We start from the raw sequence: 57,671 nt of genomic DNA on the forward strand, positions 1-57,671 counted from the left end.
GCAGGGCGGCGCGGCGCGTGTGGTTGCCACGGTGGACGCCACGGCGAAGCCCAAGAGTTTCCTGCTCAAGCCGGCCGGGGATTACGGCTATCGCCTGGTCCTGGACCTGTACCCCGGTGGGCAGAGTGACCCGGGTGATAACCCGGTAACGGACGACGCACCGGCTGTGGCCGCGGCGCCTGCGAAGGTTTCCGTTGCACCCGCGCGTACGTCGCGCGGCAAAACCGTGCCTGCCGGCAAGCCGCCGATGCTTGCCAGCGAGCGTAAGGTCGTCGTGGCCATCGACGCCGGTCATGGTGGCGAAGATCCGGGTGCCCGCGGCGCCACCGGCCTGCGCGAGAAAGATGTCACGCTGCAGGTGGCGCGCGAACTCGCCGATCAGATCAACCGCCAGCCTGGCATGCAGGCCGTGCTGACCCGCAACGGCGATTACTTCATTCCGTTGAAACGCCGCTACCAGATCGCTCGCGAGCACAACGCGGACATGTTCGTCTCGATCCACGCGGACGCCTTCAAAAACAGCGACGCCAAGGGTTCTTCCGTCTGGGTGCTGTCGCCGCGCGGCAAGACATCCGAAGCTGCCCGCTGGCTGGCCGATCGCGAAAACCGTGCCGACCTCGTAGGCGGTGTTTCGCTCGACGACAAGGACGACACGCTGGCCGCGGTCCTGCTGGATCTGCAGCAGGGCTACGCGATGCAGGCCAGCGAATCCATCGCCGGCAACGTGCTCAAGGCGCTGGGGCGCCTCGGCCCCACGCATCGCGGCTATGTGGAGCGCGCCAACTTCGTGGTGCTGCGCTCGCCGGACGTGCCGTCGATCCTGGTGGAAACTGCGTTCATCACCAATCCGTCCGAGGAAACCCGCCTGCGCGACGAAGGGCACCGCCGCGAGCTGGCGACGGCCGTGCTCGGTGGCGTGCGCAATTATTTCGAGTCGATGCCGCCGCCCGGCACCTGGTTTGCCGCGCAGGCCGCTCGTCGTAACGGCACGGCGGTCGCCTCGGTCACACCAACCGCCTCGTCCGTCAAGGACAAGGGCAATGACGACAGCGACAACGCGGATGACAACAGCGGCGCGGCTGCCGCAGCACCCACCTCACGCAACGCATCGTCAACCCGGGCGGCCGACCGCGCGATTGCCAAGGCGGACAAGCCGGCCAGCGCCCGTGCGCCGCGCGGCCGTGCCGACGACAACGTGCGCGACGTGCATCGCGTCAACCGGGGCGAGACCCTTACCGGCATCGCTCAGCAGTACGGCGTGTCGGTCGGTGCGTTGAAGCTCGCCAACAAGATGACCGACAACACGGTGCGCGTCGGCTCGGTGATGGTGATTCCGTCGGGCTGATCGGTACATAGCCCGATGGGAGCCAGCCTGCTGGCGATCGGCACCCGCCGCAAGCACCCATCGCCAGCAGGCTGGCTCCCACCGGTACGCCCACGCTTCATCCCCCCTTCGGCTATCCTCTTGGCCTGAACGTGCTGTCAGGTCTTTCCCATGCCCATCCGTCCACTGCCCCCCGAGCTGATCAATCAGATCGCGGCCGGTGAAGTCATCGAGCGCCCCGCCTCGGTGGTGAAGGAACTCGTCGAGAACAGCATCGACGCCGGTGCGCGACGCATCGAAGTCGATATCGAACAAGGCGGCGTGCGGTTGATCCGCGTGCGTGACGACGGTGGCGGTATCCCGCGCGACGAACTCGCCTTGGCCGTCGCTTCGCACGCGACCAGCAAGATCGGCAGCTTCGACGATCTGGAGCGCGTGTCCAGCATGGGATTCCGTGGCGAAGCGCTGGCCTCGGTATCGTCGGTGGCGCGTTTCTCGCTCACCTCGCGACAGCCTCACGAAGACGCCGCGTGGCGGATCGAAGTCGATGGCGGCCGCACCCAGGAGGTGAGGCCGGCTCAGCATCCGCCGGGCACCACCATCGAAGTGCGCGATCTGTTCTACAACGTGCCGGCGCGGCGCAAGTTCCTCCGTGCGGAACGCACCGAGTTTGCGCATATCGACGACCTGCTGAAATCGCTGGCGCTGGCGCGCGAAGGCGTGGACATCCGGCTCAGCCACAATGGCAAGCCGGTACGTCTGCTGAAGCCCGCGCGCGACGAGCACGCCGCGCTGGCGCGCGTCGCCGAAGTGCTTGGTGCGGACTTCCCAGGCCAGGCCCTGCGCGTGGAACACGAAGCTGCTGGCATGCGTCTGTCCGGCTGGGTCGGTCTGCCGACGGCCTCGCGTTCGCAGGCGGATCAGCAGTATTTCTACGTCAACGGCCGGCTCGTGCGCGACCGCGTTGTGGCCCATGCGGTGCGCCAGGCGTATGCGGATGTGCTCTTTCACGGGCGGCATCCGGTGTTCGTGTTGTTTCTCGAACTCGATCCCGCAGGCGTGGATGTGAACGTGCATCCGGCAAAAAGCGAGGTGCGTTTCCGCGAGCAGCGCCTTATCCACGACTTCCTCTTCCGCACGCTGCACGAGGCGCTGGCACAGACCCGCGCCGGCATCGCCGTGCCGGTCTCGGAGGCGCCCATGCCCATGGCCGTCGGTGGAAGTGGTTTCGCGGAAGCGCGCACGTCGTCGTTGCCGTCGTCCTCGATGCCTGCGTGGCCGCAGTCGGCCAGTCAGTCGCGTTTGAACCTCGGTGTGCGCGACACGCCGCTCGCCGACTACGCGACGCTGTTTGGTTCCGCTCAGCCGTCTACGCCGGTCACGTCGTGGACGCCGCCCGCTGGCGACGCGTCGGAAGAGGGCGGCGACGTTCCGCCGCTCGGCTATGCGATCGCGCAATTGAAGAACATCTACGTGCTCGCGGAGAACGCGCACGGCCTCGTGCTCGTCGACATGCATGCGGCGCACGAACGCATCACCTACGAAAAGCTGAAGAACGGTCGCGTCACCGCCAATCTGCGCTCGCAGATGTTGCTGGTGCCCTTGTCGATTGCCGTCAGTGCGAAGGAGGCCGCCGCGGCCGAAGAGCATGCGGAAGCCCTCGGTGAGTGGGGCCTCGAACTGTCGCGCAGTGGTCCCAGCGGCGTGGTCGTGCGCCGCATTCCGTCACTGCTCGAAGGCGCCGACGTGGCGCAATTGACGCGCGACGTACTTGGCGAACTGGCGCAACACGGTAGTTCGCACCGGCTGGAAGAGCTGGAGAACGAATTGCTCTCCACCATGGCCTGCCATGGTTCCGTGCGTGCCGGCCGACGCCTCGGCATTCCCGAAATGAACGCCCTGCTGCGCGAGATGGAAGCCACCGAACGCTCGGGCCAGTGCAACCATGGCCGGCCCACTTGGGTGCAACTCTCGCTCGGCGAACTTGATCGTATGTTCCTGCGCGGTCGCTGACGTCGGCGTTCCTCTCTCCTTGCTCACCTGTCCCAAGAGATCGTCATGACCGACCCTTCCACTTACTCGCGCGAGGTGGACGAAGCCCGCGCTGCTCGTCTTGCACTGCTGACGGCGCCCGGCGGCTGGCTCAGCCTGATCGCCTTCGAATGGTTGAAGGATGGGGCGAACCGTATCGGCAGCGCGAGTCACAACGACATCGTGCTCACGACCGGCCCCGCCGATCTCGGCGTCGTCACCTTGCAGGATGACGGCACGACGACGATCGCGTTTGCTCCGGGCACCGACGCGCGCGTGGACGGCGTCGAGGTGCCGCGCGCCACGTTGCTCGACGACGCGGGCGGACGTGCGCCGAGTGAAGTGCAGTTCGGCTCTGCGCGGCTTTTCGTTATCCAGCGTGACGGCCGCAAGGCGTTGCGCGTGCGCGACGAGGCCGCGCCGACGCGCATCGACTTCAAGGGGCTGAATTATTTTCCGATCGATCCGACGTGGCGTGTCGTCGCCGATTGGGTGCCGTTCGATCCGCCCTACGAACTCGAACTCGGTACGGTCATCGGCACCATCGAGAAGGAAAGCGTTCCCGGGAAGGCGGTCTTCACGCGCGATGGAAAAACGCACGAGCTGTATCCGTATCACGAGACGCCCGACGCGCTGTTCTTCATCTTCGGGGATCTGACCAGCGGCAAGGAAACCTACGGTGCGGGACGCTTCCTCGATACGGGCCTGCCCGTCGACGGCAAGCTCGTGCTCGACTTCAACCTGGCCCGCAATCCGCCGTGCGTCTTTACCCCGTATGCCACCTGCCAGCTCGCGCCGCCGGAGAACCGGCTCGACGTGCGCGTGGAAGCGGGTGAGCTGACCTATCGCGGTGGGCACTAGGGATACCGCGGTAGCGGGTAAGGCTAGCGCGAGCACCCATCGCCGGCAGACCGGCTCCCACCGGAACGGCGTGCCGGCTCTGACTCCGCGCGGGGGTCTGTCTTGGCGGGCGCTCAGGCGCCCTTGAAGCTCGCCTTGCGCCGTTCCAGAAATGCCGACGTGCCTTCGCGCATATCCTCGGTGGAGAAGGCGATCGCGAAGCCCTGCGTTTCAAACGCCAGACCCTGATCGATCGCGCATTCGCCGCCTTCGATCACCGCGTCGAGAATGCCCTTCAGCGCAAGCGGCGCGGCGGCGGCGAGCTGGTCGGCCATGGCATCGACGGTGGCGTCCAGTTCGTCCGCGGCGACCACGCGCGTCACGAGACCGAGGCGTTCGGCGCGTGCGGCGTCGATCTGCTGGCCGAGCAGGCACAGCTCCAGCGCCGCGCCACGCCCAGTGAGACGGGTCAGTCGCTGCGTGCCGCCGAAGCCAGGAATCAGGCCGAGGCCGATTTCCGGCTGGCCGAAGCGTGCTTTCTCGCTCGCCACACGCAGATGGCAGGCCATCGCCAGCTCCATGCCACCACCCAGCGCGTAGCCATGGATGCGCGCAATCACCGGCTTGCCGAGGCGTTCGACCGTAAGCATCAAGGTCTGCCCAGCGTGCGAGGCCGCCTGCGCCTGCACCGGCGTCCAGGCGGTCATTTCCGAGATGTCCGCGCCAGCCACGAAGGCCTTCTCGCCCGCACCGGACAGCACCACCACGCGCACGCCGTCGTCCTGCGCTGCCTGGCGAAACGCCAGCGTCAGCTCACCGATGGTCTCGCGGTTGAGTGCGTTCAGCTTGTCGGGGCGGTTGACGGTGATCGTGCGGACGGCGCCACGATCGGCGGTGGTGAGCGTACGAAAGGCCATGGCGGCTCCGGAGCGATGGGAATGGGGTGAACAGGTCTTAGGGAGCGGGATGGTAGCAGCAGGGGAACCTTTACCCCGCTCGTGGCGTCTGATGGCGAACGGACGGGGCGCCTGCCGATGGTATTCTCCACGCACGCCCATGGTTCCGGGTTCACGGAGAACGGGATGTCACCCTTGCGTTTCCTGGTCATGTTCGCTGCCCTGTCGCTGCCGTTTGCGGCGGTGGGCGCGCAGTCGGCGTCGACGGCACCTGTGTCGGGCGCACCGGCGATCGACAAGACCAAGCTCTCCTATGCGATCGGCTACCAGATCGGTACGCAGTTCGCCAACAGCGCGCAGCCGGACGTAGATATCGCGGTGCTGGTGAAGGCGCTGCAGGACGGCTACGCGAAGCGTCCACCGGGCGTTTCCATCGACGTGATGCAGCAGCAGCTCGTCAACTTCGACGCAAAGGTGCAGCGCGATTCCGCGGTGGAGTTCCGCCGTGTCGCGGCGGCGAATGCGAAGCGCAGCGCCGACTTCCTCGCGCGCAATCGCACCCGGTCCGGGGTGGTCACGCTGCCGTCGGGCATCCAGTATGCCGTGCTCGCCAAGGGCAGCGGTCCACAGGCGCAGGTCACCAGTACCGTCGTGGTCAATTACCGCGGCGCGCTGATCGACGGCACGGAATTCGACAGCTCGTACGCCCATGGCAAGCCGGTGACTTTTACCGTGAACCGGGTCATCCCGGGCTGGCAGGACGTGATCCCGCGCATGCATGTCGGCGATCGCTGGAAGGTGGTCATCCCGCCCCAGCTGGCCTACGGCGAACGTGGCGAATTGCCGCGTATCGGCCCGAATGAGGCGCTCGTGTTCGAAATCGAGCTGATGGGCATCGTCCCGTAGTCGGCGGCGTGACCTTTGTCGGCGCTAGAATGACCGACGGTATGGTTATTGCCTCCTCCTCCCAGCTTCCTCTCTCACCCTGCACGGGTGTCTGCCGGCTTGATGCCCGGGGCCTGTGCATGGGCTGCCTGCGCACCGGCGACGAGATCGCGCGGTGGTCGACGATGGATGACGCGCAGAAGCTCTGGATCATGGACGAGATCCTGCCACGCCGGCAGGGCGCCTGATGGACGAGATGCTGGCGAGGCTCCGCGGTGCGCTGCTCCCGCTCGATGCGCCACCGGGGCCGCGTGGGTGGAACCACGCCGACATGGCCGAGCTGATCGGCAAGGGGCCGCGGCGTCCCGCTGCCGTCCTGATCGGTATCCGCGACGACCGCGAGCAGAACGTGCTGCTGACCCTGCGCACCGACACCTTGCAACAGCACGCGGGGCAGGTGGCGTTTCCTGGCGGGCGTGTCGAACCCGACGATGTGGATGTGGTCGCCGCCGCCTTGCGCGAAAGCCACGAGGAAATCGGACTCACGGCGGACAAGATCACGCCGCTCGGTTTCCTCGACGTCTTCGAGACGATCAGCGGCTATGCGGTGACGCCGGTCGTGGCGCGCGTGGCGGCGGATGCGCCGCTCCGGCCCGATCCCGGCGAAGTGGCCGAGGTCTTCGAAGTGCCGTTCTCCTTTTTCCTCGAGCCCGCGAACCTGCGGCGCTACACGATGGAATTCCGCGGCCATGACCGCGACATGGTCGAGTTCCTCCATGCGGGTTACCGCATCTGGGGCGTCACGGCGGCCATCCTGTTCAACCTGCTCAAGCGGATGGGACACACATGCTGATTTCGCGCACGCTGATCGATGCGGCTACGGCCGCGCACCTTCCTGCGCACGACGTCCTCTTTGTGGACGCGCGCTTCGATCTCAACCAGCCCGGCGGCCGCGATCCCGGCAAGGGCGATCAGGACTACGCGCTCTCGCATATCCCCGGTGCCGTGCGCGCCGACCTGGATCGCGATCTGGCGGACATGGGCACGCCGTCGAACGGCCGTGGACGCCATCCGCTGCCGGCGGCCTCCACGTTCTCTGCGTGGTTGGGACAGGCCGGATGGCGGCCCGATCTGCAGGTGGTGGTCTACGACGCGGCCGGTGGCTCGCTTGCGGCGGCACGCTTCTGGTGGCTGGCGCGCCTTGCCGGCATCGACAACGTCGCCGTGCTCGACGGTGGCTGGCCTGCGTGGCAAGCGGCAGGGTTCCCCACCGATAACGTCGTGCCCGTGCGCGAGCCGACGGCCGTGCACGTGACCTTCGATGCGGCGGGTACGGTAAGCGCCGACGAACTGGCGGAAGGCGTCGCCAGTGGGCGCCTGGTGCTCCTCGATGCGCGCGCTGCGCCACGCTTCCGTGGCGAGGTCGAGCCCCTCGATCCCGTCGCCGGCCATGTGCCCGGTGCGCGCAATCGACCGTTCGCCGACAACCTCGATACGGACGGCCGTTTCCGGTCGCCCGAGGATCTGCGTCGCGCCTTTCATCACGTCATCGGTCCGCACGAGCCGACCGACGTCGTGCATATGTGCGGCTCCGGTGTCACGGCGTGCCATAACCTGCTCGCGATGGAATATGCCGGGTTGTGCGGCTCCCGCCTTTACGCACCGTCGTGGAGCGGCTGGGTGAGCGATCCCTCGCGTGGCATCGCCACCGGCAACTGACTTCCCGCAGTCCTGTAGGAGCCGCTATAGCGGCGAGGGCAACTCGCTTCACGGCTAAACCGCTTCGTTGGCTTCTCGCCGCTATAGCGGCTCCCACAGGGTTAAGACAGGGGGACGGTACGGCGTTCCTTCGCGCTGACCTGCGCGGCCTCGATCACGCGGATGACGTCACGTGCTTCGCGCGCTTCCACGGGCAGCGGTGCCTCGCCGCGCAACGCCGCCGCAACGCCTTCGTAGAATGCGGTGTAGCGACCCGGCAGCGTGTCGATCATGGCGACGCTGCCGTCGGCGTCGGTGAAACGGCCAAACAGAGCTGGCGTGTCCTCGCCCCAGCCCGCGCTGCCGGGGCGGTGCCCTTCGCGCAAGGCGGCTTCCTGACCATCGATGCCGTACTTCACGAAGCTTCCGCCGTCGCCATGCACCAGGAATCGCGGTCCCGGATCGCGCACCAGCACCGAGGCGTGGAGCACGGCGCGCCGCCGCCCGTAGTCGAGCACGAGGTGGAAATAGTCGTCGGTCCTGGCGGAGGTGCGCTGTCGCGTCACGTCCGCGGTGATCGCCTGCGGCAGGCCGAACAACACGAGGGCCTGATCGATCAGATGCGCGCCCAGGTCGTAAAGCAGCCCTGAGCCAGGCGTCTCCGTTTCCCGCCAGCCTTGCTTGATCTCGGGGCGGAAGCGGTCGAAGTGCGCTTCGTAATAGGCGACCTCGCCGAGACGACCATCCTCGACAAGACGGCGCACGGTGAGGAAGTCGTTGTCCCATCGCCGATTGTGAAAAACCGACAACTGTCGATTCACGCGTGCCGCCAGCGCGATCAGTGCATCGGCTTCGGCGGCGTCGAGGGTGAACGGCTTGTCCACCACCACGTGCTTGCCCGCTTCCAGCGCCGCCCGCGCGAGCGTGGCGTGGCTGTCGTTGGGCGTGGCGATCACCACGAGTTCGATGGCGGGATCGGCGAGCAGTTCTTGAGGATTTTCGTAAGCGCGAGCCTCCGGAAAATCGCGCCGGATCTCCGCGACACGCCGGCTGCCGATGGCGGCCAGCCGCAGACCTTCGGCAGCGGCAATGAGCGGTGCATGGAAGACGGCGCCAGCCGTGCCATAGCCGATGAGGCCGGTGGGGATGGGATGCATGGTCGTTCCGCGTGGTGGCATGCGAGGAGGGTAACGCGGTCGGGCTGAGTGTTTCGTTTAGGATCCTGCGGTTCCCTTCCGCTCCGGCATCCGCATGACTGCTTCCGATACGGCCGCGCCACCCGTTCGTCTGCCCCGGCAGATTCCGTACATCGTCGGCAACGAGGGCTGCGAGCGATTCAGTTTTTATGGCATGCGGAACATCCTCACGCCGTTTTTGCTTACGTCGCTGCTGATGTACCTGCCCGAGGCCGAACGGCCCGGCGCGGCAAAGGACGTGTTCCATACGTTCGTCATCGGCGTGTATTTCTTTCCTCTGCTCGGCGGTTGGCTGGCGGACCGCTGGATCGGCAAGTACCGCACGGTGCTCTGGCTGAGCCTGCTCTATTGCGTGGGGCACGCGTGCCTGGCGATCTTCGAGCACAGCGTGGCCGGCTTCTACACGGGGCTGGCGCTGATCGCGCTCGGGGCGGGCGGCATCAAACCTTGCGTGTCCGCCTTCGTGGGCGACCAGTTCGACGAGAGCAACCGCAAGCTCGCGAAAGTCGTCTTCGACGCGTTCTACTGGATGATCAACGTCGGCTCGTTCTTCGCGTCGTTGCTGATGCCGTATTTCCTGCGCCACTACGGTGCCGCGGTGGCTTTCGGCATTCCCGGCGTGCTGATGTTCGTGGCGACGGCCGTGTTCTGGAGCGGCCGCCGTCACTACGTGATGCTGCCGCCGACGCAGGGCGATCCGCATGGGTTCCTCAAAGTCGTACGCACGGCGCTGTTCGCGCAGGCACCGGGGCAGGGCAGGCCGGGCCTCGTCGTTGCATGCGTCGCCTTGGTGCTCGCCGTGGCTGCGTTTGCGCTGGTGCCGTCGCTCGGCGTGGTCGCCTCGTTCTGTCTTGCCTTCGTATGCGTGCTGGGCGGGCTGGGCGTCGGTGCGCGCATGCAGTTGGAGCGGGCGCGCGGCAGGCATCCCGACGATGCCATCGATGCCGTGGGCGCGGTGCTCCGCGTGCTGCTGGTCTTCGCGCTGGTGACACCGTTCTGGTCGCTGTTCGATCAAAAGGCGTCGACCTGGGTCTTGCAGGCCAACACGATGGCCGCACCGGACTGGCTGCACCCTGCGCAGATGCAGGCCGTCAATCCCGCCCTCGTGCTGCTGTTCATCCCGTTCAACAATCTCGTCGTCTTTCCGCTGCTGAGGCGTGCCGGCATCGAACCGACGGCGCTGCGTCGCATGACGACGGGCATCGTGCTGTCCGCGGTGGCGTGGGTCATCGTGGGGGCGATCCAGTTGGCGATCGACGGCGGCGACGCCGTGTCCATCGCCTGGCAACTCGTGCCGTACGCGTTCCTCACCATGGGCGAGGTGCTCGTCTCGGCCACCGGCCTCGAGTTCGCCTACAGCCAGGCACCCCCCTCGATGAAAGGCACGTTGATGAGCTTCTGGACGCTCAGCGTCACGGTGGGCAATCTCTGGGTGCTGCTGGCGAACGCGGGCGTGCGCAACGACGCCGTACTCTCCGGCATCGCCAGCACCGGCATCGGCAGCGCAGCGTTCCAGATGTTCTTCTTCGCCACACTCGCGGCGCTGGCCGCCCTGGCCTTTGGCCTGTACGCACGGCGCTACCGCGAGGTCGACTACTACCGCCCGGCATGACGTTGCGTCGACGCGATCGCGTGGAGCATGCCTGCCATCGCCAAGGAGACACCCATGCCCACACCGAAACGCGCTTCGCCGGTTCCCGCGCCGCCGGCCCGTGAATGGCCCGGCAAGGTCGTGCTCGTGACCGGTGGTGCTCAAGGCATCGGCAAGGGCATCGCGCAGGCGGTGCTCGAAGCGGGCGGCAACGTGGTGATTGGTGATCTGGATGTCGAAGCAGGACACGCCTGTCTGGAGGAATGGAACGTTCCGGATCGTGCGATGTTCCGGCGTCTCGATGTCTCGCGGGAAGCGAACGTGAAGGCATTCGTGGCGGCGGCGCTACGTCGCTTCGGACGGATCGACGGTCTGGTCAACAACGCGGGCATCGCGGACCCGGAAACCGGGCCGCTGGACGCGCTGGATGCGTTGGAGTGGAAACGCCGCCTCGACACCAACCTCGGCGGTGTCTTCCTGTGCAGCAAGCACGCGTTGCCGTCGTTAAAGAAAAGCAATGGCGCGATCGTCAACATCGCCTCGTCGCGGGCGCATCAGTCCGAGCCCGACACGGAAGCGTATGCCGCGAGCAAGGGCGGCATCGTGGCTTTGACCCACGCGCTCGCGATCAGTGCCGGTCCGGTGCGCGTCAACGCGATCAACCCAGGCTGGATTGCGGTGGATGACTGGAAGAAGCCGTCGGCGCGAAAGACGCCGAAACTGAGTGCGGCCGATCATGCGCAACACCCTGTGGGAAGAGTGGGCGTGCCGCCGGACATCGGCGCGCTCGCGGTCTTTCTCCTGTCGTCGCAAGCCGGCTTCATCACCGGTCAGAACATCACCGTGGATGGCGGCATGAGCCGCAAGATGCAGTATGTGTAGGTTCTATCGCTGCAACGGGATAGTTGTCATCTGCCCGGCATCGAACTGCCAGCGGCCTTCGTCATAGTCCCACTGTTCGACCGTCGCGACGCCGCGATCGGATTCGTGCCGAATGACATGGAAGGAATTGCTGATCCCCTCGCGGATGCGCGACGACACGGCGGTACCCGCCTGCACCGACCACAAAGGCCGAGCGAGCCGACGCGTCTCGTTGTCGAGGGGTCGGACGTAGGGTAGATGGATATGGCCGCCGAGCACGAGGTCGGCTCCCGCCTCGGCCCAGGCGACGATCGCTGGCTCGCGGTGGATGAGCAGGTTGGCGATGTCCTTCTCGCGGATCACATGCACCGGCTGGTGCGTCACCACGATGCGCAGTTGATCGCGGTCTGCCTGTCGCAGCCGCTCGCACACGCGCGCAATCTGCGCGTCGGACACTTCGCCGTTCTTGTGCCGGGTGGCACGCACCGTGTTGACGCCGATGACCAGCAGGCGGGGGGCGGTGAAGATCGGTTCGAGGTCGGTGCCGAAGGCTCGACGATAGCCTCCAAAGGGATCGAACGCCCGCGCGACGAGATTGAGCAGCGGCACGTCGTGATTGCCCGGTATGGCAAGCCACGGCCGTTCGAGCGTATCGACGAAGTGTCGCGCGGCAGCGAACTGCGCACGCCGTGCGCGCTGGGTCACGTCGCCCGAGAGAATCACCAGTTCGGGCTGCAATGCGCGGATCGACGTGCGCAGTGCGTCGACCACTTCCGCACGCTCGGTCCCGAAATGCGGATCGGAGATCTGGACGACCAGGCTCAACCCGGGTCCTCCCCCGGTTGACGTACGCGATCGGTGAGCAGACGAAGCGGGCGCGGGGCGGCGCGAAACACGATCGGCGGCTCGAGCCAGACGATCTCGCCGTCCACCGCCACCTTGATCGCATGATGGTGATGCTTCGGCTGTACGGTGATTTCGCGGAACGCGAAGCTCACTGCGTTCTCGGCTTCACCCAGCTTGCCCAGTGCGCCGCGAAGGATCAGTCCGAGCATCGTGAGTCTGCCGATCGGCTTCAGCACCAGACCCGCGAGCCATCCTTCGTTGCGATGCACGGCCTCGGCCTCGTCGAGCCCGATCTTTTCCAGTTGCAGTGCGTTGTTGCCCACGAACAACGTGGGCGTGCGAACTTGGCGAGTGCGCTCGCCGTCGCTCACTTCGATACGCAGCGGGCGATAGCCGCGCATCATGGTCGCCAGCCCGGACCACAGGGCCACGATGCGGTGCCGACCGAAGCGCTGCTTCCACGCCTCGCGATCTTCCAGTACCTGCGGGTAAAGGCCCAGGCTACCGTTCACGAGGAACACGCGGTCGTTGACCATGCCGATCTGCGTGTCGCACGGCGTCGCGCGCACCAGCGCCTCGGTCGCTTCCCGCGCGTCCAGCGGGATGCCATGCGTGCGGCCCACGAAGTTGAACGTGCCCTGCGGCAGCACCCCCATGACCAGATCGTCCGCCCAGGCCGCGGACGCGACGCAGTTGATCGTGCCGTCGCCACCCGCTGCGACCAGTGCGGCGCCGGTCGCCTTGGCGTGGGCCGCAGCGTCGCGGACCACGGTCACGATGTCTCGATCGCCGTCGATCAGGAAGAAGCGATAGGGGCGTCCGGCCGCGTCGAGGACGGCGGCAATCGTCTGCCGAGCCTCCTCAGCGGACTGCTTGCCGGACCCGGCGTTCATGACGATGGCGAAGGAGGATGCGTGGCTCATGCGTCACAAGGAACCATTCGCGCCGTCATGCCCGCATGAAATTACGTCGTAGCGCGGCGTCCCTCGCGCAGGCGGACGTACTCCGCGCTGCCGGCACAGAGCGTGACCCAGGCGAGGCCAGTCGCGTAGCCGGCCATCACGTCGCTGAAATAATGCACCTGAAGCAGGATGCGGCTGATGCCCACCAGCGTGATCATGGCGACCGCTGCGACCACGATCGCGCGATGCCACCGGGGCGGTGCCAGCACCAGCAATACGTAAGCGAGCATGCCGTAGAAGACCATCGATCCCGAGGCGTGCCCGCTGGGGAAGCTGTAGCTGCGTTCGATGATGAAGCCGTGATCGTGCAGCGGCCTTTCGCGCTGGAACCAGGCCTTCAATGCGCTATTGATGAGCGCCGTACCTACCAACGCCGCGATCCACATCGCGGCGAGCCGGACGTGGCGCCGCCAAAGAAGAGCCACGAAAACGATCAGCGTGGCGACGCCGACCACGAGGGGATCGCCGGCATGCGTGAGCAGCGCGATCACCCGCAACGCCGGGAGCGGCATGTTGGAACGGAGATCCTGCGCGAGCGCGGCATCGAAGACGGTAAGACCGGCCGCTTCGCGTACCTCAACTGCGATCGCTGCGGCGATCGTCAGGGTGGCGACCACCACCGCGATCACGGTCACCGGTCGAAGCAGGCGGCGCGCAGCGGCATCCTGGCCCTCGCGGCGCCGCACGGCGCGTCGCCAGGCGAGGTCGGTGCCGACGAGTGCCAGCGCCAGCAGCACCGCCCAGATCGACAGCGCATGCCGGCTGATCCACTCCGCGTCCATTCCGTTCGCTCCTCGTCTCGTGGCAGGATCGACCATGTTGCCACGCCGCGCGCCGCGGCTCGATAAGGGGACTTCCGATGAAAAGCTCGCCGGCCCGCGCGGCCCTGCTGTTTGCTTTCCTCGCCGTGGGCGCTGCGGCGGCCCATGCGGACGACGCGCCGCTGGCGCACCGCATCGTGCGTGTGACCCTCGACGGTGCGGTCGACAAGGGCACGTCCGGACGTTTGCTGCTGTTCGCGATGCCGGCGGCCGATGCCAAGGACGGCAAGATCGATGCCGTGGACACCAATCCGTTCCAGCCTAAGGCGGTGTCCGTGGCGGCACGCGAGGTGAGCTGGATCGCGCCCGGCCAGTCGGTCGACCTGGACGCGGACGGCGAGGCCTTCCCGGCCGGGTTCTCCGCCTTGCCGCCGGGCGATTACCTGTTCCAGGCCGTGCTCGACGTCAATCACGACTACAACTACAGCGGCCGTCACGCGGGCGACCTCGTCAGCGAGGTGACGCCGGTGAAGCTGTCGCCCGGCGCGAGCGTGCCGACGATCAAGCTCAGCAAGAGCGTGCCGGCCAAGGATCCCTGGGTGCTCCCGCCCTCCGTGCCACAGGTCCTTCGCGACGCGCTTCCCGAGGCGCGCCAGCATGCCCATGCAGAGGTGCTGGAAAGTCCGTTGCTCACCGCGTTTGCCGGCCGTCCGCTCTCGATCCGCGCCTGGGTGATCACGCCGCCCGGCTACGATGCCAACGGCAGCACGCGCTATCCCACGGTGTATCTGACTCACGGCTTCGGCGGCGGCTTCGACCGCTTCGCTCCCACCATGACGTACCTGTGGACGGCGATGGCGAAGAAAGATATCCCGCCGATGATCTGGGTGCTGCTCGACGAGTCCGGCCCGACGGGCACGCACGAATTCGCCGATTCGGTGAACAACGGGCCCTGGGGCCAGGCACTGACCACCGAGTACATCCCCTGGCTGGAAGGCCGCTACCGGATGGATGCCAAGCCGAGCGGTCGTTTCCTCAACGGGCATTCCTCGGGTGGCTGGGCCACGCTGTGGTTGCAGACCCGCTACCCGACGATCTTCGGCGGTACCTGGTCCACGTCGCCCGATCCGAGCGACTTCCGCGATTTCACTGGCATCGACATCTACGCGCCGAACGCGAACGCCTATAAGAAACCCGACGGCTCGGCCAATCCACTGGTCCGCGACAAGGGCAAGGTCATCGCCACCTTCGAGACGTTCGCCAAGCTCGAACGCGTGCTCGGGCCTTACGGCGGTCAGCTCGCGTCGTTCGAGTGGGTGTTCTCGCCGCGTGGCAAGGATGGTCGCCCGCAGCCGATGTTCAACCGGGATACCGGCGCGGTCGATCCCGACGTGGCGGCGTACTGGCGTGCGCACTACGACATCGCGCAGCGGCTGCGCACGCAGTGGCCGGCGTTGAAACCCGACCTCGACGGCAAGATCCATCTGTTCGTCGGCACCGCCGATACCTTCTACCTCGATGGTTCCGCGCGATTGCTGAAAGAAACCCTCGACGGTCTGCACGCCAAGAGCGACATCCAGTTCTTCCCCGGCAAGACGCACTTCGATCTCTATACCGAGGGTGACGACCGCCAGGCTCTGCTCAAGAAGATCGCCTGGGCGATGTACGGCGTGGCACGGCCGGGGCAGGGCAAATAAACCACCTATCCGTGGGGCCTTCTTCATGACGGAGGCCCCGTGGTTTCGACCATCGTCCAGAGGCACTCGGGCGGCACCTCACGTACTCTCAGACGGTCCCACCCGAAGGCCTGAGCATGGACTACGAAACCGCGTGGCGGCGTTCCGTCGATGAACCCGAAGCATTCTGGGGCGAGCAGGCGCGGCTGATCCATTGGGACACGCCGCCGCAGCGCATCCTCGACGACAGCGAGCCGCCGTTTCGCCGCTGGTTCGTCGGAGGCACCACCAACCTCTGCCATAACGCCATCGATCGTCACCTCGATGCCCGCCCCGATCAGCTCGCCATCGTAGCGGTGTCGACCGAAACCGGGATCACCCGCGAGATCACCTACCGCGAGCTGCATCGCGAGGTGAACACGTTTGCCGCGTCGCTGCAGGAGCTTGGCGTGGGCAAGGGTGACCGTGTGGTCATCTATATGCCGAACATTGCGGAAGCCGTGTTCGCGATGCTTGCCTGCGCGCGTCTTGGCGCTATCCATTCCGTGGTCTTCGGCGGCTTCGCCGCGCACAACCTCGCGCTGCGCATCGACGATGCGGAGCCCGCGCTGTTGATCTGCGCCGATGCCGGCATGCGTGGCGGCAAGGTGATTCCGTACAAACCGCTGGTGGATGCCGCGCTGCGCGAGGCCAAGGCAGCGCCACCGCGTGTGCTGATCGTGCGACGCGGGCTCGATCCCGACATGGACACGGTGCCGGGACGCGACGTCGATTACGCAACGCTTCGCGCGAAGCACGCGGACGCACACGTCCCGGTGATCTGGCTGGAATCGAACGAACCGAGCTATCTGCTCTACACCTCGGGCACGACCGGTCGACCCAAAGGCGTGCAACGCGACGTCGGCGGCTACGCGGTGGCATTGGCGCTGTCCATGACCACCATCTTCGACCTGCAACCGGGGCAGACCATCCTTTGCACCTCCGACGTCGGTTGGGCCGTCGGCCATTCGTACAACGTGTATGGCCCGCTCATTGGCGGCTGCACGGCCATTCTCTACGAAGGGCTACCGACGGGGCCCGATCCGGGCATCTGGTGGCGGCTGTGCGAGACCTACGGCGTACGCACCATGTTCTCGTCGCCGACCGGTATCCGCGTGCTGAAGAAGCAGGACGCCGAGTGGCTGAAAAAATACGATCTGTCGGCATTGAAGTGGATCTTTCTTGCCGGCGAACCCCTGGACCAGCCGACCTATGCATGGTTGAGCGAGGGCACGGGCAAGACCGTGATCGACAATTACTGGCAGACGGAGACGGGCTGGCCGGCGCTGTCGCTGATGCCCGGGTTGGACCTGAAGCCCGTGAAACCCGGTTCGCCCGGATTCCCCACGTTCGGCTATCGCATGCGCGTGATCGACGAGGCGACGGGCGAGGAAAAGGCGCCCGGCGAAAAAGGCGTGCTGGTGATCGAGCCGCCGCTGCCGCCGGGTTGCCTCACGACCATCTGGCGTGACGACGAGCGCTATCGGCGCAGCTATTTCGGCCACTTCAAGACGCTGCTGTACAGCTCTCTCGACTGGGCCGTACGCGATGCCGATGGGTATTACTTCATCCTCGGTCGCACCGACGACGTCATCAACGTGGCCGGTCATCGTTTAGGCACGCGCGAAATCGAGGAGTCGGTAGCGACGCTCGGCGCCGTGGCCGAGGTGGCCGTCGTGGGCGTCACGGATGAGCTGAAAGGCCAGGTGCCCGCGGTATTCGCCACGGTGAAGCAGGGCGTCACCGACGATCCGCGCGACGTGGCGCAGGCCATGGAGCGCCGCGTCGTGGAACTGCTGGGCGGCGTCGCCCGACCGGGCTGCGTGTACGTGGTCCCCGCGTTGCCCAAGACCCGCTCCGGCAAACTGCTGCGCCGCTCATTGCAGGCGCTCATGCAGGGCACCGATCCGGGCGATCTCTCGACCCTCGACGATCCAAACGCGCTGGAAGACATCCGCCGGGCGATCGCGCGTGGGCCGCACTGTGGGGCCCGGCAGGCGCCGTAGCGCCACGCCCGTCGCGGGTTCCGCCGCGACGCAGCAAGGCCCAGGCGGTCCGGTGCGCTAAAATGCCGGTCTTTACCTGGAGACTTCCATGGCACAGCAACCCTCGGCCGGCGCCCGTTTCCGTGCGGCGCTCGCCGCCGAACAGCCGCTGCAGGTGATCGGCGCGATCAACGCCAACCATGCCTTGCTGGCCAAGCGCGCTGGGTTCCGCGCCATCTATCTCTCCGGTGGCGGTGTGGCGGCCGGGTCGCTCGGCCTGCCGGATCTGGGCATCAATACGCTCGACGACGTGCTGACCGACGTGCGCCGCATCACTGACGTCTGCGATGTTCCGCTGATGGTCGATATCGACACGGGCTTCGGCCCCAGCGCGTTCAATATCGCGCGCACGGTGAAGAGCCTCATCAAGTTTGGTGCCGCGGCGTGCCACATCGAGGACCAGGTCGGCGCGAAGCGCTGCGGTCATCGGCCCGGCAAGGAGATCGTCAGCGCCGGGGAGATGGTCGATCGGGTCAAGGCCGCCGCCGATGCGAAGACCGATCCCGACTTTTTCCTCATTGCGCGTACCGACGCCATCGCCGTGGACGGCGTGGACGCGGCGATCGAGCGCGCTATCGCCTGCGTCGAAGCCGGCGCGGATGCGATCTTTGCCGAGGCCGCGTACGACCTGCCGACCTACAAGCGCTTCGTCGACGCCGTGAGGGCGCCGATCCTCGCCAACATCACCGAGTTCGGCCAGACGCCGCTGTTCAGTACCGAAGAACTGGGCAGCGTCGGCGTCGGCATCGTGCTTTATCCGCTCTCCGCGTTCCGCGCCATGAACAAGGCCGCCGAGAACGTGTACACCGCCATCCGCCGCGACGGCCACCAGCGCAACGTCATCGATACGATGCAGACGCGCGAGGAGCTGTACGACCGCATTGGTTACCACGCCTACGAACGTCACCTCGACGAACTGTTCTCCAAGAAGGTTTAAGGAGTTACACCGATGAGCGATACCACCACCCAGCCCAAGGCCAAGAAGTCCGTCGCGCTGTCCGGCGTGGCCGCGGGCAATACCGCGCTGTGCACGGTCGGCCGCAGCGGCAACGATCTGCATTACCGCGGCTACGACATCCACGACCTCGCCGCCAAGGGCTCGTTCGAGGAAGTGGCCTACCTGCTCGTGCACGGCGTGCTGCCGAACTGGATGGAGCTGAACGCCTATCGCGCCAAGCTGAAGCGCCTGCGTGGCCTGCCGGCACCGGTGAAGAGCGCGCTGGAGCTGCTGCCCGCGGCGACCCATCCGATGGACGTGATGCGTACCGGTGCCTCCGTGCTCGGCACGGTGCTGCCCGAGAAGGACGATCACAACGTGACCGGCGCGCGCGACATCGCCGACCGGCTGATGGCGAGCTTCGGCTCCATGCTGCTTTACTGGTATCACTTCAGCCACAACGGCAAGCGCGTCGAGACCGAGACCGACGACGATTCCATCGCCGCGCACTTCCTGCACGTGCTTCACGGCCGCAAGCCGAGCGAGCTGCATTCGCACGCGCTGGATCGCTCGCTGGTGCTCTACGCCGAGCACGAGTTCAACGCCAGCACGTTCGCCGCGCGCGTCATTGCGGGTACCGGCTCGGACATGTACTCGGCCATCACCGGTGCCATCGGTGCGCTGCGCGGCCCGAAGCATGGCGGCGCGAACGAAGTGGCGATGGAAATCATTGCGCGTTATCGCGATGCCGCCGAAGCGGAAGCCGACATCCGTGCGCGTGTCGAGCGCAAGGAAATCATCATTGGCTTCGGTCATCCGGTCTACACGGTGTCCGATCCGCGCAACGAGATCATCAAGGAGATCTCGCGCAAGCTCTGCACCGACGGCGGCAATCCGCGGCTGTTCGAAGTGTCGGAGCGCATTGAGAAGCTGATGTGGGAACTGAAGAAGATGTTCCCGAACCTCGATTGGTACTCGGCGTCGGCGTATCACATGATGGGCGTGCCGACGGCGATGTTCACGCCGCTGTTTGTCATTGCGCGCACGTCCGGTTGGAGCGCACATGTGATCGAGCAGCGTCAGGACGGCAAGATCATCCGTCCCAGCGCGAACTACACCGGCCCGGAAGACCAGACGTACACGCCGATCGAGAAGCGCTGATCTGTCCGATTAGGGGGCTGCTATAGCGGTGAGGGGAACCACGCCTGTGGGGCTGCTATAGCGGCTCCCACAGTGCTCCCACAGTGCCGATCCTTAGCCTTGTCGCCGCCGCGCTGATGAATCGGGTGGGAGCCAGCCTGCTGGCGATGGGTGCTTGCCGCGAGCACCCATCGCCAGCAGGCTGGCTCCCACCAAGCTGGCTCCCACCAAGCGGGCTCCCACCAAGCGGGCTCCCACCAAGCGGGCTCCCACCAAGCTGGCTCCCACCAAGCGGGCTCCCACCAAGCGGGCTCCCACCAAGCTGGCTCCCACCAAGCGGGCTCCCACCAAGCGGGCTCCCACCAAGCGGGCTCCCACCAAGCGGGCTCCCACCAAGCGGGCTCCCACCAAGCGGGCTCCCACCAAGCGGGTCCCCACCAAGCGGGTCCCCACCAAGCGGGCTGCCACCAAGCGGGTTCCCACCAAGCGGGTTCCCATCGAGCGGGCTGCCACTAGGGACGGCGGTCAGAGGGTCGCGGCCAGGCGCGTTGCCTGATCGATCGCGCGCTTTGCGTCCAGTTCTGCGGCTACGTCGGCGCCGCCGATGAGGCGCACATCCATGCCACGCGCCTGCAGGGTGTCGTGCAGGGCGCGATTGGGCTCCTGACCTGCGCAGACGATCACGTTGTCCACCGGGAGCACTTGCGGCTTGCCCTCGACGACCACGTGCAGCCCGTCGTCGTCGATGCGCTCATAGGTCACGCCACCGACCATCTGTACGCGCTTGTTCTTCAGCGTGGCGCGATGCACCCAGCCGGACGTCTTGTTCAACCGCGCTCCCGGTCGCCCCTCGGTCCGTTGCAACAGCCAGACCTGGCGCGTCGGCTTCTCGGGATGGGCCGGCATCAGTCCACCGGGTTTCGTCATCGCCATGTCCACGCCCCACTCGCGCGTCCAGCGCGCAACATCGGTGGTGGGCGAGGGCACCGCTTCGGTGAGGAACTCGGCGACGTCGAAGCCGATGCCGCCCGCGCCGATGATGGCGACCTTTTCGCCGACCGGCGCGTCGCCTTGCAGTACGTCGAGATAGCTGAGCACCTTCGGATGATCGGCGCCCGGGATCGCGAGCGGGCGCGGCAGCACGCCCGTGGCAAGAATGACGGTATCGAAGCCGCCTTCCGCGAGCGTGTCCGCCGAGACTTCGGTACCGAGCCGACGCTCGACGCCCGTGGCATCGAGGCGGTGATCGAAGTAGCGCAGCGTCTCGTGGAATTCTTCCTTGCCCGGAATGCGCTTGGCCATGTTGAACTGCCCACCGATACGGGAGGCGCGATCGAAGAGGGTGACCGCGTGGCCGCGCTCGGCGAGCGTCGTCGCTGCGGCCAGCCCCGCCGGACCGGCGCCGACCACGGCAACGCGCCGTGATGTCGCTGCCGGCGCGATCGTCAGCTCGGTTTCGTGGCAGGCACGAGGATTCACGAGGCACGACGCACGCCGGTTCATGAACACATGATCGAGACACGCCTGGTTGCAGGCGATGCAGGTGTTGATCGCCTCCGGCGTCGCTGCGCGTGCCTTGTTCACCCACTCCGGATCGGCCAGAAGCGGACGCGCCATCGAGACCATGTCCGCATCGCCCTGGGCCAGCACGCGTTCGGCGACGTCGGGCATGTTGATGCGATTGGTGGTGACGAGCGGGATCGACACCTCGCCCTTCATCCGCCGCGTGACCCAGGTGAACGCCGCGCGCGGCACGCTGGTGACGATGGTGGGCACACGGGCTTCGTGCCAGCCGATGCCGGTATTGATGATCGTCGCCCCGGCGGCCTCGATGGCCTTGCCGAGCGTGACGATGTCGGTCCACGACTGCGCTTCGTCCACGAGGTCGAGCATCGAGAGCCGGTAGATGATGATGAAGTCCTTGCCGACGGCCTCGCGCATGCGCCGCACGATCTCGATGGGAAAGCGCATGCGGTTCTCCGCCGATCCGCCCCAGCGGTCGGTGCGGCGGTTGGTGCGGGCCGTGAGGAACTGGTTGATCAGATAGCCTTCCGAACCCATGACCTCGACGCCGTCGTAGCCGGCATCGCGTGCGCGCCTGGCGCTGTCGACGAAGGCATCGATGGTGCGTTCCACGCCGCGCGCGGACAGCGCCCGCGGCGTGAAGGGCGTGATCGGCGACTTCACCGCCGAGGGTGCGACCGACAGCGGGTGATAGCCATAGCGGCCGGCATGCAGGATCTGCATGCAGATCTTGCCGCCCTCGGCGTGCACCGCGCGGGTGACCTTGCGGTGGCGGGGTACGTGCCAGGGCATCGACATCCGGCCGGACATCGGTTTCAGCCAGCCGCGGATATTGGGCGCCACGCCGCCGGTGACGATCAGGCCGACACCGCCACGCGCGCGCTCGGCGTAGAAGGCGGCGAGCTTGTCGAAGTCGGCGGCCTTGTCTTCGAGGCCGACGTGCATCGAGCCCATCAGCACGCGATTGCGCAGGGTGGTGAAGCCCAGGTCGAGCGGGGCGAGCAGGTGCGGGTAGGGCACGGAGGCCTCCGGTTCAAACGACCGTTCGAATGATCGTCGCAAGCGGCGCGCACGGCAAGGGGCACCGCCATGCCCTGACCCTGCCGGATCTCACGCCTTCCACCTTGCGACCGACGCGAAGCGCCGCACCCGCGTTACGGCGTGTATCGGCGCCGTTACAGCGCAGAAGCGGCCCATCTCGCATCGGTCGCGTAAACCCGCAGTATTTCGCGGCTCGCCGCAAGTCTCGGGCAAGGCACGCAAATTGCTCTCAGGTTAGAACCCGGTGGGTTTGGCAGGACGCGCCGGTCATCAAGAAAAAACAGGGGTTCCGCGTCGCATTCACAGGAGAATCTCCCATGCGCAAGACTCTTATCGCCACGGCGATCTGCCTCGGTATCGGATTGGCCCTTCCGGCCATGGCTGACGACACCCAGACCGGTGGTTCGGGCCCGAGCGCCCAGCGCCGTTCGATGGCCATCCAGTACTCCGACAGCTCGACCTATACCGACAGCTCGACCCACACCAACACCAACACGACCTCGGGATCGTTCAACACGACCAATGCCGTCTCGTACACGACGCTCAACGGAAGCGTCAGCAACGTGGGCGTAAGCGGCATCGGCAACGTCGCACGCAACCTCGGCAATGCCAACGGCGGACGCGGAGGATCGGGCGGCGATGGCTACGGCGCCACCGGATACGGCGGCGATGGTGGAAGCGGCGGCGATGGCGGTAACGCACGGGCGCGTGGCGCGGTCGGTGGCGACGGATCGTCGTCCAGCGGCGACGCGGGCGCGATGACCGCCGCCATGGGCGGTCGCGCTTCCGGCAACGGCGGGGATGCCAGCGGCGACGGCGGCAACGCTCGCTCGCGCGGCGCAGGCGGCGGCGCCCCGACGGGCGGCTCGACGGCGAGCACCGGCGGCGCCAGTGCCAGCACGGGCGGCGCGGGCACCTCGGGCGACGGCACCAGCACGGCCACCGGTGGTACCGGAACGGGCGGCGCGGGCGGTGAAGCCATGGCGGCCGGCGGCGCCGGTGGCGCGGGCGGTGCGGGCGCGTCCGGCACGGGCGGTTCGGGCTCGGGCGCGGATGGCGGTGCCGGTGGCGCGGGCGGAACGGCGTATGCCGACGCGGGCTCTTTCAGCATGGCCAACAACATGGGCAGCGCGGGCGCCGCGGCGGCCGGTATCTCCAACTTCGCGCAGAACAGTGGCGCGGCGTCGTTGATCCAGCAGGGCGTGAACGTCCAGGCCAACCTGAGCGTGGGTTCGGCTCCGTAAGGCAGTCACGGCAAGGAGACCACGGAGCGCGAGCGCTCCGTGGTCGTCCCGACGCAGTGCTGGACACCTTGAGGAGAACCCCATGCGGCAGATTCGCGCACATCGAATGCAGGTGGCGGTCGCGCTGCTCGCCATCGTCGGCAGCGTCGGCGTGGCCTGTGCCACGCCAGCCGGAAACGAACCACCTCCGCCGTCCTTCGGCCAGGCCACGAGCAGTGAGCGGCTGGAAGGCATGACCGGTGGCACCAACACCACCAACAACATCAACCAGCAGACGCTCAACGGCACCATGAGCAACACCGAAGCCAGCGACACCGTCAGCGGCGGCAACGTCGTCTCGGGCACGGCATTCGGCAACGCCGCCGGACTGCCCACGGTGATCCAGAACTCCGGCAACAACGTACTGATCCAGAACTCGACCATCGTCACCGTGCGGATGAACCCGTGAAGGTCGCCTGCGCCCTCGCTCTCGCCTTGCTGCTGGCAATGCCTGCCGCTTCGGCGATGAAGGCGGAGGTGCAGACGAGTCCGGGTACGTCCTATCCGGTGCGGATGACCAGCCTGAAGGAAGCCCGCTTCCGCAATACCATCCGGCAGAAATATGACTTCAGTTGCGGCTCCGCGGCCGTGGCGACGCTGCTCACCTACCAGTACGGTTATCCGGTGGACGAGCAGTCTGCCTTCGACGTCATGTTCTCGCACGGCGACCAGGCGAAGATCGGCAAGGAAGGTTTCTCGCTGCTCGACATCAAGCGCTTCCTCGCCGCGCAGGGCTTCGACGCCGACGGCTTCGAGGTACCGCTGGAACGACTCGACGACGAAGGCATTCCCGCCATCGTGCTGATCAACGAGCGGGGCTATCACCACTTCGTGGTGGTGAAGGGGTACAAGAACGGCCGCGTGCTGGTGGGCGATCCCGCCCGTGGAACGCGTTCCATGTCGAAGCGACGCTTCGACGACATGTGGACCAATCACGTCGTGTTCGTCATTCACAACCGGCGCGATCGCGCCATCTTCAACAGTCCTCGCGATTGGGCCGTGGCTCCCGCGGCGCCCATCGGGGAAGGCATCGAGCGGAACGGACTTGCGCCGATCGTCATGCCCAAGCGCGGACCGGGGGATATATGAAAACCCTAATCCTCATGATCGCCGCCCTGAGCGGAGGGCTATGCGCTGCGGCGACGGCGGCGGACTTCCCCGCCGAGCGCGCGATCGCCGATGCGCGGCTGGACCGCATACGCGGCGGCTTCGACTTTGGCGACAACCTGCGCGCTTCGTTCGCCCTGCAGCGCACCGTGCTGATCAATGGCATGGAAACGATGCGCACCACGATCAACGTGCCCGACATCGCCAACATCACACGCGAACAGGCGACCGCCTTGCAGGACGCATTGCGCACCACCGTCGTCACCAACGGAGCAGGCCTCGTGGCCGGTGCCGTTCCGGTCACTCCGGGTAGCGCGCCGCTGCCGACCAACGCGCCGAACACTGCGCCAGCGGTCGCGGCGCAGGCACCCACGTTCACCGCCACGCTGCCCGCGTCGACGTCGCCGGGGCTCATCGTGCAGAACTCGCTCGACAATCAGGCCATCTCGGCCACTACCACCATCGACACCTCGGTCAACACGGCGCACATGCTGGAAAGCATGCGTGTCGCCGAGTCGGTGCATGACGCGGTGATCCAGTTCAGGGGGAACTAACGCATGGTTCGCAATGGCAGGGTGATCCAGGCAAGAACATGTGCTGGCGCATTGGCGCTGGTCGCGCTTCCCTTATGGTCCGGCACATGTTTAGCGCAGTCGGCGGCGGCCACCGATCCGGTACTGCGCGAGAAGATCGATGCGCAGGGCCGTCGTATCGACGAGATGCGCAGCCGCATGGCCGAGCAGTTGGCCCAGCTCGAACAGATGAAGCGCGAGCTCGCCGTGCAGGAACGGCAATACAACGACCTACGCCAGGCGGTCGGGATCGGCGCGCTGGAGCAGGCGCGCGGTGGCTCGGCGGCACTCGCCGATCCACGTGCGCAGGCGGACCCGGCGCAGGAAACGCCATCGGCGCCGCCACCGGGCGCGCCATCGCCTGGGGCGGCTGCACCCGTGGTCGCTACCCAGCCCGTGGGGCGTCGGCCCGAACAGGACGAGCGTCCGCCGGAAGTCGCACCCATCTTCGACCAGCCCGGCGTCCTCACACCGCGCGGCCGCCTCATCGTCGAACCGTCGTACCAGTACGGCTATTCCTCCAGCGACCGCGTTGCCCTTGTGGGCTACACAGTCATCCCCGCGATCCTCATCGGCCTGGTGGACGTCCGCCAGGTGAAGACCACCACGCAGACGGGCGCGGTGGCGTTCCGTTATGGATTGACCAATCGCATGGAAGTGGAGGTGCGTATTCCGTACGTGGATACGCATACCGACACGATCAGCCGCGAAATCTTCACGGGCACCGCGCAGGATCGGTTGTTCACGACGAGCGGCAAGGGCCTCGGCGATATCGAAGCGACCTTGCGCTACCAGATCAACGACGGCGGTGCGGACAAGCCGTATTACATCGGGTGGTTTCGCGCCAAGTCGCGCACGGGTCGCGATCCCTTCGAAGTCACCAGCGACTGCGTGACGCGTTGCGTCGAGAACCTCACCGGCACGGGCCTGCCGTTGCGCAATCCGACCGGCTCCGGCTTCTATTCCGCACAACTCGGTGTGACCTGGTTGTATCCGTCCGACCCCGTCGTGTTCTTTGGCAACCTCAGCTATCTGCACAACTTTGAACGCAAGAACGTCAGTCGCAACGTGCTTGCTGCGGGCAAGCAGTTCCTCGGCGACATCAAGGCCGGCGATATTGCCGACATCAGCATCGGCATGGGCTTGTCGCTCAACGAGAAGGCGTCGATCAGCATCGGTTACGACCAGGCCTTCGTGGCACGCACGACGCAGAACGGCCATCCGTTGGCTGCATCGGCGCGATCCACACTGGGATCGCTGCTGATCGGTGGTTCGTATCGCTTCAACGACAAGGAAACGTTGAACGTCACGCTAGGCGTCGGCATCACGCGCGATACGCCCGATACGACGGTCACCGTGCGGCTACCCATCACGCTCTGACGCGCTCTGCGCGCTATTTCACGAACGCTTCACCGTATGCGGGCGCTTTCGTTTGAAACGCGCGCGGGTTCCCGTGCACGTAACAAACACGTAAGGGCTCGTTAAGATTTCGCTCGGGGGTACAACACAAATACTTTGCAGGGAGTTTTATCAATGCGCACTCGTCCACATCGTCACGCCAAGGTCGCCACGGGCTTGGCCATTGCTTCTCTTGCCGTCTTTGGTGCCACTGCGCATGCGCAGGACAGCAGCAACAAGAAATCCCAGTCGCCCGCACTGGATAACATCAGCCTGTGGGTGGGTGGTTACTACACCAACAACGACACGACGATCGGCGCGAAGACCGGTGTCCTCAACACCAGCGGCGACGTCAATCTCGAAGACGATCTCGACTTCAAGAAGCACAAGACGGTGCCGCGCGTGCGCCTCGACTTCCTGATCGGCGAGCACCAGGGCTTCACCTTCGATTACTACCAGGTCGATCGCTCGCATTCGAAGTCGCTGTCCGAGCAGATCAACTTCCTCGGCAACCCGATTCAGGCCGACGCCTACGTCAAGGGTGATCTGAAGTTCACCTTCGGCAGCGCGGCGTACAAGTGGTGGTTCGGTACGGGCAACGATGTGTTCGGCGTCGGCCTGGGTGCCGCTTACTACAAGGTCGAAGCCAGCATCTACGGCACGGCCTCGGCAGCAGGGCAGACCGTCTCCGACGGCGCGTCGACCAACACCAACGCCTGGGCGCCGAACCTGCAGTTGGGCTGGCGCCATGCGTTCAACGACCAGTGGCGCATGTACGTCAACGCCTCGGGCGTGAAGAAGAATGGCGGCTCGCTCAACGGCCACATCTGGGACGCTGCTGTCGGCGTCGAGTGGTTCCCGTGGCAGAACGTGGGCTTTGGCGCCGAATACGCCTACACCCGCATCAAGCTCAATCAGGACAAGAGCCGCTACGACCTCAACCTCGACATGAAGCTCCACGGTCCCGCGGCCTACGTGCGTTTTCGTTTCTGATTCCCGCTGTTCCGGGGAAGTCCAGGAGGGCCGCCGCGAGGCGGCCCTTTTTCTTTGGCTGGCTCAGACGCCAGGCGCGAGGGCTGAGCCGAGCGGGGACATCGCCATCAAGCGCCTGCCGCCCGACGGCGCGCTCGACGCGCCCACAGCCAGCCGCCGCCGCAGATGCCTGCCACCAGCAGCACGTCCAGCGTCCACGGCGCCCACGGACGCGCTTCGAACCACGGCGCCACCAGGTGATCGTGAGCGATCATGCGCGCGGCGGTCCAGGCGATCGCGCCCGCACCGATGTAGACGACGACCGGGAAGCGCTCGATGAGCTTCAGGATCAAGGTCGAGCCCCAGACCACCAGCGGCACGCTTATCGCCAGGCCGAGTATCACCAGGCCCATGTGGCCCTTCGCCGCGCCGGCAATGGCCAGCACGTTGTCCAGGCCCATCAGCGCGTCCGCCACGATGATCGTGCGGATGGCCACCCAGAAGTTCGACGCGGGTGCGATGTTGGGATCGTGCTCCTCGTGCTTCAGCAGCTTCCAGGCGATGGGCAGCAACAGCAGGCCGCCCGCGAGCATCAGGCCCGGCAGCTTAAGGAGCCAGATCACGGCGAAGGTGAGCACGACACGTAGCGCGATCGCACCGAACGTTCCCCAGAACACGGCCTTCTTCTGGAGATTCTTCGGCAGGTTGCGCGCGGCGAGCGCGATGACGATGGCGTTGTCGCCCGCCAGGACCAGGTCGAGGAGAACGATGGCGGCGAGGCCGGAAAAGAACTCGGGAGTGAGGAAATCCATGCGGTGAGACCCTTCGCGCGCTGTGTGGACCAATGCGGCGGCGACGGGTACGCGCGCCCGTCGTCACCGCAAAAGTCTCGTTCCCGGCGCAAAGCCACCGCGACGACCGGGATGCGTGGGGCATCCGTACTGACGATCGTGGCGCACGGGGCCAAGGAACGGCCCCGCGGAACTACTCCCCTTCGGGTGGTAGAGCCCGCATTGTCCCCGTTGAGCTGCGCCGCGGCAAGACACCAGAGGGGGGCGCCCGGTTAAAATCGTCGGCTTTCCCAACCCCCTCGCGAGTGAAGTCCATGAGCGCACACGACATCCGTTCCGCCACGCGTCCCGACCCGGACCAGCCGCTGGTGGACATCGCCAACTACGTGGCCGACTACAAGATCGACTCGCAGGAGGCCTACGACACCGCGCGCTACATGCTGCTGGACTCGCTGGCCTGTTCGGCCCTGGCCATGAAGTTTCCGGACTGCGTGAAGCATCTGGGGCCTGTGGTGCCGGGCGCCGTGCTGTCGGGCGGCGTCCGCGTGCCGTTTACCTCGCACGAGCTGGACCCCGTCCAGGCCGCGTTCGCCATCGGTACCCAGATCCGCTACCTCGACTTCAACGACACCTGGCTCGCTGCGGAGTGGGGTCACCCGTCGGACAACCTGGGCGCCATTCTTTCGGTGGCCGACTACCTCTCGCGCAAGGCGGCGAAGGAGGGCGGTGCGCCGCTCACCGTGCGCGACGTGCTTGGCTACGCCATCAAGGCCCACGAGATCCAGGGCTGCTACGCCCTCAAGAACAGCTTCAACCGGGTCGGCCAGGACCACGTGATTCTCGTTCGCCTGGCGTCCACGGCTGTGACCACGGCGATGCTGGGTGGCGGCAAGGACCAGATCACGACCGCGGTCTCGCATAGCTGGATCGACAACGGCGCCCTGCGCACGTACCGCCACGCTCCGAACACTGGTCCGCGCAAGAGCTGGGCGGCCGGCGACGCCTGCCGTCGTGCCGTCACCCACGCCATCAACGCCGTGTACCGCGACGTGGTGGGTTACCCGTCGGCCCTGTCGGCGAAGACCTGGGGCTATTACGACGTCGCCTTCAAGGGCAACGCCTTCGAATTCGAGCGCCCGTTCGGCAGCTACGTGATGGAGAACGTGTTGTTCAAGATCAGCTTCCCGGCCGAATTCCACGCCCAGACGGCAGTGGAATGCGCCATGCAACTGCACGCCCAGGTCGGCTCGCGCATCGACCAGATCGACAAGGTCGTCATCGAGACCCAGGAGGCCGGCGTCCGCATCATCGACAAGACCGGCCCGCTGGCGAACTACGCCGACCGCGACCACTGCATCCAGTACATGGTCGCCGTGCCGCTGATTTTCGGGCGTCTGACGGCTGACGATTACAACGACTCCGTGGCTGCCGATCCGCGCATCGACGCATTGCGCGAGAAAATGACCGTGGTCGAGAACAAGCAATTCACCAAGGATTACTTCGACCCCGAAAAGCGCTACATCGGCAATTCGGTGCAGGTTTTCTTCAAAGACGGCACATCGACCGAAAAGGTCTCGATCGATTTCCCGATCGGGCACCGCAAGCGCCGGGCGGAAGGCATCCCCGTGCTGCTCAAGAAATTCGAGGCTGCGCTGCGTGCGGAGATGCCCGCCGACCACGTGGAAAAGGTCCTGGCGATCACCGCTTCGCCCGAAAAACTGGACGCCATGCCCGTTCACGAGTTCATGACGCTCTTCACGGCTTGATAATGGCCGTGACTCAAGTATGAACGGCGGTATTTAGCATGTGCTCAAATGTTTGATTTTTGCTAAACTGCCGCCGCCCGTTGAAGGGGTATCAAAGCGAGGGACGGCTGAAGTCCCCGGATTCGATAAGAGTTCTACGCGCGATTTCCGTCTGGGGTGGAGCGCGGTCGCGAATACCAATAATGAGGAGACACCGATGAAACGTAAGGGCTTGTTTTTGCTGATCGGCTTGGCCCTGGGCGGCGTGGGTGCCGTTCACGCGCAGGAATCCGCTGACACCGCGGGTAACGGCTATGACGGCCGCTGGTACATCGCCCCGACGGTTGGCGGTTACTACAACGACACCGACCGCAACACCAACAGCCGCCAGGTCTATTACGGCCTCGGCTTCGGTAAGTTCATCTCCAACAACGCGTCGATCGACATCTTTGCCGATCGCACCAAGCGCGATAACGATGGCGTTGGCCACTGGTCGAACAACAGCTACGGCGTTGCCGCCCGCTTCTACGCTGGTGCGTGGGACAGCTGGCGTCCGTACCTGCTCGCCGGTGTGATGGGCTCGTACCACCACAACCCGTCGGACAACGGCTGGTCCCCGGCCGCCGAGCTCGGCGTCGGCGTGTCCAAGACCATCACCGACAGCTCGGACTTCCGCGTTGAAGCCGGCTACCGCTACGACTGGGACGACAAGACCAACGACCGTGAGAACGGCTACGGCGACTGGTTCCTTGGCTTCTCGATCGTCTCGCGCTTCGGCGAGCCGCCGGCTGCTCCGGCTCCGGCCGCTGCTCCGGCCCCGGCTGCTCCGGACTGCTCGACGCTCGACAGCGACGGCGACGGCGTGAACGATTGCGACGACAAGTGCCCGGCCACCCCGGCTGGCACGATCGTCGGCCCGGATGGTTGCCCGCAGAAGGTCGTCATCGACCTGCGCGGCGTCAACTTCAAGTTCGACCGTCCGAAGAAGGGCGAGACGAACATCGGTCCGACCCTGCAGGAGCCGACCAGCGAGTCGCTGGGCGTTCTCGACCAGGCTGTCGACACCCTGCAGCGTTACCCGCAGGTCAAGGTTACGGTTGCCGGTTACACGGATAGCGTCGGTAAGGACGCTTACAACCAGGGCCTGTCCGAGCGTCGCGCCAAGATCGTGTACGACTACCTGACCTCGCACGGCATCTCGGCTGACCGCCTGGAAGGCCCGATCGGTCACGGCGAGAACAACCCGATCGACACGAACGACACGGCCGAAGGCCGCGCTCGTAACCGTCGCACGGAACTGCAGGTTCAGCAGTAATCCAAGCAAGATCGGTAGCAACACAAAGGAGCCCGGCGAAAGCCGGGCTCTTTTTTTTGGTTCCTCCCAGGCTTTCGGGGCGCTGCGTGGATACATCGGTTCGTTCGCCGCAGCGCGACTGCCAATGTCCAGCGGCTGGAGCTACCGCTAGCTCGTGCGGTGAGGCCCGAGCCTTCGGTGTCCCCCCTCGCTGCTTCAGACAGGTCCTCCGCGTTCGAAAAGGAAGGCCGCTGGCGCGGCCCATGTACCTAGTGGCCTTCGGCCGCTCTCTTGTGCGGAACTCGCCTCGAGGGGAGACACCGAAGACTCCCGCGATGACTGGGGTTGCGTGCCGGGAGAGCCGCGGCGCTGCGAGCCCGTTACCGTCGTGCCTGCGAAGGCCGAGGCATCCAGCGACAACAGCAACAGCGAGAAAAAACCTTCCCCTGTCATGCGCGATGAACCTTTTTTGCCGACCAGGGCCGCCGCGCTGTTACCCTTCGGACGCATAGCCGTACGGACGTCCACAGGGGAAATCATGAGAGCTGCGTCAGTCCTTTTACTGATGGTCTCGCTTGTCTGTGCCGGATGCGTCACGCAGCAGGCGACGCCCGCACCGGTACTTACGGGGGACACCGCGCATCCTGCGGCGGCGTCAGGTTGGCTGCGCACCGAGCTGTATTTCGGGCTTAGCGGGGTAGACGGAAAGGGCGGGGTCGATGAGGCCGGCTGGCGTGCGTTTCTCGATCAGGAAGTCACGCCGCGCTTTCCCGCCGGGCTGACGGTCCTCGACGCCTATGGTCAATGGCAGGGTAGTGGGCAACCCGTGCCTGAGCGGCTTCGATCGAAGCTCGTCGTGCTGTTGCATCCGGACACGCCCGCCCAGCGACAGGCGATAGACGCCATCCGCGCGGCTTGGAAGGCGAAGACGGGCGATCAGTCCGTGCTGCGGGTGAGCCAGCCGGCCGAGGTGTCGTTCTGATGGCCGCCGACACTGCTCCGCGTCGACGTTTCGGCGGTGGCGACCTCAACGGGCTGCTTGGCCTGGTTGTGGACAACCTATCTCTGCTGGCCTTCATGGCCACCGCCCTTGTGGGCATCTTCGGCATGCCGGCGGATATCGTTTTCCGGCGCATGTTTCCCGGCACCGCGCTCGGCGTGCTGCTCGGCAATCTGGCGTACACGTGGATGGCCCGCCGTCTTGCGGCGCGCACGGGGCGAGAAGACGTCACCGCCATGCCGCTCGGTATCGATGCGCCAACGAGTATCGGCATGGCGCTGCTGGTGCTCGGGCCGGCGTTCGTCGGTTATCGCCAAGCAGGGCTTGACGACCTCGCGGCCGGCGAAGCCACCTGGCGGCTCGGCATGGCATCGCTGGTGGTGATGGGCCTGCTGAAATTCGTGCTCTCATTCTTCGGCGCCTGGGTACAGCGCTCCGTGCCGCGGGCGGGCTTGCTGGGTTCCATCGCTGGCATCGCGCTCGTGCTCATGGGATTTCTGCCCTTGGTCGAAATCATGCGCGTGCCGGTTGTCGGCTTCGCCGGGCTCGGCGTCGTGCTGTACGGTCTGGTCGCAAAGCGTCGCTTGCCGTTCGGCATGCCCGGCGTGCTGGGTGCGTTTCTGGTGGGCGTCGCGTTGTACTACGGACTTGGCCCTCTAGGCCTTCTTGGTACGGGATACCACGCGCCTGCGGCATGGCAATGGCGGCTCGGTTTCCCCTGGCCCACGCTCGGCTTCGTGCAGGGTTTGCCGGCGACGGTGCCGTATCTGCCGTTGATTCTCCCATTCGGCCTGTTGATGGTCGTCGGCGGCATCAACGTCACGGAAAGCGCTCGCGCCGCTGGCGACGACTACCGCACACGCGACATCCTTTTGGTCGAAGCCCTGGCAACGCTGGTCGCGGGTATCTGCGGCGGCGTGGCGCAGACCACGCCGTACATCGGTCAGCCCGCTTACAAGGCCATGGGCGCGCGCACCGGTTATACGCTGGCGACGGGGTTGATCATCGGCCTTGGCGGGGTGTTCGGCTATCTGTCGAACCTCGTGGAATTGCTGCCGGTGGCCGTGCTGGCGCCTATCCTGGTCTTCGTTTCCATCGGTATTACCACGCAGGCATTCGAGGCGACACCGCTGCGTTATGCGGGCGCCGTCGTCTTCAGCTTCTTTCCTGCCATCGCGCGTATGCTGGCGATCAAGCTGGGTGACCCGTCGATCGTCGATCCGGCCCACTTCGCCGCCCTGTATGCCGATACCAGCCACGGCATCGCACCGCTGGCCGTCATCGTGATCCTCGGCAACGGCTTCATCATCACCTCGATGGTCTGGGCCAGCTTCGTGGTGGCGATGATCGACGGCCACGTGCGCAAAGCGGCAGGTATCGTCGCTCTCGGCGCCGTGCTCACGGCCTTCGGTCTTATCCATTCCGTAGAACCGATCGGCTCGGTGTATCTGCCGTGGCAGCTCGCGCCAGCAGCGCAGGCGCTGGTGTGGCCGTTCGTCGCCGCCTATGGGGCGCTGGCGGTTGTGCTGTTGCTGCTTTCCCTGTCTCGCTCCCGCACGGCTTGAATTGCCCACCCGGGGCAGCCACCCTTGGGGCTTGAGCCCCAAGGAATTCCCATGTCTCTTTCCGACCTTACCTCGCTGCCGGGCGTGACTGCCACGCCGGATGCCGTGACCCATGGCTTCGTTTTCAACCACACGATGATCCGCGTGCGCGACCTGGAGCGCTCGCTGGATTTCTACACGCGCGTGCTCGGGTTCACCCCGGTGTATCGGCATGTCTTCGACGAAGCCGCCTTCACCATCGTGTATCTGGTGCTTCTGGGTGACCGCACGCAGATTCCCGATGACGACGAAGCACGTCGCGAGTGGGTGCTGCGCCAGCCGGGCGTGCTCGAACTCACGCATAACCATGGCACCGAGAACGATCCGGACTTCGCGTACCACAATGGCAATAGCGAGCCGCGCGGCTTCGGCCACCTTTGCGTGAGCGTGCCCGACGTGCAGGAGGCATGCGCCCGTTTCGAAGCCCTGGGCGTCACCTTCCAGAAGCGCCTCAGCGACGGTCGCATGCGCCACATCGCCTTCATCCGCGATCCGGACGAGTACTGGATCGAGATACTCCAGCCCACGCCGCTGGCTGGGTGACCTTACGCCGATGCCGACGAATCTGCCCCCGGTCACTCGTAACCTGCTCATCGCCAACGTGCTGGTGTTCGCGCTGCAGTTCCTCCTGCGCGATCAGGACACGTTGGCGCTCACGCGCTGGTTTGCGTTGTGGCCCTATGGTCATGACATGGCGGTGGATCTCGGTGGCGGTGACATCGCCGGCATCGGCTTTCGGCCATGGCAACTCATTACCTACGGTTTCATGCATGGCAGCGTGATGCACATCGTGCTGAACATGTATGCGTTGTACATGTTCGGCGGTTTGATCGAGCGTGTGATGGGCACGCGGCGCTTCGTCATCTACTACTTCGTCTGCCTTGTCGCGGCAGCCGTGGCGCAACTGGCGGTGGTCTACCTGTTCGAGCCCGAGCGCATGTATCCGACCGTGGGTGCGTCGGGTGCCGTGTTCGGTTTGCTCGGTGCGTTCGCGATGTTGTTCCCTCGCGAGAAGCTGATGCTCATCCCGATTCCGATCGGCATCCCGGCATGGCTGTTCGTCACGCTTTACGGCGCGGCGGAACTGATCTTCGGCGTGACTGGCACGCTCTCCGGCGTGGCGCACTTCGCCCACCTGGGCGGTCTCGTCGCGGGGCTGGCGCTGCTGCTGGCGTGGGGCGTCAGGTCGCCGCCACGCCGATGGTCCTAGCGCCGGGCGACCGGCGCTGGAACGTTCCTCCGCTCAACGCAGCGCGAGGAAGTCCGGGCTGACCACGAAGCGCACCGCATCCAGGCGCAGACGCGCATCGGGAATGGCCGCAAGCAGGGCATCCCGTTCGGCGGCGACGGCGTCGAGTTCGTCGTCGCTGATCGACGGATTCACCGCATGCAACGCGACGAGGCGAGCATATTCCGCGTCGAGTTCGCGCCGTGCCGTTTCCGTCGCTTCGGCCTTCAGCCCTTCCGCACGTGCTTCCGCCAGATCCTGAGCACGTTCCAGCATCGGCGGTACGAGCTTGGAAAGGAACTTGCGATAGCGCGGCACTTCGATGTTGCGGTCCGCGGCACGGCGGAGCGCGACGTCACTCGGACGGAACGACGCGCGCTCGCTCAGCTTGGTGTCCACGGTGAGCATGAGTGGCGTTGCGGGCAGGAACCGTCCCGCGTCCAGTGTGCGATCGGCCACCACTTCCAGCACGAACACGGTCTGCAGCAGGGCGGTACGGACGGGCAGGGCGTCGTCGACGAGGAAGGCGGCATTGCCGTCTTCGCCCGACACCAGCAGATCGACCGCGGCCGCGACCATCGGGTGATCGAGTCGAAGCAGGGGAAGATCTTCGCGTGCCAGCGCGATATCGCGCGAGAACGTGACCGAAAGCGGACCCTCGGCGAACCCAGGCAGGCCATCGGTCGAGAGGTATTGCGGATCGAGCAGTACGATGCCGCGCGCCAGTTCCTCGGCATGCACGCCATAGGTTTCGAACAGGCGCTGGATGAAGGCATCACGCGACGCGTCTTCGTCTTCTGCGGCAAAGCTGCCGGCGAGATCGCCCGCATGGGGGTCGCGACTCGCGGCCAGTTCGAGCAGATGATCGCGGCCCGCGTGGATCAGCGCAGAGAGTTCCTCGTGCGCACCGCGCGTCTCGGCGATGAGCGCATCCAGCTCCTGGTCGCGCTCATCGTCTTCGCGTGCGTGCTCGTCGGCAAGGCTTGCCAGCAGGCTGCCGAAGCGGCGAAGCAGTTCGCGTCCATCCGCGGGGCTGGCGCGGAACGCGTCCAGACCCTCGTCGTACCAGCGGGCGAGCACATGCTGTGCGCTCTGCACCACGACCGGCACGTGAATCACGATGTCCTGCTTCTGGCCAATGCGATCGAGACGGCCGATACGCTGTTCCAGTAGATCCGGGTCGAGCGGGAGATCCCACATCACCAAGCGATGGGCGAACTGGAAGTTGCGTCCTTCCGAGCCGATCTCCGAGCACAGCAGCAAGCGCGCGCCGTCGGGCTGGGCGAAGAACGCGGCGTTGCGATCGCGTTGGACGATGCCCAGCCCCTCGTGGAAGCGCGCCACGCCGACACCGCTCTTCGTACGCAGCGCGTCTTCGATCGCCATGACCTTCGCCTGGCTGCGGCAGATCAGCAGGAACTTGTCCGCAGGGTGCGCATCGAGCAGGGCGATCAGCGCGGTGAGACGCGGGTCGTTGGTGTAGTCGAATTCGAGCGGCGCGGGCGGCTGTTGGATGTCCGAACGGAATTCCGCCAACAGCGCATCGCGCCGGCCCGGATCGAGCGTGTTCGGATCGATGGCGATGAAATCAGGCGTGCGCCGGGGGAAACCGCCGATACCGGCGCGGCGGTTGCGGAACATGGCGCGTCCGGTGCCGTGGCGATCGATCAGCGCGGCAAGCAGTTCGGCGCTGGCATCGTCGCGGGACAGCAGGCCAGCGAGTTCGCGGTCGCCCTGAAAACGCTCGCGAAGCAGGTCGCGCTGCGCGTCATTAAGCGACGCCCCGTCGGCGAGCGTGCTCGCCACGTCCGACAAGGCCGCATAGCCTTCCGCTTCGGCGAGGTAAGCGTCGAGGTTGGCGTAGCGCTGGGGGTCCAGCAGACGCAGGCGCGCAAAATGCCCCGCACGGCCGAGCTGTTCCGGCGTAGCGGTGAGCAGGATGACGCCGGGCGTGGCCGACGCCAGCTCCTCGACCAACCGATAGCGCGGGCTCGCCGCTTCCGGGGTCCATTCGAGGTGGTGTGCTTCGTCGACGACCACCAGGTCCCAGCCGGCATCGACCAGTTGCGCCGCGCGGCGCGGCGACGATTCGAGGAAGGCGAAGTCGGCGATGACCAGTTGCTCGTCTTCGAACGGGTTGCGTCCATCGCTTTCCTGCTCGATGGCTTCGCAGCGCTCTTCGTCGAAGATGGAGAACGACAGGTTGAAGCGGCGCAGCAGTTCCACAAACCACTGGTAGACCAGGGTTTCCGGCAGCAGCACCAGTACGCGGCCGGCGCGGCCGGTGGCGAGCTGGCGGGCGAGGATCATGCCGGCTTCGATCGTCTTGCCCAGGCCCACCTCGTCGGCGAGCAGCACACGCGGCGGGCGTCGCGCCGCGGCGATGCCGGCCACGCGGAGCTGGTGCGGCACGAGACCAATACGGGCGGATTCCAGGCCCCACGCCGCGGAGCGACGGGCATCGGCACGCCGACGCAAGGCCTCGAAGCGCAGGTCGAAGCGGTCGTTGGGATCGGTACGGCCGCCGATCAGGCGATCGTCAGCCTGGGACAGCGCCTGTTCGTCGTCCAGTTGGCCTTCTTCCAGCTCCCGGCCTTCGCCGCGATAGACCAGCAGGCCCTCGCGTTCCTCGATACGTTCCACGAGAAAGGCGATGCCCTTGCCGGATACGCGCTGTCCGGCGCGGAACTCGGCACGGATCAGGGGGGCACTGTCGGCGGCGTAGGGGCGCAGCACGCCGGATTTGGCGAACAGTACCTGCACGCTGCGCCCTTCGACGCGAAGAATGGTGCCGAGACCGAGTTCGGGCTCAGCGGTGGAGATCCAGCGTTGACCGGGTTGGAACATGCGTTGGGGAGCCGATACATCTTGGGGGCGCCAATTATCCGCTCCCGAGGGCTCCCGTGCCTACCGTCTACGTTTCCGCCCAGCGCCGCAGCAGGTTGTGGTAGACCCCAGTCAGTTGCAGGATCGAGGCCTGATCGGCGCCGCTGGCGGAGAGTGCCTGGATGGCGCTATCCATTTCCAGAAGCAGGCGCCGCGCGCCGTCGTCGCGCACCATGCTCTGCACCCAGAAGAAGGACGCGACACGTGCCCCCCGCGTGACGGGGGCCACGCGGTGCAGGCTCGACGACGGATACACGATGGCATCGCCGGCGGGCAGCTTCACCTCGTGCTCGCCGTAGGTGTCGCACACGATCAGCTCGCCGCCGTCGTATTCCTCGGGCTCGCTGAGGAAGACCGTGCAGGAAATGTCGCTGCGCACGTGCTCGCCGTCACGCCCGGTCGCCATGACCGCGCCGTCGACGTGGAAGCCGTATTCGCCACCGCCCTCGTAGCGATTGAAGCGCGGCGACAACGTACGCAGCGGCAGCACCGCAGCGTGGTAAAGCGGGTGGCGGCCGAGCGCGGCCACCACCATATCGCCCAGCTCGCGCCGCAGCGGCGACGCGTCCGGAAGCTGCAGGTTGCGCTTCACCTTGGCCCCCTGCGGACCGACGGTTTCCCTGCCGTCGGTCCATGCCACGCCGTCCATGGCTTGGCGCATGCCGGCGACCTGGCTCTTGCTCAGGACTTCCGGGATGTGCATCAGCATGAAGAACTCCTTAGCGTGCGATCAGAAGCGGACGTTGGCGGTCAGCATCGCGGAGCGCGGTGTGCCCGGGGTGTAGCGGTAGCCGCTCTTGTTGATCGCTGCGACGTAGCGCTTGTCGAAGAGGTTATAGACGTTCAACTGGATGTCCAGGTGTCGATTGACCGGGTAGCTGGCCATCGCATCGAACACCCAGTACGCCTTCGTGTAAGCGGGCGTGCCGACGGCGCCGTCGGTGCCGCGCTGCAGCTCACCGGAGTAACGCGCCCCGCCACCGACGGTAAGGTTGAACGGCAGGTGGTAGGTGGTCCAGGCGGTGAAGGCACGCTTGGGCGTATAGGCCAGGTCGTCGGAACCGTTCTGGGTCACGTTGGTGCCTTTTTCCACGGTGGCATCCATCGTGGTGAAGCCGGCGCTTACTGCCCAGTCGTCCGTGATCTTGCCGAGCGCCGAAATCTCCACGCCCTGCACGCGCTTCTTGCCGATCTGGTAATACAGCAGGTCGGTCGGATCCTGCACGAGTTCGTTGGTCACCGTCGTGCGATACAGCGCCGCGGTCAGCAGAAGCTTTTCACCCAGCAGATCCCACTTCGTACCGATCTCGGCGGTGCGCGCCTTTTGCGGGTCGAAGTTCGGGTTGTCGGCGCTGTTCGCGGACGACGACAGCGTGAGCGTGTTGCCGCCCGGCGGCTCCTGCGACTGCGCGAAGTTGACGTAGATGCTGCCGTTGGCCGCGGGCTTGTAGAGCACGCCCAGCTTGTAATTGACCAGGTTGTCGCTGATGGTGGTATCGACACCGGGGACCGGCGTGCCGGTGGGCAGCCGGCCGCAGGCGGGAGCGCCGCGGGCGCCGCAGAGCACGAGGCTGTTGAAGTCGGTCTTGTAGTGATCGACGCGAACGCCAGCATTCACCTGCCAGTGTTCGCCGAACTTCACCGTATCGAAGAAGTACGCCGCCGCGGTATTGGTCTTGCCTTCGCTGCGTGCGCCCGTCTCGCCGTAGTTCAAACCACCCACGTCCGAATACGGCCGGTAGAGGTTGGCCGCTGGCCAGTGGCTTCCGCCCAGCGCGCCCATGCCGATGGTCCGCGCCTGTTCCTGGGTGAGTTCGATGCCCGTGCTGATGTCCTGGGTGACTGCGCCCGAACCGATGCTCGCCGTGAGGTTGGTCTGGTTCGTGGCGATCCGGTTGGACTGGTGCTTGAACGTCGGCAAGCTGCGCGCGATGGTCCAGGTGGACGGATCGGCCGGATTCGGCGTCAGCAGGTTAGCGGTCGAACCCATGAACGCGCTGAGCAGGTAATCCTGCGTGGTGCGACCCCAGCGTGCGGTGTTGTGCAGCGCCACGTTCTCGTTGAAATCGTGCTCGACGATGACGGTGAACATGTCCTGGGTGACATGGTCATGGTCTTGGTTCGTGCCGTAGAAGTTGTCCGGGTCCACCTTCGGCGCGTTATTCAGGAAGGCGCGTGCATCGGGGCTGCTGTAGCCCGGCAGGCCGATCGTCGGTACGCCGCCGTCCGGCACGTTGTTCTGCTTGATGTGCAGGTAGTCGATGTATACGCGGGTGGGGGTGCCAAGGCCGAAGGCGAGCGACGGTGCGACGCCCCAGCGGTTGTTTTCCACCTGATCGCGGCCGTACACGCCGCTGTCCTGGCCCAGTACGTTCAAGCGGAACGCCGCATCGTTGCCCATCGACTGGTTCCAGTCGGCGGTGGCGCGGCGGCGCTGGCCGCTGCCGACCTGCACGGAGCCCGACATGCCATTGCCCAGCACCGGCTGCTTGGTGACGAGGTTCACGGCACCCGTGGGTGCGGTGCGGCCGTATTCGGTGCCGTCCGGACCCTTGGTGACTTCCACCTGCTCGATGTTGAAGATGTCGCGGGACACCGTGCCGAGATCGCGTGCACCGTCCACGAAGATGCTGCCCGAGGTGTCGAAGCCGCGCATGTAGATCGAGTCGCCCGTGTTGGTCGAGCCGTTCTCGCCGACGTAGAAGGTGCCGACACCCGGGCTGTTGCGCAGCGCTTCGGTCAGCGTCGTGGCGCCCTGCTGCTGGATCAGCTCCTTGCCGATCACCTGGATCGTCTGCGTCGTGTCGAGCAGCGACTGGGTGAATTTGGGCGACGACACCTTGTCCACGCGGTAGTCGCTGGAGCGATCGGCCTCCACCTGCATGCCGGGCAGCGCCTGCGCGTCGTTGACCTTGGCTTGCTGGGGCGGCGCGAGATCGAGAGGAGCATCGGTCGCGGCGGCACCGTGTGCGAGGGTCAGGAGGACGGCGGCACCGACGGTGCGCGCGGCAGGAGCGGCATGCTTGCGGCTCTTGATGAAGGCCATGGGTTGTCCTTGAAGGCATGGATGGAAGAGGCGAGGACCGGCGCACGCATTACCTCCCGCACGGGCAATGCGCTACACGCACGGATCCCCTGCGAGGGCTGGCAATACGCCCAATCCCTGACAGGCGGCATGATAAACATAATGAGAACGATTCGCAATTAACTTGAGTGGCCCTTGGACTGGGCTATTTGTGTCCTGGCTTCACCGCTTCGTTGGCTTCTCGCCGCTATAGCGGCTCCCAGAGAACCAAAAAAAAGGCGCCGCATATGCGGCGCCTTCAAACGTGCCTCAGAGGAGAGGCGCGTTGCTTACCAGATCTTCACCTGCTTGTCGGCGGCGCGGATCATCTTGGCGTCCGGCTTGCACTGGAAGGCCGTAGCGAAGGCTTCCATGTTCGACGGCGCACCAATGGCGCGCAGCGACGCGGGTGCATGCGGGTCGACGTTGAGGTACAGCATCGCCTGCTTCTCGCGGACGCTGCCACGCCACACGCGGGCCCAGTTGAGGAAGAAGCGCTGGTCCTGCGTATAGCCGTCGATCTTCGACTGCGCTTCCTGCGGATTCTTCTTCAATGCTTCCTGCAGGGCGTCGTACGCAACGTTGAGGCCACCCAGGTCGGCGATGTTCTCGCCCAGGGTGAGCTTGCCGTTGACGTGCAGGTCAGGGCGGTCCTTGATCGGCGCGTACTCGTCGAACTGCGCCACGAGCTTGCCCGTGCGCTCGTCGAACTTGGCGCGGTCTTCCTTCGTCCACCAGTTCTTGTTGTTGCCCTCGCCGTCGAACTGGCTGCCCTCGTCGTCGAAGCCGTGGCTGGCCTCGTGACCGATCACCGCGCCGATGCCGCCGTAGTTGATGGCGTCGTCACCGTTGGCATCGAAGAACGGGGGCTGCAGGATTGCGGCCGGGAAGTTGATCGTGTTGTCGGTGGGGTTGTAGTAAGCGTTGACCGTCTGCGGCGTCATGCCCCATTCGAGGCGGTCGGTCGGCTTGCCGATCTTGGCGATGTCGTAGTGGTAGTTGAACTTGCTGGCGGCTTCCACATTGCCAAAGTAGTTCTCACCGTTCACATCGAGGCCGGACCAGTCACGCCACTTGTCGGGGTAACCGATCTTCGGCAGGAAGGTGTTCCACTTCTGGATGGCCTTCTGCTTGGTCTCGTCGCTCATCCAGTCGAGCTTCTCGATGCGCGCCTTGAGGGCGTTGCGCACGTTGTCGACCAGCTCGTTCGCACGCTGCTTGGCTTCCGGCTTGAACACCTTGGCGACGTAAAGCTGGCCCAGAGCCTCGCCCATCGACGAGTTGACCGTGCCCAGCACGCGCTTCCAGCGCGGCTTCTGCTGCGGCTGACCGGCGAGGGTCTTGCCGTAGAAGTCGAACTTGTTGTCCTGGAACGCCTTGGACAGATACGGCGACGCGCTGTCGATGGCGTGGAAGCGCAGGTACGCCTGCCACGTCGACACCGGCGTGGACGCCAGCATCTTGTCGAACTCCTTGAAGAACTTCGGCTGCGAGAGCGAGAAGCCCTTGTCTACCGTGACGCCCTGGGCAGCGAAGAACTTTTCCCAGTTGAAGTGCGGCGTGACCTTGTCGGCTTCGCTCACAGACACGAAGTGGTACTGGTTTTCCGGCGCACGCATTTCGACCGGGGCCAGCGAAGCGGCGGCGAGCTGCGTTTCAAACTTCATCACCTCGTCCGCCTGCTTCTTGGCGTCCTCTTCCGGCACGCCTGCGAGCGTCAGCGTCTTGGTGATGTAGGCGAGATAAGCCTTGCGGTTGTCCGCCTGCTTCGGATCGGTGTAGTAGTCCTTGGTGGGCAGGCCCAGACCGTCCTGCGACGCATAGCCGATCTGCATCTTGGCGTTCTGGAAATCCGCGCCCGCGCCGAAGCCGAACACGTAGCTGTTGCCTTCGTTGAAGCTGCTGTCGAGGAAATCGACGATGTCCTGCGTGGACTTCAGCGCATCGATCTTCGCGAGTTCCGGCTTGAGCGGCTCGACGCCGGCCTTCTCGATGGCGTCCTCGTTCATGCCGGAGCGGTAGAGCAGGCCGATCTTCTGTTCGATCGAGCCGGGCTTCGCGTTGGCGGCGCCCTTGTCCATGGCATCGACGATGTCGTGCTGGGTGTTCAGGCTGTTCTCGGCCAACTGGTCGAAGGCACCCCAGCGCGTGCGGTCCTCGGGGATCGGGTTGGCAGCCACCCATTTCGCATTGACGAAGCCGTTGAAGTCGCTGCAAGCGTCGATGTTGGTGTCGAGGTCGGCAATGTTGAACGTCGGGCCGGCAGGCTTGGCAGCTGCGGTCGTCGTAGCGGCGGCCGGAGCGGTGCCGGACGATGCGGGCGCCGGCGGCGCCGTGCTGGCATCGTCGTGCTTGCTGCATGCCGTGCCGGCGAGTGCGACGCCGAGCGCGAGCGCGAGCGGCTTCAGGTACTGCTTGGTCATGGATGTCCCTCGTTACGTGGTGACTGGACGGCGCCCCCGGCGCCGTGGGGTCCGAGCATAGCCCCTGTGACTCCGGTGCAGGGCCGACTGTGACGAAAGTCATGGTCGGGTGTGGCCTCCGCCAGTCGGTACACCTACGGCGCCGTCAGTGGTCGCCATCGTCAGTCCGGGGTGCCTGCCGGCAGTGCCCACAAGCGGGCGCGGGCTAAGGTCGCGGCCTTTGTCTTCGCTTGCATGGACCTCTGCGATGAATCGATTGTCGTCAACTTCCCGAGCTTGCTTGGCAAGCATGTTGTGTGCCGCGACTGCGGGCGCACTCGTTGCCGCTCCCACACCCAGCCCCCGCGCCTCCGCGTCCTCGTTTGCGAACGAGCCTTCTTACAAGGTCGCCGGCATTGACGACTTGCACCAGACGCCGGTGGCTCCTCAGTTCGATACGGCGGCCGACCTCGACCTCTTCCAGCAGATGTCGATGAAAGCTCGGGCCACGCCATTGCCCGAAGCTCGTCGCATCGCCAAGGCGCTTATCGAGGAAACGCTACGCCTCGACGGCGACCTCTACGTGGTCGCGCATTTCGCCAGCGCAGCGGATCGCGCCCGTGGCGTACCCGACCGTGCCCTTCTCTTGACCGACGCCTTGATGGAGGCATTTCCGGACCACTCGCGCCATAGCTTCTTTGCGGGGCTCGCCGACGCGGTGGGTGGCGTTCTGAACGGCGGCGCCAAAAGTCCCAGCATCGTGCAATTCCTCGAAAACACGTGGAACAGCGAGAGCGTTGGAGATCTGTTCAAGAAGGTGGGATTGCTCCTCTGGAGCAGGCTTGGCCCGGTCTATTTCTACAACACCTTCCTGGCCGAGGGGAACGTGATCGATACGGTCAGCGAGGATGCGCGCTCACTGGACGATGCCTTTGGCATCTTCCGAGTGGGTGGTTTTACGGCCGAGCACGAGGCACCGCTCCAGCTTTCGCAACTGGTCGAACAGTTCGGTAAGCCGAGCACGTTTGCGGAGCTTCCTTTTGTCCGCCGGTTGGATGACGCCATCGATGACTACTGGCAGAGCAATCGGGCCGACTGGCCCGTGCTTGCACGGTATGCCTTCGTGCAGCAGGCGCGGGAGGCACGCGCCATGGGTCACCTGACAGACGCCCAGTACCGATCGGTGATGCAGGGCGCCGCGCCGCACGTTCCTCTGGAAGGGCCCATCTCATTGGCGGCGCTGCAGAGCGCGCCGCCGGAGGGGCCGGTGATCGTCCGTCGCTTCGATATCAACGGCTATGCCGCGACCGATCTCATCCGCTTCGTTGCGCCGGACGGGAGCGAGGTGATGTACGTGCCGGGCGGCGATCCGGCGTTCGTCACGGCCCGCAGCGAGCGGGACCTCCGTCGCTGGGCAGGGGCGCAGGCGAACGCTCAGGACACGCTCGATGCATTGCTCTCGCACTTCTCGATCTACGACGGCCAGGACGGCCTGTACCGGGAGGGTGTGAAACAGGGGCTGGAACGTCTGCGCAGCGAGGGAGGGCAGGGCGGCAAGATGGCCGATCACGTCAGTGCCCCCATCGTCGGCGACGTCTTCGACGACATGCGGAAGCAAGTGGAGCAGCGGCTGCGTGCCGACGCGGAGACGCAGGCAAGCACCGCCTGGGAAGCGTGGCGCGCCACGATCAACCGCGCTTTGATCGCGGCGCAGCCGCTCGGCTACATCCCGCGAATCGCAGTACCGATCCAACTGATTACCGGCGTGGTCAGCGCGGCCATCGGGATAGAACAGAGCATCAACGGTCGCACCTTCGAACAACGCAAAGCGGGTGCGGAACAGGTGGCGACGACGATCATAACAGCGGTGCCGTTCGGCGCCGCCTTCGGAGGCATGGTGCGCGGCGGCAGCCCGCGTTTTCGTGCGCCGCAGCGGGTGAATGGCCAGATCGGCTATCCGCTCAGCCCGATCGTGCCGCCCGGCTGGCGGACCACGCTGACAAACCGCCTTTACCTTCGACGGGATGGTTTACCGAGTCGCTGGGTCGCATCCGACGCAAGGCGTTTGGTGGAGAAGCTCCCCAGCGGTGCCGTGGAACGTGCGGACGGGGTTTTCATGCATGGCAATCGTCGCTTCATCACGCTTCCCGTCTGGGGCAGAGGCCTGCGAACGGTGCCCATCGTTGCCGACAGCGAGGGCTACAGGATACGGCTCGACGACGACAGCGCGGGACCGCTGGTGGAACGAAAGGCGGATGGCACATGGCAGATCGCGTTCAACGAACGAAATTATCTTGACGGCAGTATCCTGGCCGAATTGGTGAGTCCGGAGATCACGACCGATCCGATGGCACTGAACAGCGCCGCGGGGGTGCTCTGGCAATGGGGATCGTCGGAAGCGGCGCTCGCGGAGGCGCATCTGGCAAACCCGGACGCGTCGTCGGCAAACCCCTTGCTGACGCTGGCCCTCGGACATGGCGTCATCGAGACGCTGGCCCGTCGCCTTCGTCATCCGTCCGGCACGTCATGGTCCGCCCGGGAAGTGGCGCTGCTGGCCCCGAGCCTCGCGCGCATGGCGGACACGCCGCTAGCGCTTTATCGGCCAGATGCAAGTTTCGAACTGGGTGTGCGGCCGGATGGCACCGCTTTTACGCGGCAGAACGTTCCGGCTGACGCATTGCATCTTCAGCGTCGAAAAGACGGCTACGCCGTGCTCGCCGACCCGCGTCGTCCCGGCGTACCTGGCGCCTACACGTCTGTTTTCTCCGCGATGGCGGAAATGCCGTCCTTTGCCGACGAGCGACGCAGCATGACGGCGGCTCAACGGGAAGCCGACTTCCGGATGCAGATGGCGGATGCGATCGAAGCGCGATCGACGCGCCCCGAACTCCAGCGCATGCATCGGCTCTGGATCGATCCGACGCTGCCGTCGCGGCGGCAGGGCCAGGTATTGAAGCGGATATCGCGCTTGCGTCATGCGCTGATGGATCGTCATGAAGGGTTGACGGAGGATCAGCAACGCTGGCTTCGTCGCGCGGCAGAAGATCAGGGCGACCGGGCGCCCGAGAACGTCGCGGACGACCCCTCCGCCCTGATCCGCCTGTTGCCGACCGTCGTAAAAGCGGAAAGCGCACTGTTGCCTGAGGGCCTGGCGCATTTGGTCGTGAATGAACCCGCCGTCATCGCCCATGGCAATGCAACGGCGGATGCGTGGATCTTCGAAGGTCGGCACTACGTGCGGCTTCGGCATCTCGACGGACAGACGCAAGTCGTGGAGACGTCGATGGACGGCGGTGGATATCGCGAGATTCTTCGGCCAGGTGACGCACCCGATCGCGCCTCGGGTCGTTTCGTAGTCGAGCGCGACGGCCTGTGGTATCCCGAGACAGAACTGGCCGACGGTTTCGCGCCGGTGGATCCGGCCGAATACGTGGGGCTTCTCGCTGCGATCACCGAGAAGCTGCCGGAGGCGATGCGGGACGACCTGGACAGCATGGCGCGCATCGTCGATACGGTGCCCGGTCCGTTGGTGCGTTTCGTTCGGCGGGGGCTCGCCTCCGTTGACGTGTCGGCCGACGGTGGCCTCGTCCTGACGGTCCGTCATTCGGGTCTGGGCGATTGGATGCACTACTTCACCCACGTAGACATGCAGGGCCGACCCGTGCCCAGCGCCTCGTCGCATGCCACGGAACTCGGTATGTCCGTGCTGCGCCAGGACGACAAGCGGCTGGTCATGACGGTGCCGCGGAGTACCAACCCCGCCGAGGCGCGCTCCCTCTCTGCCATCAACTGGTCGACGTACCAACGACTGCTACAGGCAGAGTCGCCCGTCAGTAGCTTCATGGCTCGCGGTGTCGGTGATCGCCATGTCAGCACGCTGGTGAACACGCGGCGTCTGCGCGGCATGCTGCGCGAGGACGCACACATCGCTGTCGTTGGTGCCACCCCCGACCACGTGATGACCTTGGTCATGCCGGTGAATGCCGATAGCCTGAGTGTTGCCGGCTCCGGTCCGGAAAGCGGACGACTCATCGCCGACCTGCCGGCGGACACGATCATCTTCGATGAGATGTTCAGAGTGCGCGCCTACGCTACGGACTACGCCAGGCAAGTGCGTGAGCGCGCGCTGGCGTGGCAGGCATCGGGCATCAAGATGAAACGCTTCGATCCGGCCGGACCTGAGATCGAAGAGTCGCCGGTGACCTTCGCCGAGCGCGTACTTTCGTCGCCTGTCTCAGCCAACCTCTGGAGCCCGGCGAACGATCCGATTTCCGAGGTTCACTACGTGGCGTACATGCGGAACCGCTACGCGACCCACGCACCGGTCGTGCGTGCCGGGGTCGACTGGCTGCAGACACGCGCTGCCCGGCGCGACTACATGAGCTACTTCGCGCCGCCCTTCGACGTGTTTCCCGATGGGCAGCTTCCACCGTCGCACGATGTGCATGCGCAGCGGATGCACGACCTCACGGATCTGGCGGTTACGGTCGAATTCTCCGCGGTCGGAGCCCCGGGTGCGCCAACCTCATCGTTGGGTGAACTGGTCTCCGACCGCCCCAAGGAGCCTGTGAGGGCAGCCGGGGGGTGATGGCGGGCCCGCGGCTGCGCGCGAGGGACTGTGATCGGCATCATGCCTGGTGACATTTCGCAAGAACTCGCGAGCGATGTCCACGCACTGTCATTTTTGCTTCCTACGCTGAGCGAGTCCGCAGACAGGGGTGCGGCACATGCAGCCGGTCGGTTCACTTCGAGGAGCATCTGTCATGCGCAAGCTACTGGCCGCGGGCGTCGCCTGCGTGCTCACCCTTTCCGCCGCGTCCATCGTCGCGGCGCAACAGGTCGTCGAGACGCCTGCCGAGGCGTCTTCCGCCTTCGGCTTCGGTCATGGTGGCCATGGCCATGACGGCGTGCGCACCGCCACGCCGATCAAGCATCTGGTGGTGATCTTTCAAGAGAACGTGTCGTTCGATCACTACTTCGGCACCTACCCGTTTGCCGAGAATCCCAGCGGCGAGCCGGCGTTTTACGCGCGACCGTTCACGCCGCCGGTGAACGGATTGACCCATCGCCTGCTTACCCGCAATCCGAACGCAGGCAATGCCGCCAACGGCGATGGCGCGATCAACCCGTTCCGCCTCGCTCGTGCGCAGGCGGCCACGGCCGACCAGGATCATGGCTACACCGCCGAGCAGCGTGCCTTTGACGGCGGCAGGATGGATCTCTTCCCGCAGTACACCGGTCGTGGCGAAATGCTTCCGGGCGGCGATCCTTCGCAGGAGGGCAAGGGCCAGGTCATGGGCTATTACGACGGCAACACCGTCACGGCGCTGTGGAACTATGCCCAACACTTCGCGATGAGCGACAACAGCTACGGTACCACCTTCGGTCCGTCGTCGCCCGGTGCGCTCAACCTTATCGCCGGCCAGACCGCTGGCGTGATCGATACCTTGAACGGCACAGGCGCCACCACAGACGACGGTCATGGCGGGCTGACGATGATCGGCGACCCCGATCCCATCGGCGACGTCTGCTCCTCGCCCACGGCCAGCCAGGTCACGATGGGCGGTCGCAACATCGGCGACCTGCTCAACGACCGCGGCATCACCTGGGGCTGGTTCCAAGGTGGCTTCGACCTCACGCGCACCAACCCCGACGGCAGCACCGGCTGCGCACGTCGTACGCTGTCGCAGGTCACCCACAGCACGTCCAACGACTACAGCCCGCATCACGCGCCGTTCCAGTACTACCCGTCCACCGCGAACCCAACGCATGCGCGCCCGGCATCGATCGCCGCCATCGGTCACAGCGGCGATGCGGCGAATCATCAGTACGACATCGACGACTTCTACGATGCGCTCGACGCCGGCAACCTTCCGGCAGTCAGCTTTCTCAAGGCACCTGCCTATCAGGACGGCCACGCCGGCTACTCGGATCCGCTCGACGAGCAGGCTTTCATCGTGCACGTGATCAATGCGCTTCAGCGCAGCGGCGATTGGCAGGACACGGCGGTGGTGATTGCCTATGACGACTCGGACGGTTGGTACGACCATCAGGAGCCGCCGCACGTGAACGGTTCGCAAGGCAGCACCGATGCACTCGATGGTCCGGGCCTCTGCAAGGGTCGCGCCGTGCTGCCCGGGCTGGACGGCAAGACGCCGGCTCAGGGGCGTTGCGGCTTTGGCCCGCGCCTGCCGCTGATGGTGATCTCGCCATGGGCACGAGAAAACACGGTGGACCACAGCGTGACCGACCAAAGCTCCATCACGCGGTTCATCGAGGACAACTGGCTCGATGGCAAGCGTATCGGCGGCGGTTCCAGCGATGCGCAGGCGGGGAGCCTGGACAGCATGTTCGATTTCTTCCTGCCGCGCCTGTTCGACCGCAGGCTGATTCTCGACGAATCCACCGGTCAACCGAAGCAGCCCGCAGGTTGGCCGTACTGGCCGATCGGGAAGGGTGGGCATGGTTGATCGCCGCCGTTTCCTGATAACGGCAGGTTGGACGGCCGCGGCGGGATGTCTCCCGCCGCGGCTGTTCGCGCATGACATGCGTGCCATGAAGCCCGCGTCCGCCGGACAGGTGGGCAACGCGTTGTGCATGCATGCCATGGGCGACACCAGTCACCTACCGGGGCTGGTCGATCCCGCGACGCTCACGCCCTTCGTCGACGCCTTGCCCGTTCCGCCCGTGCTCCACGCCGAGAGCGGAAAGCCCTTGCACGTGCGCATGGCGGCCTCGGAACAGAAACTGCACCGCGATCTTCCACCGACGACGCTCTGGACATACGGCGGCACCTATCCCGGTCCAACGATCGAGGCGCGCAGTGGGCAGCCGATCGAGGTGACCTGGGAGAACGCGCTGCCGACGAAGCACTTCCTGCCCATCGATCACGCCATCTGCGGCGCAGAGGCGGACAAACCGGACGTTCGCGCCATCGTCCACCTGCATGGTGCCAAGGTGCCGCACAAGGACGATGGCTTTCCAGAGGACTGGTACGTGCCCGGCGTATCGCGCCGGCATCGCTATCCGAACGCGCAGGACGCGGCGACGCTCTGGTACCACGACCATGCGATGGGCATCAATCGGCTGAACATGTATGCCGGGCTGATGGGGCTGTACCTGCTTCGCGACGAACACGAAGCTGCGCTCGGACTGCCGTCCGGCGAACAGGAACTACCGCTGGTGCTCGCGGACCGCCTGCTTCGACGCGACGGGCGCCTGTATTACCCCGATTCGGGCGATGCCAAAGCCCCCTGGGTGCCGGAAGTCTTCGGCAATCTCACGCTGGTGAACGGCGCTGTGCTGCCTCGCGCCGACGTGCAGGCGCGGCGCTATCGCCTGCGCGTGCTGAACGCGGCGAACGGACGCTTCTATCACCTGCGTTTTCGTGACCGGCGGCCGTTTCAGGTCATCGGTTCGGATCAGGGCCTGCTCGCGTCACCGGCGAGCATGACGTCGCTGTTCCTCGCGCCAGGCGAGCGCGCCGACATCGTTGTCGACTTCAGCGGGGCGGACGGCTCGACGGCCGAACTGATGAATGACGCGCTGCCACTCATGCGTTTCGCTGTTCGGCAGGGCGTGGTACGCGACGAGAGCCGCGTGCCGACGGTACTTCGCGAACTGCCGCGGGTCACCGCATCGACGGCATCGCGCGCGCGCGAGTTGACGCTGGACGAATACAGCGATTGCATCGCGACGCCCATGCTGATGCTGCTCAACGGCAAGCGATGGCACGAGCCGGTGACGGAAACGGTAACCCTGGGCAGTACGGAAATGTGGAACCTCGTGAACCTGACCGAGGATACCCATCCGATTCATCTGCACTTGGTGCGCTTCCAGATCCTGGATCGTCGCCCGTACGACGTGGACGAATACATGGAAAAGAAGACCCTGCGTTACGTGGGGCCGGCGCAGGAACCGCCGCCGCACGAGCGTGGCTGGAAGGACGTGGTGCAGGCGTATCCGGGCATGGTCACCCGCATCGTGGCGACCTTCGACGGTTATGCAGGCCGTTACGCCTGGCATTGCCATCTCGCCGAACACGAGGCCAACGAGATGATGCGACCCTTCGACGTTGTCGCCGGGTAACGCCGGGGCTAGCGCGGTTCGCTGCGAAGTACCGCCTGCAGCGCCGTGGCGTCGAGGCGAAGGATGGGATAGGCGCCCACTTTCTGTGCCGTGTACCACGGGCTGCGTTCGAAAAAGAACGACAGCCGTGCGCGCGGGCTCGCGGCAAAGGCCGGGTCGCTGTGGAGCCTGGCATCGAACGCCGCCTTCAGCGAGGGATCTTTCGCCAGCATCTCGCGGGCCAGGGCTTCGAGCACGCGAGGCTCGCCGTATTCCTTCGGCTCGAAGATGGCATCGAGGTAGCCCCAGCGCAGCATCGAGTCCGGCGCGCGTGCGTCGAGCAGGTTCAGCGCAAGCACGGCGTCGGCCTGGTCGGCGCGCACGATGACGGTGCCGGCCGGGAGTTCCGCCGTGGTGGGCGTGGGTGTGATCGTCACGTCCTTGAGCATGTGATGCCCTTCAAACGGCTTCTCGGACCACGTAGGGTGGGAGAGCTGATCCTGCGTGACCGCCACGTGCGTTGCGGCCGTTGTGCGGGTGTAGGGAATGCCGTGGGCGTCGAGGCGTTCGATCACAGCCGTCCACTGCGGAGGAATGGCCCAGGCGGCAGGCAATGGCGCAGCCACATCCGGCAGCAGGTCGTTCCAGCTCTGGATGGCGTACGTCTTCTTGATCGTCGGGTCGTAGCGCACCCAGGTGTCGCCCGAGATGTCGCTGGCCGTCTGGGTGAATGCATAGCCTTTCAGCGAGAACGGCTTCGGACGCGGGTCTTCCTTGAAGGTGACGGGCAACGCGGCATCGGGCTTTGCCGCCTGCGTCGCTGCCCAGGCATCGGCATCGCGCGAAGCCTTCAACAGCGCCGCCGGATCGCGGTTCACGGTCTCGAAGACGCTGCGCAACACGTCATAGGTAGCGCGCACGCGTACCTCGTAGGGCTTGAGCATGTGCGTTTCGATCAGCAGCCCCGCGCGGTTGCGGATGGCGGCATAACCCGTCGAGAAACGTGGCCCGGAGCCGAAGTTGGCAATGCCCTTGGTGATGTCGCGACCGTCGCGGAACTCGAGATAGGGCGACGCGAGATGACCGAACGCTTCGTAGCGGGGCATGACGTCGTCGGCATAGGCTTTCGCCTGCCACGCGGCAATCGAAGGCGGTAGCTTGTGAGCGTCCTCGGCATACCAGGTGAGGTCGTACTGGTAATCCGCACCATCGGTGGTGTGGATGTCGACCAGCAGGTCCGGTCGCCACGTGTTCCACAGTGTTAGCCAGGCCCGTGTTTCCGGTGCGTCGGCCTTGACGTAGTCGCGATTGAGATTCAGATACTGCGACTGACCGCGGAATCCCATCTCCTCCGGTCCGTTCTGATTGATCCGGAAATAGGGCCCGGAGTTTTCGTGTCCATCCACGCTGTAGACGGGTATGTAGACCAGCACCGCATGTTCGAGCAGGTGGGGGAGGCGACCCATCTTGGCGAAGTCGCGCAGCAGCATGAGGCCCGCGTCCTTGCCTTCGATCTCGCCAGGGTGGATGCCTGCCTGGACCAGCACGATCGGTTTGCCCGCTGCGCGGGCACGTTCCGGCGTGAGATCCCCGTCCGCCGCCGCGATCACCACGATCATCGGTCGCCCTTCCGGCGTGGTGCCGAAGGTCTCCAGGCGAATCGTTTCCGGCGATGCCATGGCGAGTCGGCGCAGAAATGCCTGAGTTTCCGCATACGACGGCGTTTTGTGGAACCTGTACGCCTCGGCGGGCGTGGTCCAGGTGTCTTTCGCATGGATCGTCATGGGGACCACCGCGATCAGGGCGAGGAGGAGGCGTGCGGGGAACGTCGCAGGCATGAACACCTTCCGGCTGTGTGAGCGCGTCATTGTGTGGGTTTTTCGTCCCCAGCTCCATGCCGTAGGTGGCATAGCACGTCGGACATTGTCGATGGCTCCCGGGCGCCGTCGTCCTCGGGCGACAGACGCCTCGTCGTCGCCCGACTATCGTCACGCGGCTCAACGTCTATCGCAAGGATGAAAGATGACTTACCTGCCTTCCATGGGATGTGCCGGGCGTGCCGGCATGTTCGTTCTTGCCGTGGCCCTGGCGCCTGCGACATCGGCCCACACGCTGCAGGGCGCTGATACGCCCGCGGACGCGGAGAAACTCGCGATCGCGAGCGAGACCAGCACAAACCGGAGGCCGTCCGCGTTGCCGCGCGGCCTGCCGTTCGCGACGACCGACGATGAACGTGCGTTTCGCGAGATCGCGCGACGTGCTTCGCTCTTTCCGATTCCCGCGCCGCACCACGTGGCGAAGGAATTCCTCGCGCAACGCCTGGGCATCGATGGGGATGGCTATGTGGTGGCGCATTTCGCCACGACAGAACAGCGTGCCAACGGCAAGCCCGACAATGTCATTCCTTTGACCGACGCGCTGATCGAAGCGTTTCCCGACCACGACCGGCATGGCTGGTTTGCCGAACTGTCGGACATGGTGGGTGGCCTTAACGGCGGCGGCGCATCGAGTCCAGGCATCGTCGCCACGGCGATGCGTGTGGCACATGGCAAGAGCGCCGCAGACGTCTTTTCGGCGCTCGGTAAGCTGTTGTGGAGCCGGACCGGACCGGGCTACATCTACAACACGTTCATCGCGAGCGGCAATGTTGTGGAGACGTTCCGTGAAGATCATCGGCCGCTGGATGAGGCTTTTGGCATCTACGCCGTCGGCGGCTTCGATGCCAACCATGCCAGCCCGATCAGGCTGTCGCAGGTCGTGGAGGCCTTCGCTGTGCCCAGCGCGTTCGCTGAATTGCCGTACGTCACCCGGTTGACGGCCGAACTGGACGCTTACTGGGCTCGAACGCGCGCCGATTGGCCTTTGCTGGCGCGATACGAGTTCGTCATGCAGGCACGGCATGCGCGCGATACGGGTCTGCTCACCGCGATGCAATACCGCATGGTGATGCAGGCGGCGGCACCGAAGGTCCCGCGCGAGGGCGCAGTGACTCTCGAAGCGTTGCGGCAGACGCCGGACGGCACGGGCCAAGCCTTCCTCTTCGACATCAACGGCTATGCGGCAAGCGATCTCGTCCGCTTCGTCGCTCCGGACAAGAGCGAAATCATGTACGTGCCGGGCGAATCCTCGCCGTTTGTGGTCGTGCGCGACGAGGCGGCGCTTCGGCAATGGGTACTGACGCAAGCAAAAGACCCGGCAAAGCTGACGCGTCTGCTGGCGCATTTTTCCGAGCACGACGCCCAGGACGGCCTGTTCTGGACGGGGGTGAAGCACGGTCTCGAAAACCTGGGCAGCGGTCGCTGGCGGGCCGATAGCGACGCCGTGGACCATGCGGACAGGGCGATCGTCGGCGACGTGTTCGAGGCCATGCGGACACAGGCCGAAGCACGTTTTCGCAGCGATGCGACCGTACAGGCCAGTACGGCGTGGGACGCGTGGCGAACCACCCTCAACCGCACGGTCACGCTGCTCGCGCCGCTGGGCTACGTGCCTGCGTTGGCCGTTCCCTTGCAGGCGGTCACCGGGCTCGCCAGCGTCGGTATAGGCGTGGAGCAGGCCATCGACGGCCGTACCGAGGCGGAGCGGTTGAGTGGCGTGGAACAGGCGGTGTCCACGGTCGTGACCAATGTGCCGCTGGGCGCGCTGTTCGGGGGCGAAATGCGCGGAGCGGGGCAGGGCGAGACGAAGGCCGATGGGAGCCCGTCGTTCGTTTATCCGCAACGCGTCCATGGGAAGATCGGCTATCCCCTGGGACCGACCCGGCCACCCTCCTGGCCGGCCGAGACAGTGGATCGCATCTATGCGCGCGACGACGGTCGTCTCGGCCTTTGGATGGCGGCCGATCTGCGGCGCCACACTCGTCAGCAGCTGCCACCTCGTGCGACGCATCTCGGCGACGGCACCTATATTCAAGGCGGCGACATCTACGTGCCATGGCGCGATGCCTCGCGCGTGCGTCTGGCGCGTCTGGTGCACAGTGAAAGCGGCTATCGCATGGCCCTGAGCGATGACACACCCGGCCCCCTTGTGGAACGTGGAAGCGATGGCCTGTGGCAGTTCGCCGAGATCGAGCAGAACTATCTGCCCGGCAGCTTGATTGCGCACCGCGTAGCGGGGATCCTCACCGCCGATCCTCGCGTGCTCGCTCATGCTGCGGAGGTGCTTGAACAATTCGGCGTCTCCGAGTCCTCACCGGCGGTGACCGGTATCGGCCCCGATGCGGACGCCGGAGAGCCCTTGCTCAAGCTGAGCGTCGGACACGGATTCATCGAGACCCTGTCCGCACGACTTCGCGATCCCACGGCCAAGGTGTGGACGCCGACCGAACTGCGTCTGATCGCACCGATCCTGGCTGAGGCGACGCGTCGTCCGTTCGCACTGTCTCTGGCGGATGGACGGCTCGTCATCGCCGTATTGCCCGACGGGCGGGAAGTGACGGAGGGTGTACCCGCCACGGCGCTTCGCGTAGAAATTCGTGGCGACAAGTATGTGGTGCTCGGACCACGGTTGCCGGATACCGATGAGTCCTACACCTCGGTATTTTCTGCGTTCGAAAGGCAATACAGGCGTTTGGCCACGCGCGAGCAGATGGTGGATCCCGCGCAGCGCGAACACCTTTTCCGAACCATGTTGGCTGACATGATCGATGCCAGGGGCACGCGCCCCGAGCTCGAGCGCATGCACCGGTACTGGATCGACGGCCTCCGTCTGGCCACGAAGCACAAGGAGAGGATCAAGGCGTTATCGAATCTGAGGTATGCATTGGCGAACGATTCGCAATCGCTGACGTCGGAACAGATACGACAGATCGACGACGTACGTGACGTTCTGCCCAATTCCCTTGCCGCGGACGTGACCGACTCGCGGCTGCTGGCGGCGGGTGTGATGGCTCGGATCGTGGAGCGGCAGAGCGCGTTGCTGCCTCCGGCGCTGGCTCATCTCACGGTCCGGGATCCAGACATCCTGAGACGAGCGAGGGCCGAAATAGGGGACGAATTCGGTATACAGGACAGCTACTACGTGAAGCTTCGGCATCCGGATGGCCGAATGCAGGTCGTCAAGGTCAACTTGAACGCGGCTGCGACAGGCTACGAGCTGTTGGCGCCAGGCGATGCGACGAATCGCGCCACTGGGTATTACCTCGTCGAGCGAGACGGCATGTGGCGACCCGAACAGTCACTTGCCGACGGCTTCGTTCTCGTGGATCCCGGTGAGTTCATTGCCACCACCCTCGCGGTCGGTACTGTCTTGCCGGTCGATATCGCGAGTGACCTTCAAAGTGTCATGGGCATCGTGGACGCCATTCCGCAGCCGCTATTGCGCTTCTTCAGTCGGTCGCTCACAGGTGCCGAGATCGCGGCCGACGGCGGGGTGGTCCTCACGCTCCGGCATCCCACGTCGGGCGCCGTCTTGCGCTATGCGACGCACGTCGATCGACATGGGCAGCCCATCGCTTCTGCGCCGCCGGCGGTCGCCATCGACGTCGACGCGTTACCCTTCATCGATCAGCATGTCACGCAACACGTGCCGGCCCCGACGAGACAAGGGGTTTCCCCACCCGCGCCATTCGATTCCGCCGCTTACAGGGAGCTCGTCAGGACGGGACAGCCAATCAGTGCGTTCTTCGGCGGGCGATTCGCCGATCTGCACGTCAGTGCCTTGGTAAAAACGCGGCGGTTGCGTGGCATGTTGCGCGAGGATTCGCACATGGCACTCGTGGGCGCCGCGGCGGACCACCTGGTCACGCTGGTGCTGCCCGTGGGTGAGGACGCCCTGCGGATGGTAGGGGCGGAGCGATCCGTCGGTCGCCCACTGAACGCGTTGCCCCCGGGTACGCTGATCGTGGACTCGATCTATGGCGCGATGGTGCGCGCAGAGCATTACGCGGCCTTCGCACGCGAGGTGGCTCGTGGGTGGGAGGCAGCGGGTTGGCGCGTGACACGATTGGAGCCCGATGGGCGTGAAG

General features: G+C 65.6%; 40 protein-coding genes and 1 pseudogene (2 of these 41 only partly in view). 28 read left to right on the forward strand and 13 right to left on the reverse strand.

The window, feature by feature from the left end; translation table 11 throughout:
* The 3 genes from IM816_RS04010 to IM816_RS04020 form a co-directional block, all read left to right on the forward strand.
* Positions 1–1,345: the 3' portion of an N-acetylmuramoyl-L-alanine amidase gene (locus IM816_RS04010; RefSeq protein WP_250339864.1), read on the forward strand. It extends 281 nt beyond the left edge of the window; the window shows 1,345 of its 1,626 coding nt (coding positions 282–1,626); its start codon lies beyond the left edge, outside the window; its stop codon occupies positions 1,343–1,345.
* Between the two features lie 150 nt (positions 1,346–1,495).
* Positions 1,496–3,337: a DNA mismatch repair endonuclease MutL gene (gene mutL, locus IM816_RS04015; RefSeq protein ID WP_250339865.1), complete on the forward strand. Its 1,842-nt coding sequence runs from the start codon at positions 1,496–1,498 to the stop codon at positions 3,335–3,337.
* A gap of 45 nt (positions 3,338–3,382) precedes the next feature.
* The gene (locus IM816_RS04020; RefSeq protein ID WP_250339866.1) at positions 3,383–4,216 is read left to right on the forward strand and encodes a DUF1684 domain-containing protein; all 834 of its coding nucleotides are present in this window, start codon (positions 3,383–3,385) and stop codon (positions 4,214–4,216) included.
* Between the two features lie 113 nt (positions 4,217–4,329).
* Here IM816_RS04020 and IM816_RS04025 read toward each other — a convergent pair whose 3' ends face one another.
* Positions 4,330–5,112 carry an enoyl-CoA hydratase/isomerase family protein gene (locus tag IM816_RS04025; protein ID WP_072322796.1) on the reverse strand — a complete coding sequence of 261 codons (783 nt, stop codon included), beginning with the start codon at positions 5,110–5,112 and terminating at the stop codon, positions 4,330–4,332.
* 165 nt (positions 5,113–5,277) lie between these two features.
* Between IM816_RS04025 and bamJ the strand changes: the two genes are divergently transcribed.
* From bamJ to IM816_RS04040, 3 genes and pseudogenes are all read left to right on the forward strand, one after another.
* Positions 5,278–5,997 (forward strand): BamJ family beta-barrel-assembly machinery protein, encoded by a 720-nt coding sequence (gene bamJ / locus IM816_RS04030; protein ID WP_250339867.1) that lies wholly within the window; start codon positions 5,278–5,280, stop codon positions 5,995–5,997.
* A 29-nt stretch (positions 5,998–6,026) separates the two neighbouring features.
* Positions 6,027–6,829, forward strand: a pseudogene (locus tag IM816_RS04035) (CoA pyrophosphatase).
* Positions 6,823–7,695, forward strand: coding sequence for a sulfurtransferase (locus IM816_RS04040; protein WP_250339868.1), 873 nt, complete (start codon positions 6,823–6,825; stop codon positions 7,693–7,695). Before IM816_RS04035 ends, IM816_RS04040 begins: the two are co-directional and overlap by 7 nt.
* A gap of 101 nt (positions 7,696–7,796) precedes the next feature.
* Here IM816_RS04040 and IM816_RS04045 read toward each other — a convergent pair whose 3' ends face one another.
* Positions 7,797–8,831 (reverse strand): oxidoreductase, encoded by a 1,035-nt coding sequence (locus IM816_RS04045; protein ID WP_250339869.1) that lies wholly within the window; start codon positions 8,829–8,831, stop codon positions 7,797–7,799.
* A gap of 94 nt (positions 8,832–8,925) precedes the next feature.
* Here IM816_RS04045 and IM816_RS04050 point away from each other — a divergent pair, with 94 nt between their 5' ends.
* Both IM816_RS04050 and IM816_RS04055 read left to right on the forward strand, forming a co-directional pair.
* A complete protein-coding gene (locus IM816_RS04050; RefSeq protein WP_250339870.1) occupies positions 8,926–10,482 on the forward strand; it encodes a POT-type proton-dependent oligopeptide transporter in 1,557 nt (518 codons plus the stop codon).
* A 54-nt stretch (positions 10,483–10,536) separates the two neighbouring features.
* Positions 10,537–11,343 carry a glucose 1-dehydrogenase gene (locus tag IM816_RS04055; RefSeq protein ID WP_250339871.1) on the forward strand — a complete coding sequence of 269 codons (807 nt, stop codon included), beginning with the start codon at positions 10,537–10,539 and terminating at the stop codon, positions 11,341–11,343.
* Between the two features lie 3 nt (positions 11,344–11,346).
* On the opposite strand, the gene IM816_RS04060 is transcribed toward IM816_RS04055, so the two are convergent.
* The 3 genes from IM816_RS04060 to IM816_RS04070 are packed head-to-tail and all read right to left on the reverse strand — an operon-like array spanning position 11,347 to position 13,912.
* Positions 11,347–12,147 carry a metallophosphoesterase family protein gene (locus tag IM816_RS04060; protein ID WP_250339872.1) on the reverse strand — a complete coding sequence of 267 codons (801 nt, stop codon included), beginning with the start codon at positions 12,145–12,147 and terminating at the stop codon, positions 11,347–11,349.
* The gene (locus tag IM816_RS04065) at positions 12,144–13,091 is read right to left on the reverse strand and encodes a diacylglycerol/lipid kinase family protein (protein ID WP_250339873.1); all 948 of its coding nucleotides are present in this window, start codon (positions 13,089–13,091) and stop codon (positions 12,144–12,146) included. The genes IM816_RS04060 and IM816_RS04065 overlap by 4 nt, the downstream gene beginning before the upstream one ends.
* Before the next feature lie 41 nt (positions 13,092–13,132).
* Positions 13,133–13,912, reverse strand: a complete 780-nt coding sequence (locus IM816_RS04070) for a phosphatase PAP2 family protein (RefSeq protein WP_072322805.1) — start codon at positions 13,910–13,912, stop codon at positions 13,133–13,135.
* 77 nt (positions 13,913–13,989) lie between these two features.
* Here IM816_RS04070 and IM816_RS04075 point away from each other — a divergent pair, with 77 nt between their 5' ends.
* The 4 genes from IM816_RS04075 to prpC all read left to right on the forward strand — a co-directional run bounded on the left by IM816_RS04075 (position 13,990) and on the right by prpC (position 19,749).
* The gene (locus IM816_RS04075; protein ID WP_250339874.1) at positions 13,990–15,588 is read left to right on the forward strand and encodes an alpha/beta hydrolase; all 1,599 of its coding nucleotides are present in this window, start codon (positions 13,990–13,992) and stop codon (positions 15,586–15,588) included.
* Positions 15,589–15,704: 116 nt separating this feature from the next.
* Positions 15,705–17,612, forward strand: coding sequence for a propionate--CoA ligase (gene prpE, locus IM816_RS04080; protein ID WP_250339875.1), 1,908 nt, complete (start codon positions 15,705–15,707; stop codon positions 17,610–17,612).
* Between the two features lie 88 nt (positions 17,613–17,700).
* Positions 17,701–18,588 carry a methylisocitrate lyase gene (gene prpB / locus IM816_RS04085; protein WP_250339876.1) on the forward strand — a complete coding sequence of 296 codons (888 nt, stop codon included), beginning with the start codon at positions 17,701–17,703 and terminating at the stop codon, positions 18,586–18,588.
* A gap of 12 nt (positions 18,589–18,600) precedes the next feature.
* Positions 18,601–19,749: a bifunctional 2-methylcitrate synthase/citrate synthase gene (gene prpC / locus IM816_RS04090; protein ID WP_250339877.1), complete on the forward strand. Its 1,149-nt coding sequence runs from the start codon at positions 18,601–18,603 to the stop codon at positions 19,747–19,749.
* A 93-nt stretch (positions 19,750–19,842) separates the two neighbouring features.
* Here prpC and IM816_RS18820 read toward each other — a convergent pair whose 3' ends face one another.
* Entirely contained in the window at positions 19,843–20,226 is a 384-nt protein-coding gene (locus IM816_RS18820) for a pentapeptide repeat-containing protein (protein ID WP_425602609.1), read from the reverse strand.
* Between the two features lie 27 nt (positions 20,227–20,253).
* A complete protein-coding gene (locus IM816_RS04095; protein WP_250339878.1) occupies positions 20,254–22,272 on the reverse strand; it encodes an NADPH-dependent 2,4-dienoyl-CoA reductase in 2,019 nt (672 codons plus the stop codon).
* A gap of 338 nt (positions 22,273–22,610) precedes the next feature.
* On the opposite strand from IM816_RS04095, the gene IM816_RS04100 reads away from it, so the two are divergent.
* From IM816_RS04100 to IM816_RS04125, 6 genes are all read left to right on the forward strand, one after another.
* Positions 22,611–23,537, forward strand: coding sequence for a hypothetical protein (locus tag IM816_RS04100; protein WP_250339879.1), 927 nt, complete (start codon positions 22,611–22,613; stop codon positions 23,535–23,537).
* 82 nt (positions 23,538–23,619) lie between these two features.
* Positions 23,620–23,985: a hypothetical protein gene (locus IM816_RS04105; RefSeq protein WP_250339880.1), complete on the forward strand. Its 366-nt coding sequence runs from the start codon at positions 23,620–23,622 to the stop codon at positions 23,983–23,985.
* Positions 23,982–24,665, forward strand: a complete 684-nt coding sequence (locus IM816_RS04110) for a C39 family peptidase (protein ID WP_250339881.1) — start codon at positions 23,982–23,984, stop codon at positions 24,663–24,665. The genes IM816_RS04105 and IM816_RS04110 overlap by 4 nt, the downstream gene beginning before the upstream one ends.
* Positions 24,662–25,237, forward strand: a complete 576-nt coding sequence (locus tag IM816_RS04115) for a hypothetical protein (protein WP_250339882.1) — start codon at positions 24,662–24,664, stop codon at positions 25,235–25,237. Before IM816_RS04110 ends, IM816_RS04115 begins: the two co-directional genes overlap by 4 nt.
* Before the next feature lie 3 nt (positions 25,238–25,240).
* On the forward strand, positions 25,241–26,635 hold the full coding sequence (locus IM816_RS04120; RefSeq protein WP_250339883.1) for an acetate kinase: 1,395 nt from the start codon (positions 25,241–25,243) through the stop codon (positions 26,633–26,635).
* 153 nt (positions 26,636–26,788) lie between these two features.
* Complete coding sequence (locus IM816_RS04125; protein WP_250339884.1) at positions 26,789–27,646, forward strand: outer membrane protein; 858 nt, start codon at positions 26,789–26,791, stop codon at positions 27,644–27,646.
* Positions 27,647–27,753: 107 nt separating this feature from the next.
* Here the strand turns inward: IM816_RS04125 and IM816_RS04130 are convergent, their stop codons facing one another.
* On the reverse strand, positions 27,754–28,437 hold the full coding sequence (locus tag IM816_RS04130; RefSeq protein WP_250339885.1) for a TerC family protein: 684 nt from the start codon (positions 28,435–28,437) through the stop codon (positions 27,754–27,756).
* Between the two features lie 293 nt (positions 28,438–28,730).
* Between IM816_RS04130 and IM816_RS04135 the strand changes: the two genes are divergently transcribed.
* From IM816_RS04135 to IM816_RS04160, 6 genes are all read left to right on the forward strand, one after another.
* Positions 28,731–30,182 (forward strand): bifunctional 2-methylcitrate dehydratase/aconitate hydratase, encoded by a 1,452-nt coding sequence (locus IM816_RS04135; RefSeq protein ID WP_250339886.1) that lies wholly within the window; start codon positions 28,731–28,733, stop codon positions 30,180–30,182.
* A 196-nt stretch (positions 30,183–30,378) separates the two neighbouring features.
* Complete coding sequence (locus IM816_RS04140) at positions 30,379–31,476, forward strand: OmpA family protein (protein WP_072322817.1); 1,098 nt, start codon at positions 30,379–30,381, stop codon at positions 31,474–31,476.
* Between the two features lie 517 nt (positions 31,477–31,993).
* Positions 31,994–32,437, forward strand: a complete 444-nt coding sequence (locus tag IM816_RS04145; RefSeq protein ID WP_345779960.1) for a DUF3574 domain-containing protein — start codon at positions 31,994–31,996, stop codon at positions 32,435–32,437.
* A complete protein-coding gene (locus IM816_RS04150) occupies positions 32,437–34,020 on the forward strand; it encodes a hypothetical protein (protein WP_250339887.1) in 1,584 nt (527 codons plus the stop codon). Before IM816_RS04145 ends, IM816_RS04150 begins: the two co-directional genes overlap by 1 nt.
* Positions 34,021–34,071: 51 nt before the next feature.
* The gene (gene gloA, locus IM816_RS04155) at positions 34,072–34,602 is read left to right on the forward strand and encodes a lactoylglutathione lyase (RefSeq protein ID WP_072322820.1); all 531 of its coding nucleotides are present in this window, start codon (positions 34,072–34,074) and stop codon (positions 34,600–34,602) included.
* Positions 34,603–34,612: 10 nt separating this feature from the next.
* Entirely contained in the window at positions 34,613–35,269 is a 657-nt protein-coding gene (locus IM816_RS04160; protein ID WP_250339888.1) for a rhomboid family intramembrane serine protease, read from the forward strand.
* Positions 35,270–35,302: 33 nt separating this feature from the next.
* Here the strand turns inward: IM816_RS04160 and rapA are convergent, their stop codons facing one another.
* From rapA to IM816_RS04180, 4 genes are all read right to left on the reverse strand, one after another.
* Positions 35,303–38,134: an RNA polymerase-associated protein RapA gene (gene rapA / locus IM816_RS04165; RefSeq protein ID WP_250339889.1), complete on the reverse strand. Its 2,832-nt coding sequence runs from the start codon at positions 38,132–38,134 to the stop codon at positions 35,303–35,305.
* Positions 38,135–38,201: 67 nt separating this feature from the next.
* Positions 38,202–38,882 (reverse strand): Fe2+-dependent dioxygenase, encoded by a 681-nt coding sequence (locus IM816_RS04170; RefSeq protein ID WP_250339890.1) that lies wholly within the window; start codon positions 38,880–38,882, stop codon positions 38,202–38,204.
* A gap of 21 nt (positions 38,883–38,903) precedes the next feature.
* On the reverse strand, positions 38,904–41,219 hold the full coding sequence (locus tag IM816_RS04175) for a catecholate siderophore receptor Fiu (RefSeq protein WP_250339891.1): 2,316 nt from the start codon (positions 41,217–41,219) through the stop codon (positions 38,904–38,906).
* Positions 41,220–41,527: 308 nt separating this feature from the next.
* On the reverse strand, positions 41,528–43,660 hold the full coding sequence (locus IM816_RS04180) for a M13 family metallopeptidase (protein WP_250339892.1): 2,133 nt from the start codon (positions 43,658–43,660) through the stop codon (positions 41,528–41,530).
* A 403-nt stretch (positions 43,661–44,063) separates the two neighbouring features.
* Between IM816_RS04180 and IM816_RS04185 the strand changes: the two genes are divergently transcribed.
* The 3 genes from IM816_RS04185 to IM816_RS04195 all read left to right on the forward strand — a co-directional run bounded on the left by IM816_RS04185 (position 44,064) and on the right by IM816_RS04195 (position 51,727).
* A complete protein-coding gene (locus IM816_RS04185) occupies positions 44,064–48,227 on the forward strand; it encodes a dermonecrotic toxin domain-containing protein (protein ID WP_250339893.1) in 4,164 nt (1,387 codons plus the stop codon).
* A 175-nt stretch (positions 48,228–48,402) separates the two neighbouring features.
* Entirely contained in the window at positions 48,403–50,109 is a 1,707-nt protein-coding gene (locus IM816_RS04190) for a phospholipase C (protein ID WP_250339894.1), read from the forward strand.
* Complete coding sequence (locus IM816_RS04195) at positions 50,102–51,727, forward strand: multicopper oxidase family protein (protein WP_250339895.1); 1,626 nt, start codon at positions 50,102–50,104, stop codon at positions 51,725–51,727. Before IM816_RS04190 ends, IM816_RS04195 begins: the two co-directional genes overlap by 8 nt.
* A gap of 8 nt (positions 51,728–51,735) precedes the next feature.
* Here the strand turns inward: IM816_RS04195 and IM816_RS04200 are convergent, their stop codons facing one another.
* The gene (locus tag IM816_RS04200; protein WP_250339896.1) at positions 51,736–53,544 is read right to left on the reverse strand and encodes a M14 family metallopeptidase; all 1,809 of its coding nucleotides are present in this window, start codon (positions 53,542–53,544) and stop codon (positions 51,736–51,738) included.
* A gap of 184 nt (positions 53,545–53,728) precedes the next feature.
* Between IM816_RS04200 and IM816_RS04205 the strand changes: the two genes are divergently transcribed.
* Positions 53,729–57,671 carry the 5' portion of a dermonecrotic toxin domain-containing protein gene (locus tag IM816_RS04205; protein ID WP_250339897.1) on the forward strand. It continues 338 nt past the right edge of the window, so the window shows 3,943 of its 4,281 coding nt (coding positions 1–3,943); the start codon lies at positions 53,729–53,731; its stop codon lies beyond the right edge, outside the window.

Origin of the sequence: Luteibacter flocculans (genome assembly GCF_023612255.1) — a bacterium.
In the GTDB taxonomy this organism is placed as follows: Bacteria; Pseudomonadota; Gammaproteobacteria; order Xanthomonadales; family Rhodanobacteraceae; genus Luteibacter; species Luteibacter flocculans.

Coding starts and splice junctions, on each gene's coding strand:
- mutL (WP_250339865.1), top strand. CDS start 1,496: ATGCCCATCCGTCCACTGCCCCCCGAGCTGATCAATCAGATCGCGGCC.
- IM816_RS04020 (WP_250339866.1), top strand. CDS start 3,383: ATGACCGACCCTTCCACTTACTCGCGCGAGGTGGACGAAGCCCGCGCT.
- IM816_RS04025 (WP_072322796.1), bottom strand. CDS start 5,112: ATGGCCTTTCGTACGCTCACCACCGCCGATCGTGGCGCCGTCCGCACG.
- bamJ (WP_250339867.1), top strand. CDS start 5,278: ATGTCACCCTTGCGTTTCCTGGTCATGTTCGCTGCCCTGTCGCTGCCG.
- IM816_RS04040 (WP_250339868.1), top strand. CDS start 6,823: ATGCTGATTTCGCGCACGCTGATCGATGCGGCTACGGCCGCGCACCTT.
- IM816_RS04045 (WP_250339869.1), bottom strand. CDS start 8,831: ATGCATCCCATCCCCACCGGCCTCATCGGCTATGGCACGGCTGGCGCC.
- IM816_RS04050 (WP_250339870.1), top strand. CDS start 8,926: ATGACTGCTTCCGATACGGCCGCGCCACCCGTTCGTCTGCCCCGGCAG.
- IM816_RS04055 (WP_250339871.1), top strand. CDS start 10,537: ATGCCCACACCGAAACGCGCTTCGCCGGTTCCCGCGCCGCCGGCCCGT.
- IM816_RS04065 (WP_250339873.1), bottom strand. CDS start 13,091: ATGAGCCACGCATCCTCCTTCGCCATCGTCATGAACGCCGGGTCCGGC.
- IM816_RS04070 (WP_072322805.1), bottom strand. CDS start 13,912: ATGGACGCGGAGTGGATCAGCCGGCATGCGCTGTCGATCTGGGCGGTG.
- IM816_RS04075 (WP_250339874.1), top strand. CDS start 13,990: ATGAAAAGCTCGCCGGCCCGCGCGGCCCTGCTGTTTGCTTTCCTCGCC.
- prpE (WP_250339875.1), top strand. CDS start 15,705: ATGGACTACGAAACCGCGTGGCGGCGTTCCGTCGATGAACCCGAAGCA.
- prpB (WP_250339876.1), top strand. CDS start 17,701: ATGGCACAGCAACCCTCGGCCGGCGCCCGTTTCCGTGCGGCGCTCGCC.
- prpC (WP_250339877.1), top strand. CDS start 18,601: ATGAGCGATACCACCACCCAGCCCAAGGCCAAGAAGTCCGTCGCGCTG.
- IM816_RS18820 (WP_425602609.1), bottom strand. CDS start 20,226: ATGGGAACCCGCTTGGTGGGAACCCGCTTGGTGGCAGCCCGCTTGGTG.
- IM816_RS04100 (WP_250339879.1), top strand. CDS start 22,611: ATGCGCAAGACTCTTATCGCCACGGCGATCTGCCTCGGTATCGGATTG.
- IM816_RS04105 (WP_250339880.1), top strand. CDS start 23,620: ATGCGGCAGATTCGCGCACATCGAATGCAGGTGGCGGTCGCGCTGCTC.
- IM816_RS04115 (WP_250339882.1), top strand. CDS start 24,662: ATGAAAACCCTAATCCTCATGATCGCCGCCCTGAGCGGAGGGCTATGC.
- IM816_RS04120 (WP_250339883.1), top strand. CDS start 25,241: ATGGTTCGCAATGGCAGGGTGATCCAGGCAAGAACATGTGCTGGCGCA.
- IM816_RS04125 (WP_250339884.1), top strand. CDS start 26,789: ATGCGCACTCGTCCACATCGTCACGCCAAGGTCGCCACGGGCTTGGCC.
- IM816_RS04130 (WP_250339885.1), bottom strand. CDS start 28,437: ATGGATTTCCTCACTCCCGAGTTCTTTTCCGGCCTCGCCGCCATCGTT.
- IM816_RS04135 (WP_250339886.1), top strand. CDS start 28,731: ATGAGCGCACACGACATCCGTTCCGCCACGCGTCCCGACCCGGACCAG.
- IM816_RS04140 (WP_072322817.1), top strand. CDS start 30,379: ATGAAACGTAAGGGCTTGTTTTTGCTGATCGGCTTGGCCCTGGGCGGC.
- IM816_RS04145 (WP_345779960.1), top strand. CDS start 31,994: ATGAGAGCTGCGTCAGTCCTTTTACTGATGGTCTCGCTTGTCTGTGCC.
- IM816_RS04150 (WP_250339887.1), top strand. CDS start 32,437: ATGGCCGCCGACACTGCTCCGCGTCGACGTTTCGGCGGTGGCGACCTC.
- gloA (WP_072322820.1), top strand. CDS start 34,072: ATGTCTCTTTCCGACCTTACCTCGCTGCCGGGCGTGACTGCCACGCCG.
- IM816_RS04160 (WP_250339888.1), top strand. CDS start 34,613: ATGCCGACGAATCTGCCCCCGGTCACTCGTAACCTGCTCATCGCCAAC.
- rapA (WP_250339889.1), bottom strand. CDS start 38,134: ATGTTCCAACCCGGTCAACGCTGGATCTCCACCGCTGAGCCCGAACTC.
- IM816_RS04170 (WP_250339890.1), bottom strand. CDS start 38,882: ATGCTGATGCACATCCCGGAAGTCCTGAGCAAGAGCCAGGTCGCCGGC.
- IM816_RS04175 (WP_250339891.1), bottom strand. CDS start 41,219: ATGGCCTTCATCAAGAGCCGCAAGCATGCCGCTCCTGCCGCGCGCACC.
- IM816_RS04180 (WP_250339892.1), bottom strand. CDS start 43,660: ATGACCAAGCAGTACCTGAAGCCGCTCGCGCTCGCGCTCGGCGTCGCA.
- IM816_RS04190 (WP_250339894.1), top strand. CDS start 48,403: ATGCGCAAGCTACTGGCCGCGGGCGTCGCCTGCGTGCTCACCCTTTCC.
- IM816_RS04195 (WP_250339895.1), top strand. CDS start 50,102: ATGGTTGATCGCCGCCGTTTCCTGATAACGGCAGGTTGGACGGCCGCG.
- IM816_RS04200 (WP_250339896.1), bottom strand. CDS start 53,544: ATGCCTGCGACGTTCCCCGCACGCCTCCTCCTCGCCCTGATCGCGGTG.